Origin of the sequence: Luteitalea sp. (assembly GCF_044337415.1) — a bacterium.
In the GTDB taxonomy this organism is placed as follows: domain Bacteria; phylum Acidobacteriota; class Vicinamibacteria; order Vicinamibacterales; family Vicinamibacteraceae; genus Luteitalea.
Genome location: NZ_JBIINP010000007.1, coordinates 1 through 57019, shown reverse-complemented (window position 1 = coordinate 57019; position 57019 = coordinate 1). Strand labels below are relative to the sequence as shown.

General features: G+C 70.8%; 52 protein-coding genes and 1 tRNA gene (1 of these 53 cut by a window edge). 21 read left to right on the top strand and 32 right to left on the bottom strand.

Annotated elements, in window-relative coordinates:
- The 11 genes from ACIRDX_RS02665 to ACIRDX_RS02615 all read right to left on the bottom strand — a co-directional run.
- Positions 1–1595: the 5' portion of a hypothetical protein gene (locus ACIRDX_RS02665; protein ID WP_396623852.1), read on the bottom strand. The gene continues 628 nt to the left of window position 1, outside the view; only the first 1595 of its 2223 coding nucleotides appear in the window; the start codon lies at positions 1593–1595; its stop codon lies off the left edge, out of view.
- Positions 1596–1597: 2 nt separating this feature from the next.
- A complete protein-coding gene (locus ACIRDX_RS02660) occupies positions 1598–5251 on the bottom strand; it encodes a DUF4175 family protein (RefSeq protein WP_396623851.1) in 3654 nt (1217 codons plus the stop codon).
- Entirely contained in the window at positions 5248–7131 is a 1884-nt protein-coding gene (locus ACIRDX_RS02655) for a BatA domain-containing protein (protein ID WP_396623850.1), read from the bottom strand. Before ACIRDX_RS02655 ends, ACIRDX_RS02660 begins: the two co-directional genes overlap by 4 nt.
- 2 nt (positions 7132–7133) lie before the next feature.
- Positions 7134–8042, bottom strand: a complete 909-nt coding sequence (locus ACIRDX_RS02650; RefSeq protein WP_396623849.1) for a DUF58 domain-containing protein — start codon at positions 8040–8042, stop codon at positions 7134–7136.
- Positions 8043–8047: 5 nt separating this feature from the next.
- Positions 8048–9076 carry an AAA family ATPase gene (locus ACIRDX_RS02645; RefSeq protein WP_396623869.1) on the bottom strand — a complete coding sequence of 343 codons (1029 nt, stop codon included), beginning with the start codon at positions 9074–9076 and terminating at the stop codon, positions 8048–8050.
- 181 nt (positions 9077–9257) lie between these two features.
- Positions 9258–10064, bottom strand: a complete 807-nt coding sequence (locus tag ACIRDX_RS02640; protein ID WP_396623848.1) for a DUF4159 domain-containing protein — start codon at positions 10062–10064, stop codon at positions 9258–9260.
- Positions 10061–12631 (bottom strand): tetratricopeptide repeat protein, encoded by a 2571-nt coding sequence (locus ACIRDX_RS02635; RefSeq protein WP_396623847.1) that lies wholly within the window; start codon positions 12629–12631, stop codon positions 10061–10063. Before ACIRDX_RS02635 ends, ACIRDX_RS02640 begins: the two co-directional genes overlap by 4 nt.
- Positions 12632–12810: 179 nt before the next feature.
- Positions 12811–14250 carry a mannosyltransferase family protein gene (locus ACIRDX_RS02630; RefSeq protein ID WP_396623846.1) on the bottom strand — a complete coding sequence of 480 codons (1440 nt, stop codon included), beginning with the start codon at positions 14248–14250 and terminating at the stop codon, positions 12811–12813.
- A 26-nt stretch (positions 14251–14276) separates the two neighbouring features.
- Positions 14277–14801: an isoprenylcysteine carboxyl methyltransferase family protein gene (locus ACIRDX_RS02625; protein WP_396623845.1), complete on the bottom strand. Its 525-nt coding sequence runs from the start codon at positions 14799–14801 to the stop codon at positions 14277–14279.
- Positions 14798–15943 (bottom strand): NAD(P)/FAD-dependent oxidoreductase, encoded by a 1146-nt coding sequence (locus tag ACIRDX_RS02620; RefSeq protein WP_396623844.1) that lies wholly within the window; start codon positions 15941–15943, stop codon positions 14798–14800. Before ACIRDX_RS02620 ends, ACIRDX_RS02625 begins: the two co-directional genes overlap by 4 nt.
- A 22-nt stretch (positions 15944–15965) precedes the next feature.
- Positions 15966–17258, bottom strand: a complete 1293-nt coding sequence (locus ACIRDX_RS02615; RefSeq protein ID WP_396623843.1) for a beta-ketoacyl-[acyl-carrier-protein] synthase family protein — start codon at positions 17256–17258, stop codon at positions 15966–15968.
- A gap of 100 nt (positions 17259–17358) precedes the next feature.
- On the opposite strand from ACIRDX_RS02615, the gene ACIRDX_RS02610 reads away from it, so the two are divergent.
- A complete protein-coding gene (locus ACIRDX_RS02610; protein WP_396623842.1) occupies positions 17359–18018 on the top strand; it encodes a methyltransferase family protein in 660 nt (219 codons plus the stop codon).
- A 10-nt stretch (positions 18019–18028) separates the two neighbouring features.
- Here ACIRDX_RS02610 and ACIRDX_RS02605 read toward each other — a convergent pair whose 3' ends face one another.
- The gene (locus ACIRDX_RS02605) at positions 18029–18529 is read right to left on the bottom strand and encodes a DinB family protein (RefSeq protein ID WP_396623841.1); all 501 of its coding nucleotides are present in this window, start codon (positions 18527–18529) and stop codon (positions 18029–18031) included.
- Positions 18530–18727: 198 nt separating this feature from the next.
- Between ACIRDX_RS02605 and lon the strand changes: the two genes are divergently transcribed.
- Positions 18728–21412: an endopeptidase La gene (gene lon, locus ACIRDX_RS02600; RefSeq protein WP_396623840.1), complete on the top strand. Its 2685-nt coding sequence runs from the start codon at positions 18728–18730 to the stop codon at positions 21410–21412.
- Positions 21413–21415: 3 nt separating this feature from the next.
- Positions 21416–22513 (top strand): hypothetical protein, encoded by a 1098-nt coding sequence (locus tag ACIRDX_RS02595; RefSeq protein WP_396623839.1) that lies wholly within the window; start codon positions 21416–21418, stop codon positions 22511–22513.
- A gap of 78 nt (positions 22514–22591) precedes the next feature.
- On the opposite strand, the gene ACIRDX_RS02590 is transcribed toward ACIRDX_RS02595, so the two are convergent.
- Genes ACIRDX_RS02590 through ACIRDX_RS02580 form a run of 3 tightly spaced genes read right to left on the bottom strand, consistent with a single transcriptional unit; the run spans position 22592 to position 25681 of the window.
- Positions 22592–23293, bottom strand: coding sequence for a class I SAM-dependent methyltransferase (locus ACIRDX_RS02590; RefSeq protein WP_396623838.1), 702 nt, complete (start codon positions 23291–23293; stop codon positions 22592–22594).
- Between the two features lie 53 nt (positions 23294–23346).
- On the bottom strand, positions 23347–25224 hold the full coding sequence (locus ACIRDX_RS02585; RefSeq protein WP_396623837.1) for a bifunctional homocysteine S-methyltransferase/methylenetetrahydrofolate reductase: 1878 nt from the start codon (positions 25222–25224) through the stop codon (positions 23347–23349).
- A 10-nt stretch (positions 25225–25234) separates the two neighbouring features.
- Complete coding sequence (locus ACIRDX_RS02580; RefSeq protein WP_396623836.1) at positions 25235–25681, bottom strand: NuoI/complex I 23 kDa subunit family protein; 447 nt, start codon at positions 25679–25681, stop codon at positions 25235–25237.
- Between the two features lie 331 nt (positions 25682–26012).
- Here ACIRDX_RS02580 and ACIRDX_RS02575 point away from each other — a divergent pair, with 331 nt between their 5' ends.
- The 4 genes from ACIRDX_RS02575 (at position 26013) to lepB (ending at position 29634) form a co-directional block, all read left to right on the top strand.
- Positions 26013–26624, top strand: a complete 612-nt coding sequence (locus tag ACIRDX_RS02575; protein WP_396623835.1) for a PEP-CTERM sorting domain-containing protein — start codon at positions 26013–26015, stop codon at positions 26622–26624.
- A gap of 145 nt (positions 26625–26769) precedes the next feature.
- The gene (locus ACIRDX_RS02570) at positions 26770–28098 is read left to right on the top strand and encodes a sensor histidine kinase (protein ID WP_396623834.1); all 1329 of its coding nucleotides are present in this window, start codon (positions 26770–26772) and stop codon (positions 28096–28098) included.
- Between the two features lies 1 nt (position 28099).
- Positions 28100–28876, top strand: coding sequence for a LytR/AlgR family response regulator transcription factor (locus ACIRDX_RS02565; protein WP_396623833.1), 777 nt, complete (start codon positions 28100–28102; stop codon positions 28874–28876).
- A 17-nt stretch (positions 28877–28893) separates the two neighbouring features.
- Positions 28894–29634: a signal peptidase I gene (gene lepB / locus ACIRDX_RS02560; RefSeq protein WP_396623832.1), complete on the top strand. Its 741-nt coding sequence runs from the start codon at positions 28894–28896 to the stop codon at positions 29632–29634.
- 60 nt (positions 29635–29694) lie between these two features.
- Here the strand turns inward: lepB and ACIRDX_RS02555 are convergent, their stop codons facing one another.
- From ACIRDX_RS02555 to ACIRDX_RS02540, 4 genes are all read right to left on the bottom strand, one after another.
- Positions 29695–30222: a ferritin gene (locus ACIRDX_RS02555; protein ID WP_396623831.1), complete on the bottom strand. Its 528-nt coding sequence runs from the start codon at positions 30220–30222 to the stop codon at positions 29695–29697.
- A 99-nt stretch (positions 30223–30321) separates the two neighbouring features.
- Positions 30322–32193 carry an AMP-dependent synthetase/ligase gene (locus tag ACIRDX_RS02550; RefSeq protein WP_396623830.1) on the bottom strand — a complete coding sequence of 624 codons (1872 nt, stop codon included), beginning with the start codon at positions 32191–32193 and terminating at the stop codon, positions 30322–30324.
- 57 nt (positions 32194–32250) lie between these two features.
- Entirely contained in the window at positions 32251–32748 is a 498-nt protein-coding gene (gene moaC / locus ACIRDX_RS02545) for a cyclic pyranopterin monophosphate synthase MoaC (protein WP_396623829.1), read from the bottom strand.
- Entirely contained in the window at positions 32729–33394 is a 666-nt protein-coding gene (locus ACIRDX_RS02540) for a redox-sensing transcriptional repressor Rex (protein WP_396623828.1), read from the bottom strand. Before ACIRDX_RS02540 ends, moaC begins: the two co-directional genes overlap by 20 nt.
- A 78-nt stretch (positions 33395–33472) precedes the next feature.
- Here ACIRDX_RS02540 and ACIRDX_RS02535 point away from each other — a divergent pair, with 78 nt between their 5' ends.
- Together ACIRDX_RS02535 and ACIRDX_RS02530 are read left to right on the top strand one after the other, a co-directional pair.
- Positions 33473–35413 carry an OPT family oligopeptide transporter gene (locus ACIRDX_RS02535; protein ID WP_396623827.1) on the top strand — a complete coding sequence of 647 codons (1941 nt, stop codon included), beginning with the start codon at positions 33473–33475 and terminating at the stop codon, positions 35411–35413.
- 28 nt (positions 35414–35441) lie between these two features.
- On the top strand, positions 35442–36590 hold the full coding sequence (locus ACIRDX_RS02530; RefSeq protein ID WP_396623826.1) for an Ig-like domain-containing protein: 1149 nt from the start codon (positions 35442–35444) through the stop codon (positions 36588–36590).
- Here ACIRDX_RS02530 and ACIRDX_RS02525 read toward each other — a convergent pair.
- From ACIRDX_RS02525 to ACIRDX_RS02510, 4 genes are all read right to left on the bottom strand, one after another.
- Positions 36560–37684, bottom strand: coding sequence for a hypothetical protein (locus ACIRDX_RS02525; RefSeq protein ID WP_396623825.1), 1125 nt, complete (start codon positions 37682–37684; stop codon positions 36560–36562). The genes ACIRDX_RS02530 and ACIRDX_RS02525 overlap by 31 nt on opposite strands.
- A gap of 4 nt (positions 37685–37688) precedes the next feature.
- Complete coding sequence (locus ACIRDX_RS02520; RefSeq protein ID WP_396623824.1) at positions 37689–38294, bottom strand: DUF4126 domain-containing protein; 606 nt, start codon at positions 38292–38294, stop codon at positions 37689–37691.
- 136 nt (positions 38295–38430) lie between these two features.
- Positions 38431–39192 (bottom strand): lysophospholipid acyltransferase family protein, encoded by a 762-nt coding sequence (locus ACIRDX_RS02515; protein ID WP_396623823.1) that lies wholly within the window; start codon positions 39190–39192, stop codon positions 38431–38433.
- Positions 39193–39305: 113 nt separating this feature from the next.
- Positions 39306–39914 (bottom strand): CarD family transcriptional regulator, encoded by a 609-nt coding sequence (locus ACIRDX_RS02510; RefSeq protein ID WP_396623822.1) that lies wholly within the window; start codon positions 39912–39914, stop codon positions 39306–39308.
- Between the two features lie 190 nt (positions 39915–40104).
- Here ACIRDX_RS02510 and ACIRDX_RS02505 point away from each other — a divergent pair, with 190 nt between their 5' ends.
- The 3 genes from ACIRDX_RS02505 to ACIRDX_RS02495 all read left to right on the top strand — a co-directional run bounded on the left by ACIRDX_RS02505 (position 40105) and on the right by ACIRDX_RS02495 (position 42288).
- Positions 40105–40707 (top strand): SAM-dependent methyltransferase, encoded by a 603-nt coding sequence (locus ACIRDX_RS02505; RefSeq protein ID WP_396623821.1) that lies wholly within the window; start codon positions 40105–40107, stop codon positions 40705–40707.
- 52 nt (positions 40708–40759) lie between these two features.
- A tRNA-Leu gene (locus ACIRDX_RS02500) sits at positions 40760–40845 on the top strand.
- Positions 40846–41187: 342 nt separating this feature from the next.
- A complete protein-coding gene (locus ACIRDX_RS02495) occupies positions 41188–42288 on the top strand; it encodes a hypothetical protein (protein ID WP_396623820.1) in 1101 nt (366 codons plus the stop codon).
- A gap of 1 nt (position 42289) precedes the next feature.
- Here the strand turns inward: ACIRDX_RS02495 and ACIRDX_RS02490 are convergent, their stop codons facing one another.
- From ACIRDX_RS02490 to ACIRDX_RS02480, 3 genes are read right to left on the bottom strand one after another with little or no spacing between them, the layout of a single operon-like run.
- Positions 42290–43201: a hypothetical protein gene (locus ACIRDX_RS02490; protein WP_396623819.1), complete on the bottom strand. Its 912-nt coding sequence runs from the start codon at positions 43199–43201 to the stop codon at positions 42290–42292.
- 28 nt (positions 43202–43229) lie between these two features.
- On the bottom strand, positions 43230–43982 hold the full coding sequence (locus ACIRDX_RS02485) for a M48 family metallopeptidase (protein WP_396623818.1): 753 nt from the start codon (positions 43980–43982) through the stop codon (positions 43230–43232).
- The gene (locus tag ACIRDX_RS02480) at positions 43979–44197 is read right to left on the bottom strand and encodes a hypothetical protein (protein WP_396623817.1); all 219 of its coding nucleotides are present in this window, start codon (positions 44195–44197) and stop codon (positions 43979–43981) included. Before ACIRDX_RS02480 ends, ACIRDX_RS02485 begins: the two co-directional genes overlap by 4 nt.
- Positions 44198–44316: 119 nt before the next feature.
- Between ACIRDX_RS02480 and gltS the strand changes: the two genes are divergently transcribed.
- Positions 44317–45543: a sodium/glutamate symporter gene (gene gltS, locus ACIRDX_RS02475; RefSeq protein WP_396623816.1), complete on the top strand. Its 1227-nt coding sequence runs from the start codon at positions 44317–44319 to the stop codon at positions 45541–45543.
- A 49-nt stretch (positions 45544–45592) separates the two neighbouring features.
- On the opposite strand, the gene ACIRDX_RS02470 is transcribed toward gltS, so the two are convergent.
- Positions 45593–46426 carry a M48 family metalloprotease gene (locus ACIRDX_RS02470; RefSeq protein WP_396623815.1) on the bottom strand — a complete coding sequence of 278 codons (834 nt, stop codon included), beginning with the start codon at positions 46424–46426 and terminating at the stop codon, positions 45593–45595.
- Between the two features lie 136 nt (positions 46427–46562).
- Between ACIRDX_RS02470 and ACIRDX_RS02465 the strand changes: the two genes are divergently transcribed.
- Complete coding sequence (locus tag ACIRDX_RS02465; protein WP_396623814.1) at positions 46563–47558, top strand: PEGA domain-containing protein; 996 nt, start codon at positions 46563–46565, stop codon at positions 47556–47558.
- A gap of 10 nt (positions 47559–47568) precedes the next feature.
- Positions 47569–48432, top strand: a complete 864-nt coding sequence (locus ACIRDX_RS02460) for an alpha/beta hydrolase (RefSeq protein ID WP_396623813.1) — start codon at positions 47569–47571, stop codon at positions 48430–48432.
- A gap of 9 nt (positions 48433–48441) precedes the next feature.
- Here ACIRDX_RS02460 and ACIRDX_RS02455 read toward each other — a convergent pair whose 3' ends face one another.
- Both ACIRDX_RS02455 and ACIRDX_RS02450 read right to left on the bottom strand, forming a co-directional pair.
- Positions 48442–49395 carry a cation diffusion facilitator family transporter gene (locus ACIRDX_RS02455; RefSeq protein WP_396623812.1) on the bottom strand — a complete coding sequence of 318 codons (954 nt, stop codon included), beginning with the start codon at positions 49393–49395 and terminating at the stop codon, positions 48442–48444.
- 1 nt (position 49396) lies between these two features.
- Positions 49397–49888, bottom strand: a complete 492-nt coding sequence (locus ACIRDX_RS02450) for a hypothetical protein (protein WP_396623811.1) — start codon at positions 49886–49888, stop codon at positions 49397–49399.
- Between the two features lie 75 nt (positions 49889–49963).
- On the opposite strand from ACIRDX_RS02450, the gene ACIRDX_RS02445 reads away from it, so the two are divergent.
- Positions 49964–50779, top strand: a complete 816-nt coding sequence (locus ACIRDX_RS02445) for an RNA recognition motif domain-containing protein (protein ID WP_396623810.1) — start codon at positions 49964–49966, stop codon at positions 50777–50779.
- 95 nt (positions 50780–50874) lie between these two features.
- The gene (locus tag ACIRDX_RS02440) at positions 50875–52395 is read left to right on the top strand and encodes a DEAD/DEAH box helicase (RefSeq protein WP_396623809.1); all 1521 of its coding nucleotides are present in this window, start codon (positions 50875–50877) and stop codon (positions 52393–52395) included.
- Here the strand turns inward: ACIRDX_RS02440 and ACIRDX_RS02435 are convergent.
- Complete coding sequence (locus ACIRDX_RS02435; RefSeq protein WP_396623808.1) at positions 52392–52877, bottom strand: MOSC domain-containing protein; 486 nt, start codon at positions 52875–52877, stop codon at positions 52392–52394. The genes ACIRDX_RS02440 and ACIRDX_RS02435 overlap by 4 nt on opposite strands.
- A 34-nt stretch (positions 52878–52911) precedes the next feature.
- Here ACIRDX_RS02435 and ACIRDX_RS02430 point away from each other — a divergent pair, with 34 nt between their 5' ends.
- Positions 52912–53841: a glycerophosphodiester phosphodiesterase family protein gene (locus ACIRDX_RS02430; protein ID WP_396623807.1), complete on the top strand. Its 930-nt coding sequence runs from the start codon at positions 52912–52914 to the stop codon at positions 53839–53841.
- Between the two features lie 15 nt (positions 53842–53856).
- On the opposite strand, the gene ACIRDX_RS02425 is transcribed toward ACIRDX_RS02430, so the two are convergent.
- On the bottom strand, positions 53857–53991 hold the full coding sequence (locus tag ACIRDX_RS02425; RefSeq protein WP_396623806.1) for a hypothetical protein: 135 nt from the start codon (positions 53989–53991) through the stop codon (positions 53857–53859).
- A gap of 102 nt (positions 53992–54093) precedes the next feature.
- On the opposite strand from ACIRDX_RS02425, the gene ACIRDX_RS02420 reads away from it, so the two are divergent.
- Genes ACIRDX_RS02420 through ispG form a run of 3 tightly spaced genes read left to right on the top strand, consistent with a single transcriptional unit; the run spans position 54094 to position 56336 of the window.
- The gene (locus ACIRDX_RS02420) at positions 54094–54693 is read left to right on the top strand and encodes a hypothetical protein (RefSeq protein ID WP_396623805.1); all 600 of its coding nucleotides are present in this window, start codon (positions 54094–54096) and stop codon (positions 54691–54693) included.
- Between the two features lie 12 nt (positions 54694–54705).
- Positions 54706–55089, top strand: coding sequence for a PilZ domain-containing protein (locus ACIRDX_RS02415; protein ID WP_396623804.1), 384 nt, complete (start codon positions 54706–54708; stop codon positions 55087–55089).
- A complete protein-coding gene (gene ispG, locus ACIRDX_RS02410) occupies positions 55086–56336 on the top strand; it encodes a flavodoxin-dependent (E)-4-hydroxy-3-methylbut-2-enyl-diphosphate synthase (protein ID WP_396623803.1) in 1251 nt (416 codons plus the stop codon). Before ACIRDX_RS02415 ends, ispG begins: the two co-directional genes overlap by 4 nt.
- Here the strand turns inward: ispG and ACIRDX_RS02405 are convergent.
- Positions 56320–56691: a hypothetical protein gene (locus ACIRDX_RS02405; RefSeq protein WP_396623802.1), complete on the bottom strand. Its 372-nt coding sequence runs from the start codon at positions 56689–56691 to the stop codon at positions 56320–56322. The two genes, ispG and ACIRDX_RS02405, sit on opposite strands and share 17 nt — an antisense overlap.
- Positions 56692–57019: the final 328 nt, after the last annotated feature.

Sequence of the window (57019 nt, the reverse complement as noted above, 5' to 3'; positions counted from 1 at the left end):
CACGCGCCCTCGCCCGTGAAGACGAGCGTGCGGCCGCGGCCGGCCCGCTGGACGGCCACGAGCGGCTGCGGCTCCCCGGCCGGTCCTGAGACCAGGGCGAGGATCTCGGCACCAGGGCGGGTGCGCCCGACGGCGGCGGCCGCCGCCAGCGACGGCAGCTGGCTCCAGGGTGAGACGGTCGTATCGGTGCCAGGAGCCGGCGCCAGGGCCATCACCGGGTGCCGCTGCCCCGCCGACGTGAGTTCGATCCGCGTGCCCTGCCGCGAACTGGCGGCCGCGGCCGCGTTCACCGCGCCCGCGCCGCGCGCCTCCACGCCCAGCACCCGGCCGAGGTCGGTGCCGATGACGCCGCGCTCGCCGAACGAGCGGGCGCCGATGATGGCCACCCCGCCGCCGCGCTGCTCCACGAAGGCCAGCAGCATCTCGATCTGCTCACGGCTCAGGAAGTCGGCCTCCACGTTGCCGAGCACAATCGCCGCGTAGCGGAACAGCTGCTCGCGGGTCCTGGGAAAGCCGTCCACGAGGGCGCTCGTCCGCGACGCCGCACCCTGCACGTAGAACGTCGGCTCGCCGGTCTCCTTGCGGCCCTTGCGGACGACGATGTCCACGTCGAGCCCCGTGTCGCGGGCGAGCGCGCGGGTGAGGAAGTTGTGTTCGAACCCGGGCGCGCCCTCGAGGATGAGCACCGCGTGCGGGTCGCCCGGCGGCGGCACGAACACGGTCCCGCGGTTGTTGGCCGTGGTGAGCTCACCCGTGACCTCGGCCATGTCGATCCGGTACTCGGTGGCCGCCGATCGCGAGGGTGCGACGCGGAAGCGCTCGCGCACGGGTTGGCTGTTGCCAGGCAGGCGCACCGGCCGCACCTCGATGGGACGGCCGTTCTCGAGCAGCCGGACGTCGACAGTGTCGGGTGGGCCATGCGAGATGAGGCTCGCCGAGACCTCGGCCACCGAGTCGACCACCGACACGTCACTGACCGCCACGTCGCGCACCTCGCGATCGATCACGCTGCCAGACGCGCCTACACCGATCGTGAACACGGGCAGCGTGCCGGCCGACACGGGCAGCGGCGTCGAGGCGGCGCCATCGCTGATCAGGACCATGCCGACGAACTCGCCGGCGGCGGCGCGCTCGGTCATCGCGGTGACGGCGCCGGCGAGGTCGGAACCGCGCCCGCCGCCGGTGAGCGCCTCCTCGCTGGGGATCTCCCGCAGGGCGTCCGCGGCCGCGAAGGTACGCAGGTCGAAGTCGCCTCCCAGCAGCGGCCGCAAGCGGGCGGCGATGAGCTGTCGCGCCCGCTGCAGGCGCGTCTCCGTCCCCTGGGCATCCGGCAGTTGCATCGACCGCGAGTCGTCGACGACGAGTGCCACCGCTCGGCCCGTGGCGGCGGGAGCCGGCTCGAGGCGCACCGGCCGCATCAGGATGAGCGCCACGGCCGCCAGCGCCAGGGTCCGCAGCGCGACGAGCAGCACCCAGCGCGGCGCGGGCAGCAGCGGCCGCGCGTGGCGGTAGGCCGCCACGGCAAACAGCACGAGTGCGACGACACCGAGAACCCAGGCCCAGGCGGGCGGGGCATGCGCGAAACGGATGCCCAATGTCAGCGGGACTCCGGGCGTCGGCTCAGCGACTGGTAGTACCGCACGACCGACTCGGCGTACCGGTCCGGCACCTTGTCGCGCAGCGGGGCCTGCACGCGCTCGGATGCCTCGCGCTCCGCGAGTCGCTGCGCCAGCGTCGCCTCGTACCGATCCATCGCATTGGCAACGCCCTTGCGCAACGACTCCCAGCGGGCGAAGTCCTGCTTGAAGGCTTCCGTGCCCGGCGCGGAACGGCTGAACTCGTGGCCCTCGGGTGTCGCCATCCGCCCGCCGCGATCCTGTCCGCCGTCGCGGCCCTGCACCATGCGCGCGGCCTCCTGCAACTCGCGCGCATACTCCTGCTGCAGCTGGCGCAACTGCTCGAGCGTGTCGCCGGCCTGGCCGCGTCCCTGCCCCTGCGCCGATCCTCGCGAGCCTGCCTGTGCCGACTGCTGCTCACCGGACTGCCCCGGCTGCGACGAGGGCGATGAGCCACGCGCGCCCTGCTGCCCCGCCGTGCGTCCCTGCGTCCCGCCCGGCGTGGGGGCCCCGTTGGCCTCCCGCTCGGCCTGCTGCGCCAGTTGGGCGATGCGCTCCTCGAGCGAACGCAAGCGGTCGCGGAGATCGCGCGTGTCGGACAGGCGCTCCGACAATGCCTGCGTCTCGCCCGTGCCCCGGCCGCTCGCCTGACCGGCCAGCGCCGACACGCGATCGAGCGCACGGGCGGCCTCCCGCTGCTGTCGCGCCAGATCAGTGCCCTGCGGCGTCGCGCCTTCGCGCAACTGCCGCGCCGCCTCCTGCAACTGCTGCGCGGCCTGGCTGCGCTGCAGCTCGCGCGCGGCCTGGCCAAGGGGATCGCGCACCGGATCGGCGCCGCGCGCCAGTTCGCGCACCTGACGCTCGAGCGAGGCCACACGATCGGCAAGCCGTCCCTGTTCGCCGGCCAACTGCCGCCGACGTTCGTTGGCCGCCGCGCCACTCTGCGGCTGGCCGAGTTCGCCGGCCTGCTGGGCCAACTGGCGCTGCGCCTCCGCGAGCTGGCGCGCCTCGAGCTGCACGTCGCCGGCGGCGCGCTGACGCTCGCCTGGCGTGCCGGCCTGCAGTGCCCGCTCGGCATCCCGCAGGGCCTGCGCCGATCGCGAGCCCCGCGCCGCGGCCTGCTCCGGCGACTGCTGCTGCAGCTGCGACGTCGCCTCACCCATCTGCTGCGCGGCCTCCCGCAGTCGATCCCGCGAGGCGTTGGTGGCGCCCTGCGACTGGCCGCCGCCCGACGAGGCCTGCTGGCCCGACTGGCCCTGCGACTGGCTACCCGACTGCCCCGACGCCTGCCCCTGCTGCTCGCCCTGCTGACTGGCCTGCTGCCCCTGCTGTCCGGACTGCTGCCCTTGCTGGCCCTGCTGCTCCTGCTGGCCCTTCTGGCCCTGCTGCCCCTGCTGCATCTGCTGCGCCAGTTGCTGGGCCTCCTGCTGCAGCCGCTGCTGCTCGCGCGTCAGCCGCTCGAGCCGGCGCTTCGCTTCCTCGGCCGTCAGCTGCGAACGTTCCCGCGCCAACTGCTGCTGCTCACGCGCGAGGTCGTCCTGCCGTCGCGCCAACTCGCGGATGCGATCGAGGGCCGACTCGCCCTTGGGGGCGTCCTGCCGCGACTCGACGCTGCTCTGCTGCTGGTAGTTGGTCTGCTGCCGCATCAGCTCCTGGTCGAACAGGGCCGACAGGTCCTCGTTGCCCGACCGCTGGCGGCCACCACCCTGCCCCCCCTGCTGCCGCGCCAGTTGCCGCCGGCGGATCTCCGCCTCGGCCTTCAGCAGTTCGTTCAGCGCCGTCATCTCATGGGTGATGGCACTGCGCGTGTCGAGCTTGTCGAGTTGGGCGACCGCCCGCTCCATCGCCTCGCCTGCCGCCTGCAGCGGCACGGGTGGCGCCTCGGCTTCGGTCGGATCCACCCCACGGCGACGACGAGGCTGGGGGGCTGGCTGGCTCGCGCCCGCCGCCTGCTGCCGCAGCTTGTCGCGGACCTCGGCCTGGGCGCGGCCGACGGCCCTGATGTCGGACGCCGACCGCCCGCCCGAGGCGCGACGTTCCAGCTTCCAGGTCGCCGACACCACATCCTTCTGGGCGGCCACGAGGTCGTCCATCTCGCCACCGCCACCGCCGCCGCCCGCCATGGCGCTGCTCTGCGCCGCGGTGAACTCCTGCGCCGTCGGCTTGATCTCGAGGAAGAAGATGTCGCTGCGCGCCTCGGTCGAGCGCTTGCCCCGGCCGATGTCGCGGGCACGGGCGTAGTAGCTGACGAAGTCGCCCGGCTTGACGTCGAGATCCTCGAGGTAAATCGTGTGGGCGCCGCTCACGGCCGTCGAGCCACCGTTGCCGCCGAGGGGCACCACCTTCTCGGGGCCGCCGCGCACGGCGTACACCAACTCGAGTGCCTGTACGCCGTAGTCGTCCTCGGCGCGGGCCTGCAACGTCACTTCCTCGAGCCGCGTTGCACCGCGATCGCCGGCCGGCCTGATGATGCGGACGTCCGGCGGACGGTCGTCCATCACGCGCACGAAGTACTCGGTGTCCTCGCCGTTGCCGATCGCATCCGTGTCGGTGAGGGCGATGCGGTAGGCACCATCGCGCGCCACGGTGAACGCCACTTCACCGGCCTTCTCGCCCACCAGGGCCAGCGGCAAGGCGCGGGCGCCCTCGCCGTCGGTGGCGCGCAGTTCGGCGGCGCGCAGCGGCTTGCTCGTGCGCACGCGGACGGTCACCGTGGTGCCAGCCGGCGCGTAGATGTCGCCGGTGTCGGTTTCGGTGCGCGGCTTCAGACCAGAGAACGACGGGTAGACGTACGCCAGGTCGATGCCTTCCACGCGCGGGCGATCGAGGGCCTCCACCCGGAAGTCGTCCGACCGGAGCCCCCCGGCGACCACGCGGTACGCGAAGCTGCGGTCGATCGCCGGCAGGCGCACTTCGTACGTCCCGTCGGGCCGGCGCGTGAACGCACCCGCCGCGCGGGCGCCCTCGCCCTCCACCTGCAGCACGGGCGCCGCGACGTCGAGATCGCGTGGCGCCCCGTCGATCAGGGCGGTGATCGTGAGGGGCGTGCCCTTGACGAGGCGCTGGTGCCCCGGCGTGACGCGCAACGTCAGCACGGGCGGCGCCACGACGAAGCGGGCGGTGCGAGCCGCGCGCACGGCGGTCGGCGCGGCCAGGCCCGCCGCCACCAGGACGGCCGCCACGGCACCGCCGGCCCACAGCAGGGCCCGACGCCTGTCGTCCGGATCGACGACCCGCGCCTCGTCCAGGCGCGTGAGCGCCTCGGCGGCATCGGCCTGCACGATCGGTCCGAGCGGGCTCTGCTCGACGGCCGGATCGAGCGCCGTGCGCAGGGTCGCCTCGAGTTCGGGGCACTGCTCTTCCACCAGCCGGGCCATCCGCTCGGCCGTCGGGTGTGCCGCCGCGCGGGCCCGGAGCCACCAGGCGGCCCACACAACCACGCCGCCAACCAGGGCGCCCGACGCGAGCAGGGGCCAGCGGCCGAGCGGCCGCAGGCGATCCACGAGCGCCCAGGCCAGCAGCACACCGGCGACCACCGCCACCGTCCGGGCCGCCACGCGCAGCCAGCGCACGCGCCACCAGGCGCGCGAGAGTCCCTCGAGCGAGCGACGAACCGGATCCAGTGCAGGACTCACGACACTTCCTCCGCAGCGACACGGGGCCGACGCGCGAGCACGCTCTCCGCGAGGAGGGTCAGCCCGAGCAGCGCGATCCCGTAGCGCCACAATCCCTGGTCGCGCTCGAGGCGAGACGCCTCCACGCGTGCGACACGCACCTCGTCGGCGGGCGGACGCGCGATCGCCTGCGCGAACTCCTCGACGCCCACGAGGGCCTGATCGGCCTCGGAGACGTCGACGTTCACCGCCGCCTCCTGCCCACGCGGCCCGACCGGCCAGATGCCCGGGCGCTGGTAGCGCGGGTCCTCGATGGTGGCCAGCGCGACACGCGTGCCCGCGCCCTCACCGAGCAGGTGACGCGCCACCTCGCCGATCAGCGGCACGAAGGCCGGCTGAACCGGCAGGTTGTTCCACTGGCGCCCGAGATCGGTCGCGAGCACCAACAGGTGTCCTGTGCCGACCCGCGCCTCGGCCATCGCGGGCCGCCCATCCCCGAACCGCACGATGGTGGTCGCCGGCGCGCCGACCCCCATGGTGCACGCCTGTGCGACGTCGGTGCGGGCCAGATCCTGCCGGGCCTCGCCAAGCGCCGCCAGCACCGGGTGCCGGGGGTCCTGCACCACGAAGCTGCCCGGTGTCCCCGTGCGCCCATCGTCACCGGCGAGCGTGATGCCGAACGGGCGCGTGACGACGTCGGCCACGCGCGGGTCGAGCCCGGGACCACAGACGACAATCAGGCGACCGCCCTCGCGCACGAACGGCTCCAGCGTGGCGACCGCGCGGCGGTCGATGCCGGTTGCCGACAACCAAATCACGAGTTCGCCGGTGCGCTGGGCCAGCGCCTCTCGGCCGAGCGCAGCCGCGCCAGTCGCCACGTCGACGGCGACACCGGTCGACGGTGACGACCCGAGCGCGCCGAACGCGCGCTCCACGAACAGGGCCCGCGGCCGGTCGACCTCGTCGCCGACCAGCACCTGCACGCGCGTGGGCGCCACGTCGCGCAGCACCGCGTGCCGCTCGTTGTCGGCCGGGAAGCCCCCGCCGTGGTCCACGCGGGCGACGAAGCCGCCCGGCGCATGCGGCCCAGGAAACAGCATCTCGCGCGAGACGCCGCCATCGAGCGTCAGCCGCTGCGCAGCGGTCGCGCCGCCGGGCCGCCCGAGCGTCACCGTGAGCGCCGCCGGCGTCTGCCCCGCGTTGCTGACCACGACCCGGGCCTGCTCCCGCGTCATCGCGAGGTCGCGAATCAGCACGTTGTCGACGCGCGCACCGACCGCCCGCACATCCAGCTGCACGTTGTCGGGCAAGCTCGTGGTGCCGCGAGACCAGCCGCGGGCCTGCATGTCGGTGACGATGACGATGCGCCCGGGTCGGCCGTCGAGCAACCCGCGCGCGGCTTCGATGGGCCCGGCGTAGCGCGTCGCGCCAGGGCCGGCCGCCAGTGCCGCCAGTTGCCCCCGCACCGCACCGTGGTCCGTGCTGGGTTCGGCGACCACCTGGGCGCGATCGGCGAACGTGACCAGCCCCACCGGCGTCGCGCCAGTCAGGCCGTCGAGCACGGTGGTGGCCGCCGCGCGCGCCGCGTCGAGCCGGCCCGGGGCGCCCATGCTGTAGGACACGTCGACCGCGATGACGACGGGCGGCGCCGCCTCGGTGCTGCCGCGCAGGTACGGGCGCGCGAAGGCGAACGCGAGCAGCGCCAGGGCAATCACGCGCAGCAGCAGGAGCCACGGGTCCTGGATGCGCTGGCGCTCCTGGCGCTCGATGGTGCGCTTCTGCAGGAACCGCACGGCGGTGAACGGCACCGGCGGCGCCACCTCGCGCCGGAACAGGTGCAGCAGCACCGGCACGGCGATCGCCGCCAGGCCCGCGAGGAAGAGTGGTGCGAGCAGGCCCACGGCTACAGGGTCCTCCCGCGGGCGCCGAGCCAGCCGAGCAGCGACAGGTCGAGGGGCTCGCTGGTGCGGGCCAGCTGGTAGTCCACGCCGGCGCCGCGCAGCTCGGTGACGTAGGCCTCGCGCCACGCACCGACCGCGTCGAGGTACGCCTGGCGGGCCGACGCGCCATGCGTGAGGATTTCCTCACCCGTCTCGACGTCGCGGAAGGTGCCCGCCTGTTCGAACGGGAAGGTCAGCTCCGCCTCGTCGAGCACGTGGAAGACGACCACCTCCATGCCCCGCGCGCGCAGCAACCGGAGCCCCTCCACCACCCGCGCCTGGTCGTCGAGCAGATCCGAGCACACCACGATCAGGCCGCGCCGTCGCAGGCGATCGGTGACCTGCTTGAGCGCCGTCGCCGTGTCCGACGCGGCACCAGGCCTGGCGTGGTCGAGGGCCACCAGCAGGCGCGTGAGCTGCCCGGCCTTGACCGCCGACGGCACGTAGTCGCGCAGCCGGTCGTCGTACAGGCCCAGGCCCACCGCGTCGCGCTGGCCCGTGAGCAGGTACGCGAGCGCCGCCGTGAGGCACTGCGCATACTGCAGCTTGGTCATGCCGCTGCCGCTGCGGTAGGCCATCGACGCGCTCGTGTCGACGAGCAGTTGCACCTCGACGTTGGTGTCGTGCTCGAACTTCTTGACGTAGTGGCGATCGCTCCGCGCGTACACCTTCCAGTCGACCGTGGATGGGTCGTCGCCCGGCATGTACTGCCGGTACTCGGCGAACTCCACGCTCGATCCCCGGAAGGGGCTCCGGTGCAGGCCGAGCAGCAGGCCCTCGACGATGGTGCGGGCCTTGAGCTCGAGCGTGCCGAGGCCCGCCACCACCTCCGGCGACAGGAACCGCGACGGGCCCGGCGCGGACAGGGCCATGGCGGTCAGGCCAGCCCGCTGGAGGGCGGCGTGATGCGCTCGAGCAGACGCGCGACGACCGCGTCGGTGGTGAGCCCTTCGGACTCGGCCTGGAAGTTGATGAGCACGCGGTGGCGGAACACCGGTGCGGCCAGGGTGCGGATGTCGTCGGGCGTGACGAATGCGCGGCCCAGGGTCAGCGCCCGCGCCTTGGCGCCGAGCACCAGCGCCTGCGAGGCGCGCAGGCCGGCGCCCCACTTCACGTACTTCTTGACGAAATCCGGCACGTCCGGCTGCGTCGGGCGCGTCGCCGCCGACAGGCGCACCGCGTACCGCGCCACGTCTTCCGCGATCACCACGTGCCGCACGAGCTGCTGAATCTGGAGGATGTCCTCGCGCGACAGCACGCGCTGCGGCGTCTCGCGCCGCACGCCCGTCGTCTGCGTCACGACCGTCACCTCGTCGTCTTCCGGGAGGTAGGTCATCACGATGTTGAACAGGAAGCGATCGAGCTGGGCTTCCGGCAGCGGGTACGTGCCCTCGAGCTCGATGGGATTCTGCGTGGCCAGCACGAAGAACGGCGGCTCGAGTTCGTAGCTGCGCCCCGCGGCCGTGACATGCCCCTCCTGCATCGCCTCGAGGAGCGCCGCCTGCGTCTTGGGCGGCGTGCGGTTGATCTCGTCGGCCAGCAGCAGCTGCGTGAACACGGGCCCGCGCACGAACCGGAGCGCGCGGATCCCGTCGGTCTCGTCGAGGACCTCGGTGCCCGTGATGTCGGACGGCATCAGGTCGGGGGTGAACTGGATACGCCTGAACCCGAGGTCGAGAATCTGCGCCAGCGTGCGCACGAGCAGCGTCTTGGCCAACCCGGGCACGCCGGTCAGCAGGCAGTGCCCGCCGGCAAACAGCGCCGCGAGCACGAGGTCCACCGAGGCCTCCTGCCCGATCACCACCTTGCGCAACTCGGTCAGGACGCGGGTGCGGCTGTCGGCCACCCGGGCGACGAGCGCCCGGGCTTCGTCGGCGGTGAGGGACTGGGGCGTCTGCTGCGCGATGTCGTTCACTCGATCCTCGAAGGAAGGCTCAGGGCTCAGGGCTCAGAAATCTTGGCGACGGCCCGGGCCTCTCGACCCGGGGTCTCGACATCCCGATGACGGGCTCAACTCTCCCGCACGATTCTGCCCCCTGGACTCATCAGTATGCTCTCTGAGTCCTGAGCCCTGAGCCTTGAGCCTGCTAGTGCGTCAGCGTGTAGATGACCTCGTTGATCATCATGCGGTACGCCTGCGCGGTGTGTTGTATGTACCCTGGGTACTGCTCGGCGTTGGACCACTCCCAGCCATCGCCCATGTCGGTGTTCCAGTTCATGAGCACCATGGCCCGCCCGTTGTCGTCCTCGATGGCGCGCAGTTCCGGGTTCACGCCGCCCTTCTCCCACGTGCGCCCGGCGAAGAACGATCCCAGCCCCGGCACCTGCGGAAAGCCGTCGAGCTGGTAGAAGCACGAGAAGATCGGGTGCGAGGGCGGCAGCGTGATCACCTTGCGCTCCGGGAAGACCCGCTTCATCTCCTGCACGACGTTGTCCATCTCGATGTCGCCGTGGAAGTCGTCCATCACGGCCGTGCCGCCGCGCAGGAGGAACTCCCGCAGGATCGGCACCTCCGACTCCTTCAGGCGCAGCGTGCCGGGCTCGACGAAATAGACCCACGGATGGTTGAACAGCTCGGGGTCCTCGATCCGGAGCACGACCGGCTCGCCGACGTCGATGTTGGTCACCGACCGCAGCCGCCGCGACAGGTTCTGCTCCGCCGCCGGGCCGTCGATCGCCCAGGAGTCGCTCCAGTACCGCGCGCGGAACTGCTGCGCGTTGTGGGCGTCGTAGCGGATGCGGGTGAACTGCCACCGCAGGCCGGCGAATCGCGGGTCGCTGTCCTGCCCGAGTTGGGCCCACACGCGCGGCAGCAGCGCCGGCACGAGCAGTGCGAGGGCGAGCACGCCCATCGCCAGCGCAACGCGCACGCCGTTCGGTCCAGGGCGCCTCATGGCCGCGGGGCTCCCGCGCCGCCGTCCACGATCTGCAAGAGCAACTCCTGCGCCCGCTCATGGCGTGGCGTGGTCTCGAGGGCCTTGATGAGGTGACGCTTGGCGTCGTCGCGCTGTCCCGAGCGGAGCGTGGCCTCGGCCAGCGAGGTCAGGGCCTCGGCCGGGTTGGCAGGCCCGGCATCGACGGCCGCCTGCAGCTCACGCAGGGCCGTCGGGAGGTCGCCCCGCGAGAGGGCGAGCTCGCCGAGGGCCGTGTGCGCCCCCGGATCGAAGGGGTCGATCTCGATCACCCGCTCAGCCGCGCGCTGCCGCAACGCGGCGTCGTCGCCGCCGCGTGCCTGCGCGACGAGTTGGCGCAGTGTCGACACGGCCGTATGGTCGCGGTCGAGCACCTCGACCATGTACCGTCGCGCGTCGGCGCCGTTGTCCTGCTTCAGCGCGGTCGACGCCAGCAGACGCCACGGACTCGCCTCGCCCGACGCGAACGGCACGAGGGCGGCCGCGCGCTCCAGGACCACACGCGCGCCGTCGAGGTCGCCGAGGCGCAGCAGCGGCGAGGCGGCCACCATCTGCAGCCGGAAGTTGCCGGCATGCGCGTCCGCAAACGCCTTCCAGTCGGCTGCTGTCGCCGTGCGGCCCGGCGGCGGCGCGTCCACCTCGGTCAGGGCGGGCACGAAGGCGCCGTACTTCTGCTTCACGTAGGCATCGAACTCCGGCTGCAGCGTCTCCCACGTGCGCCCGTAGGCGCGCGTCAGCGCCGCGCCATCGTCGAGCCCCTCACCGAAGCTCCGCACGAAGGCCTGCAGCTTCGCGTCACCCTGCGTCTCGACCAGGTACGCCACCAGCACCGACGCCTGCTGGTACGCGAGATTGATCGTCTCGACCTTCGCGAACCCGCTGTTGAGGTCCTTCAGCGGCAGGAGGCGCCCCGCTGCGTACGCCTGCGCGAACAGCAACTCCGACTCGCGGCCCCAGCCCGCCCGCGCCCGCGTTTCCTCGAACGTGGAGATTCCCTCACTGAGCCAGCGTGGCAGCCGGTTGCCTGACATCTGCAGGGTGATGACGTGCGCCAGTTCGTGCCACAGGACGGCAGCCCAGTTGAACGTGCCCGGCGGACGCGCCTTGGGCGAGTCCATCGTGACCACCTTGCCGAAGCACGCACCGAGCGCGCCGAGCATGCCGGGCAGGCCCATGGTGCGCACCGCGAAGTCGTCGTGGCGCGGGAATACCTCGACCAGAATCGGTCCCTGTGGCGTGAACGCGTAGCGCTTGGAGAGCGTCGCCAGCGCCTCCTCGGCCAGCGGCACCAGGTAGGGCTGCAGCACGGGCGCCTCGGCCTCGTGCAGGCGGACGACCAGGTTGCCGGCCGGGACCGACACGAACTTCTCGAGCCCGTCGAGCATCGTCAGCAGGTTGTAGGTGACGGCGTCGAAGGGATCCTTCGTGAACGACGCATCGAGGGCCGCGCGCGCCGCGACTTCGTCGCCCGTGCGCAGCAGGTGCAGGCCCAGCGAGGCCTGCGCCCGGCTGTTCTCCGGATCGAAGGCCACCGCCTGTCGCAGGAACCGCACCGCCTCGTCGAACCGATACTGGCGGGCCACACGCTCGCCGATGATTCGCGGCACGTCCGGGTTGCGCGGGCGCACGGCCATCGCGCGCGTCGTGAACGCCGCCACATCGTCGGGCCGGTCCTCGATCTGGGCGATCGCGGCCGAGAGGGCCAGCGCCTCGATGTGGCGGGGGTTGAGTCCCAGCACCCGGTCGAGGCCAGGGCGCGCGTCGCCGCGCCGACTGGCGTCGAGCGCCTCGGCGGCCAGCAGCACGAGCGCGTCGGGGTTGGCCGGGTCGATCTCCAGCGCCTGCCGGGCGGCGGCCTCCGCCGCCGTCGGATTGCTGTCGGCCAGGGACCGCGCCAGCCCGATGATCGCCGGCACGTAGCGCGGATCGGCCTTCAGCGCCGTCTCGTACGAGGAGCGCGCCTCGGCCTCGTTGAACTTCTCCAGGAACAGGTCGCCCCATCGCGCGTGCATCTGCGCGTCGTCGGGCGACATGTTGGTCGCGCTCTGGAAGTAGGAATTGGCCAGGCGGACCTGCGTGAGCGCCTGGGCGGCGCGCGCCGCTCGGCCGATGGCCGCGCCGGTCCGCTGGACCTGCCCGGCTCGCAGGATGGCCGACCACAACGGCACGGCCTCCTCGCGACGACCGAGGTAGGTCAGCAGTTCGCCGAGGGCGATGGCCGGTTCGCCAGTGGGCTGATCGACCAGAGACGCACGATAGGCCTGCTCGGCTTCGTCGTGCGCACCGCGACGTTCCGCCGCGCGTCCACGGATGTAGGCCGCCGCCCAGGGCTCACCGGACGACTTGGCGAGGGCCTCGTCGAACCGCCCCTCGACGAGCGGGGTTCGCCAGGCCGGCACCAGCTCGGCGGCCGGCTCACTGGCCGCAGGCTGCTGCGAGACGCCCGGCGTGACGATGCGCGGGACCGTGAAGGCCGGGGCCTGCGCCTGCGCGTCGAGCACGACCGCCGACAGGCACACGCCGCCGGCGATGCATCCGATGCGGGTCATGGACCGCATCGCCTGGCGGGCTGACAAGGCGCCCGTGGCGTACCACCGCGTCATCTGCGCCTGTGCCCGCATTATATGCACACGCTCCCACGCGACAGGACCCGGCGGAGACCCCACGTCCCCGACGCCACGTGTTCAGTTGGACGTACCGCGCGTCCGATCGGATGGCGTCATGACGCTCAATACACCTCTCGCCATGTGAAGTGCACGACGGCGAGGGCGATCTGGAGACCGAATCCTGCCAGCAGGACCTGCTGGAGCACCGGGCCCCGCAGGCGCCACCCCAGATAGACGAACAACGGAAACAGGGTGGACGTGACGCGACCGAGCGACAGGAACCCGCCCATGAAGAGCGGCGGCAGGACCGTGACGAGCAGGAACGCGCTCCAGGCCCACCCGATCCGTCGTCCGAGTGGCCAGCTCACGGCCAGGACCAGGAACGTCGCCGCCATGTTGAGCAACTCCACGGCGTGGACGACGCTGTAGCTGTAGAGCCCGAGCGACTGCAGGTCGCGCCAGCGCTGCAGCGCCAGCACGTGCACGCCGGAGAACCGACGTCCCCACGCGCCGTGCGCCTTCATCCAGAGGAACCACTCGCCCGTGTGCGACCACAGGAACGCCGTGAAGCCGAGCATCCCGAGGCCGGCGCAGGCGGCCGTCGGGAGCGCCGCCGCAAGCGTCTGCCACCGCCATCCATCGCGACGCCACATGTCGAGGGCCAGCAGGCCGAGCGGGACGCTCAACAGGCACCCATTGGGGCGCGACAGCCCCGCGACGAGCCCGAACGCGGCCGCCGGCCACCAGCGGCGCGCCTGGAAATGCCACGCGGCGCCCGTGGCGCAGAGCAGGAACAGCCCTTCCGTGTAGACGGCGCCGTAGAAGAACGCGAATGGATACGTCGCGGTGAGTCCCACCGCCGCGACGGCGGCCGCATCGTCGCCCGTCAGGTCCCGCGCGAGGCGGAAGAGATAGACCAGGCCCCAGGTGAACGACAGGAGGGAGACGAGGTAGCCGGCGTGCAGGAGGCGCACCTGGCGACGCTCGGTGAAGGCGGCGAAGCTGTCGGTCGGGTCTTCGGGCGAACCCCACCGCGCGCCCAGCAAGGCGGCGGTCGCGCGGACCGTCAGCGGATAGGCCGGGAAGAACGCCACGTTGGTCTGCGTCTTCGCGTTGCCCCAGTAGTTGTAGCCATTCTCGGCGATCGTGACGTACCACCCCGCATCCCACCGGCCGAACAGGTTGCGGAACTCGTTGTCCGAGAAGCGGAACGGCGGTGCGCCTTGCGGATAGCCGACGAGAACGACCGCCAGGTAGGTGGCATACAGCGCCACGAGTCGCGTCGTGACCACCCAGGGCAGTGCCGTCTTCAGTCCCGTGTCGGCGCGCAGGCTGCGCCATCGCTCGGCGATGCGCCCCCACCAGGTGTCCTGTCGCCAGACCCAGGCGCGCACGGCGAGGAGCCCGAGGGCGGCCAGGCCCAGCCGCCACGGCGAACCGGCCGTGATGCGCAGGTCGCCGAAACGGACGCGCAGCCCGCCCGTCAGGACCGCAGCCAGCAGCAGGACGATGGCGAGCGCAATGGCGCCATCGAGCCACCGAATCCACAAAGGACGACGCACGGGAGCGCCGGAGTCCACATCACGGGTCATGCGCCGCGCGCCAGGTCGAGTGCGCGTTCCTCGACGCGAATCCGCCACAAGAGAATCAGGCCGAACATCACGCCGAACAGGGTACCGGTGATCGGCGCACGCATCCACCACGCGATCCCCAGGACCTCGAGCACGACGCCGACGTAGTTGGGATGGCGGAGCCACCGGTAGATGCCCGTCGTGACCAGGGGCTCACCGGGCAGCACCAGCACGCGGAAGCTCCAGCGGTCGCCCAGCGTCGCGATGGCCAGGTACTTGAGACACTTGCCGACCACGAAGATCAGGAGCCCGGCCATGGCGGGCGCCGACCACGAGACGCCTCGCCACCAGCCCTCGAGGCACACCGCGAGGAACCCGGCCGGATAGACGACCCGCATCCACGGATAGCTGCCGTCGGGCACCACCCGGCCCCCACGCGCGCGCAGCCGCGCCTCGTTGGCCGACGCCACCAGCGCCTCGATGCCCATGGTGCCGAAGGCCAGGAGCACGGCCACGAGCGGCATGGTGGACGGCGCGCTCACGCGGCCCTCCCGCGGGCGTCCGTGACGTCGCCGGCCGTAGCGATGACCAGGCGCAGCACGGCGGGCGCGATCGACGCGCCGAACGCCCCGAGTCGCACGCCCATCGGCGACCCGACGAGCGTCCGCAAGGCGCGATTGAAGCGCAGCTTGGCACCGAAGGCGTGGCGCCGGTCCTGCGCGAGCCGCGCCAGCACGCACGCATCGTCGCCGGCGTCGGCGACGATGGCTTCGGCGGCCAGGGCCCCACCGCGGATCGCCAGGTGCAGGCCGTCGCCCGTCATCGGGTCGACGAATCCCGACGCATCGCCGGCCAACAGCAGTCCGGGCGTGCCGACGCCCTTGGCGTCGACCGCGAGCGGCCCCAGGGTGACGACAGGGCCGACCTGCCGGGCCCGACGGCATCGGTCACCCAGTACGGGGTCGTCCGCCACGAGACTCCACAGGCGTTGCTGCGGGGCGGCCATGCCCCGGCGGTCGGCGGTCACCAGGCACAGGTTGGCCAGGCCGCCCTCGCCAGGAGCGACGCCGATGTAGTACCCCGGTCGCACGTGCATCTCGCCGTGGAGCCCGATGCCCTCGACGCCTTCTGCGTAGGTCCCGACGGCCCAGCGGCGCGGGTGCCTGGGATGGCCAATCAGGCCCAGCGCGAGCGCCAGAGGCGAGCGGCGGCCGTCGGCCGCGATCGTCCAGCGAGCCGTCTGCACCGACACGCGTCCCGTCGTGTCTCGCAGCACGACGCCACACACGCGGCCCTGCTCCATCACCGGCGCCGACACGCGCACTCCCGTCTGCACGTCGACCCCCGCGGCCGCAGCGGCCTCGATCAGGTGGGCATCGAGCCTGGCGCGGGACCACGCGCGCCCGACCAGGCCCTCGCCATAGCGGCCGGCGATCGACACGCCCGCGCCACCGGTGACGAGCATGCCGTCCAGTGGACGTCCGTGCGCCACGACGGGGCCAGCGAGCCCGAGACGCTCCAGGAAGGCCATCGCGCCGGGGTTGAGCGTGTCGCCGCAGAGCTTGTGCCTGGGAAACGTCTCGCGCTCCAGCAGCACGACGCGCGCGCCGGCGCGGGCGAGGGTGAGCGCGGTCACGGCGCCTGCGGGGCCACCGCCGGAGACCACGACATCGCAGTGGGTCATGCGGGACATGGCATGAGGACGGTCACGACGCGCGGCCCAGCACCACCGCGCTGTTCTTGGAGCCGAACCCGAGGCAGTTGCACAGGGCCGCCTCGACCTCGGCGGCACGCCCCTGGATGGCCAGGACGTCCATGTCGCAGGCCGAGTCCTGCGCGTGGACGTTGATGGTCGGCGGCAGGAAGCCCCGCTGCAGCGCCAGTGCCGTCGTCACGATGCCGCACGCGCCGCTCGCGCCTTGCGGGTGGCCGACCATCGACTTGGTCGACGAGCCAGGCAGGCGTTCCGCGTGCCCGGCGAACACCTCGCGGACGCAGCGAATCTCGATCGCGTCGTTCAACTGCGTCGACGTCCCGTGGAAGTTGACGTACCCGATCGACTCAGGCGCGCGCCCGGCGCGGTCGAGGGCCATCCGCATGGCCCGGACGATCTGCTCGCCCTCCGGATCCATCTGCACACGGTGGTACGCGTCGCAGGTCGAGCCGTAGCCCTCCACGACAGCGTAGATGCGCGCGCCGCGCGCTCGTGCCCGGTCCTCGCGTTCGAGGACGTACATCCACGCGCCCTCGCCGAGCACGAAGCCGTCGCGGTCCTTGTCGAAGGGCCGCGAGGCCTCGGCGGGCGCGTCGTTGAACGCCGTCGAGACGACGCGCATCCGCGAGAAGCCGTAGATCATGCCCGGCGTGAGGCAGGCATCGACGCCACCGCAGAGGAGCACGTCGGCCTCGCCGGCGCGAAGCAGGCCCAGCGCGTAACCGGTGGCATCGGTCGAACTGGTGCACCCGGTCGACAGCACGTGGCTGATGCCGTGGGCCTGGAGCGCCATCGAGATCTCGCTCGACAGCATGCCGCAGATGGACAGGGGAATCGCGTACGGGGTGACACGCTTCAGCCCGTCGGTGAAGAACTCGCGGTACTGCTTCTCGCCGAGTTCGATGCCGCCGCCTCCGGTGCCGATGATGACGCCCGAGCCGGGTTCGCCGACGCGCAAGCCGGCGTCGGCCCACGCCTCGCGGGCGGCGATCACACCGGCGAGCGAGGCGCGCGAGTAGCGCCGGGCCTCGGCGCGCTCGCGGAGCACGTCGTCGGCGCCGCGCCCGGCCGCACCGGGATGGGCCTCGAGAGAAGGCGCATCGTCGATGGACAGGGACGGCAGCGGAGCCGCCACGTGGCAGGCGTAGGGAGTCGGATCGAACTCGTCGATCCGGCGCGTGGCGCTGACGCCGCGCCGTACGTGATCCCAGAAGCATTCGCGTCCGGCGCCGAACGGCGACGCGACGCCGATGCCCGAGATCACGATGCGGGAAGCAGACCGCATGGGTCGCACTATACTATGCGGCCCAGAGCTCGACGTGCCCGCATCCGCTTCTCCTTCCGCGCCTGTCCGGGCTCTGCAATGGACCGGTGCCGTCCTCTTCGTGATCTCGCTCGCGATGGGCGGCCGCGCGTACTTCCAGCACTTCGACGTCGTGGCCCCAGCCGGCACGAGTGCCCTGCCGGCCGCCGCGATCGACGTGCTGTTGTTCTCGGCGTTCGCGCTGCATCACAGCGTGCTCGCGCGCACACCGCTCAAGCACTGGCTGCACGCGCGCGTCGGCCCCGATGTCGAGCGGGCCGGCTACGTGATCCTCGCCAGCGTGCTGTTCCTCGCGTGCACATGGGCCTGGCAGCCCCTGCCCGGCACGTGGTATGCGCTGACCGGCGTGTGGTGGTGGGTGGGTGCGGGCGTGCAGGCTGCAGGCGTCCTCGTGACGCTACTGGCGGCGCGCACGCTGAGCCTGAAGGAGCTGATGGGACTCGACCCGGCACGACAGGCCCGCCCCACGGCCACGCCGGCAACACTCGAGACGCGCGGACTCTATCGCGTCGTGCGCCATCCCATCTACTTCGGCTGGGTCCTGTTCGTCGCAGGCGCGCCGCTCATGACCTCCACGCGCCTGCTCTTCGCCGTGGTCAGCGTGCTCTACCTGGTCGTCGCGATCCCGTTCGAGGAACGGAGCCTGGCCGAGAACTTCGGCGAGCAGTATCGGGCCTACTGCCGCCAGGTGCGATGGCGGATGGTGCCGGGCATCTACTGAACGATTCAGCCTAAAGCGTCTGCAAGTGGTGCTCGACGTGGCCGGCGATGATCCACGCCAGGGCGCGCACCGTGATCGGATGGCCGCTGGCCACGCCGCGTCGGGAGGCCGCCTCCTCGGGCAGGCTCTCCACCAGGGCGAGCGTGGCGCGGCGCACGGCGGCGAACTCGTCGAGGGCCTGTGCCAGCGTGCGGCGCGACGAGGCCGCCTCGCGTGCCCAGACGTCCTGCTCGAATCCGGGCAGCGCCGCCGTATCGCCTCGCGCGAATGACAGCAGTCGATACGAGAAGACCCGCTCGGTGTCGCTCAGGTGCGTGAGCAGATCGAGCAGGGACCACTTGCCCGGCGCGAGTGGCAGGGCCGCTCGCTCTTCAGCGACGCTGTCGAGTCGCGCCGCCAGTTCACCCGGCTGCGCGTAGAGCCGCTCCAGCCACGCCCCATCGGGCACCTTGGCCACATAGGTCGCATAGAACGCACCGTACTCGTCGGCTTCGGGACGCAGGGCCAGCATGGCCGGATGATAACGCCGCCGCAGGGGCAACCCGCTGATAGACTGGCCGAAACGGCAGGCGCGCCACCGTTCCGCCCCCTGGCGTCGGGGCCACCCCGGCCAATCGCCCGGGTGGAGGGACACGAGGCCGCGGCCACGACGTCAAACTAGTGAGCAGCCGTGCACGGTGCGCGGCCTTCGTCCCGGAGATCACGTCTCGTGGCTGACGCTGCCGCCCAGGATCCCCCGCTTCCGTCCCGCCTCCCCGTCCTGCCGCTGCGCAGCACGGTGGTGTTCCCGCTGACGGTGCAGCCGCTTGCGGTCAACCGCGCCGTGTCGGTCGATGCGGTGAACCGGGCCCTGGCCGGGGACCGCATGCTCGTGCTGGTCATGCAGGTCGGCGACGCCGAGGATCCCCAGCCGACGCAGTTGCGCAAGGTCGGCACGGTGGCCGTCATCCGCCAGATGGCCAAGGGCGCGATGGGGCTCCAGATCCTGGTGGAAGGCGTGGCGCGCGTGCGCCTCGACGAGGTGACCCGCGACGGCAACGTGATGGATGCCTCCATCACCGCCGCGCCCGAGCCCGATACGGCGGGCCTCGAGATCGACGCCTACCTGCGGACGCTGCGCGACCTGGTGGAGAAGGCGTTCTCGCTGGCCACCGGCCTCTCCCCCGACCTGCGGTCCATCGTCTCCGGCATCGACGAGCCCCTGCGCCTCGTGTACCTGCTGGCGACGCTCATCGACATGAAGCCCGAGGACAAGCAGCTGCTGCTCGAGCAGGACGACCTGCGGGTCAAGCTCAGCGCCATCACGGCCGCGCTGCGTCGGGAGGTGGAACTGCTCGAGCTCAAGGGCAAGATCGAGTCGCAGGCCCAGCAGGAGATGAGCGATGCGCAGCGGCAGTACTACCTGCGCCAGCAGCTCAAGGCCATCCAGTCCGAACTCGGCGAGGAGGAAGGCCAGGAGATCGCGGAGCTGCGCAAGCGCATCGACGAGGCCAGGCTCCCCGAGGCCGTGCTCAAGCAGGCGACGCGCGAGGTGGATCGTCTCGAGCGGATGTCGCAGGCCTCACCCGAGTACCAGATGCTCCGCACCTACCTCGACTGGGTGCTCGAGGTGCCGTGGAGCGCGACCACCGAGGATCGCCTCGATCCGCGCGCGGCGCGCGTGGTGCTCGACGAGGACCACTACGACCTCGACAAGGTCAAGGACCGCATCGTCGAGTACCTCGCGGTGCGCAAGCTGAAGAACGACATGAAGGGGCCGATCCTGTGCTTCGCGGGCCCGCCGGGCGTCGGCAAGACCTCGCTCGGGCAGTCGATCGCGCGCGCGATGAACCGCAAGTTCGTCCGCATCTCGCTCGGCGGCGTCCGCGACGAGGCGGAGATCCGCGGTCACCGCCGCACCTACATCGGCTCCATGCCCGGGCGGCTCGTGCAGGCGCTCAAGCAGGCTGGCTCGATGAACCCGGTGTTCATGCTCGACGAGATCGACAAGCTCCAGGCCGGGGGCTTCTCCGGCGATCCCGCCGCAGCGATGCTCGAGGTGCTCGACCCGGCGCAGAACCACACCTTCCGCGATCACTACCTCGAGGTGCCCGTCGACCTGTCGAAGGTGCTCTTCATCGCGACCGCCAACAACCTCGGCACGGTCCACCCGGCGCTGCTCGATCGCATGGAGATCATCAGCCTGAGCGGGTACACCGAGGAGGACAAGGCGCACATCGCACGCCGCTATCTCATCCCGCGCCAGATGAAGGAGCACGGCCTGCCGGCCGACGGCCTCGACCTCACCGACGAGGCGTTGAGCCGCGTCGTGCGCGAGTACACGCGCGAGGCCGGCGTCCGCAACCTCGAGCGGCAGGTCGGCACGATCGCGCGCAAGCTCGCGGCGCGCGTCGCGGGCGTCGACACCACGTTCCGCGATCGCGAGGCCGACGGCGCAGTGGCGACGGTGGACATGCCCATCCCGGGTCAGCCCGGCGACGGCCCGCCCATGCCGCCGCCCCCCGACCCCGAGCCCGACGAGATGCCGAGGCAGGATCCGGACCCGCGGCGCACGCCGGGCGTGCCTCACCCTGATGAGGCGCCCGAAGGGGATCCACCGCCGGCCGAGGATCCGGACCGCGACGAGCCGGAAGCGCCCATCGGCGACCCGATGAAGACGCCCGATCTGCCCGTGATGACGACGGTCACGCTGGAGTCGCCCTTCAAGGTCGATGCGCCCGACGTGCCCGACTACCTCGGGCCGCCGAAGATCAAGAACGACGCCCCGTTCCGGTTGTCGCGGCCGGGTGTGGTCACCGGCCTGGCCTGGACCGAGACCGGCGGCGACGTGCTGTACGTCGAGGCGACGCTCCTGCCCGGGGGCAAGGGGCAACTGGTGCTCACCGGACAGCTCGGCAGCGTGATGCAGGAGTCGGCGCGAGCGGCCTTGAGCCACGTGCGTTCGCGCGCGAGTGCCCTCGGCATCCCTGCCGACCTGTTCGGCACCCACGACCTGCACCTGCATGTGCCGGCCGGCGCCATCCCCAAGGACGGGCCGTCGGCGGGCGTGACCATGGCGACGGCCATCCTGTCGGCAGCACGCCAGGTCCCCGTGAAGAACGACGTCGCGATGACGGGCGAGATCACGCTGAGCGGCCTGGTCCTGCCTGTGGGCGGCATCAAGGAGAAGGCCCTGGCCGCGCGGCGGCACGGCGTCAAGCTCATGCTGTTGCCCGCCCAGAACGAGGACGACCTCGACGAGTTGTCGCCCGAGGCGCGCAAGGACATGGACTTCCGCCCCGTGTCGTCGTTCGAGGAGGTCGTGTCGATCGCGCTCGGCGACCTGCCGGCCGTCCCGGCTCCGGCCGATGCCGCCCCGGCCGCCGTCCCCGCTGAACCGGCGGTCGCCGGCTGACGCGTGGCCGTCGCGTTCTGCATCTCCGGCCACGGGTTCGGGCACGCCAGCCGCCAGGTCGAGGTGATCAACGCACTCGGGCAGCTCTGCCCGACCGTCCCGATCGCGCTCTTCACGGAGGCCTCGCCCTGGCTCCTCGACAGGACGGTGCGCGTTCCCGTCGCCAGACGCCCGTGGGCCGTCGACACAGGGGCGGTCCAGCGCGACAGCCTGCACCTGGACATCGGAGCGACGCTCGAGGCCGCCGCCCGCTTCGAGGCCAGCGCCGACGCAGCAGCCGTGTCGCTCGCGCGTGAGTTCCGCGCCGCGGGCACCCGCGTGGTCGTGTGCGATGCGCCAGCCATGCCCTGCACCGCGGCAGCCCTGGCAGGCATCCCCGCCATCGTCCTGGCCAACTTCACCTGGGACTGGATCTACGAGGACTTCATCGACGACCACGCCGGGGTCGACGACCTGCCGCGGCGCCTTGGCGCGCGGTACGCCGAGGCCGACGCCGCTTGGCGTCTGCCGATGTACGGTGGCTTCCAGACCTTTCGCACCGTCCTCGACTTTCCGTGGATCGCCCGGCGGTCGATGCGCGATCCCCACGACACCCGACGCCTCATCGGGGCCGTCGATGGCCGGCCGCTGGTGCTGATTTCGTTCGGAGGCTATGGCGTGTCGGGCATGACGCTGGCCCACCATGCCGGCGCCCCCTACCGCCTCGTGCTGTCGGCAGGCGCGCAGCACGGCACCACGGATGCGCCGGCCGACAGCGTGCACGCCGATCGCGACAGTCTCGACGCACTCGGCCTCCGCTACGAGGACCTCGTGGCGGCGTGCGATGTCGTCGTGTCCAAGCCCGGCTACGGCATCGTCTCGGAGTGCGTCGCGAACGGGACCGCGTTGCTCTATACCGATCGCGGGCGGTTCCGGGAGTACCCGGTGATGGTTGAGCAGATGCCGTCCGTGATGCGCTGCGGGTTCCTGGCCAACGACCTGCTGGCCCACGGGCGCTGGGACGCCGAGGTCGAGGCCTTGCTGGCGCAGCCCGCGCCCGCGGCACGTCCGTTGGTCAATGGCGCCGAGGTCGCGGCTGGCATGCTCAGCGCGATGCTCTGAGCCGCGCGCAGGCGAGGACGGCCCACAACGACGAAGGGCGCCGTGAGGCGCCCATTGTCATGCCCGAAACGCCTGCGGCTAGTCCTTGATGCAGGTGACCAGCGACCAGATCCGCGGGATGTTGACCTTCTCGATGGAGATGGGGTGCAGGTTGGCCTGCGCGAGGAAGGCCGGCAGGTCGAGGTCCGACTTGAAGCCGATGTGGACCATCATCGGCGAGATGAGGCGCTCGGCCTTCGAGAGCAGCTTGTTCGGGCTCAGGAAGTGGTTCAGGAAGATGATGCGTCCACCGGGCTTGCACACCCGGCGCATCTCCTGGGCCACCTTGACCGGATCGGGCACGACGCTGATCAGGTACGGCGCGTAGACGATGTCGAACGAGTTGTCCTCGAACTTGAGGTCCTGCGCATCCATCTGCAGCAGGCGCACGTTCTGGAGGCCCTTGCGGGCGACGCGCTCACGGGCCTTCTCGAGCATGGCGTCCGAGTAGTCGATGCCGACGATCTCGGTGTTGCTGGGGTACATCGAGCAGTTGATGCCCGTGCCGACGCCCACTTCGAGGATGGTGTCGCCGGGGTGGATCTGCATGCGCTGCAGCGCCTGCACACGCCCGGGATGGAGCGTGGGACCGAACGTCAGGTCATAGACGCTGGCGAGACGATCGTAGACCTTCTCCACGAAGTCGTTCTCGACGGCGGTCACCGACAGCGCCCGCGTGGCGGCGTCGCCGTGCAGCACTTCTTCGTCGGTTCGCGCGCGTTCCTGCCCCAACATTGCCATCAATCGGCTCTCCTGCTGCGAGTGATGCGGAAGTCTACCACGGCCACCCGGGCTCACACGGACTGCCCGACCGCTGGGTGCGGGTCGCCTGCCCGCGTCAACGCCCCGAGCACGTCCAGTGCGGTCGCCACCCGCCCGCCGGCCGCGGCGACGATGATGCCAGCCACCAGGGGGCGGATGGCGAGGACGAGTTCACGGGCGATGTCGAGCGCCTCGTCGGCCACGCGGCCCGACCGCTCGGCGGCGACCATGCGAGCCACGAGCGCCTCGGGAACGCTGACCCCCGGCTCCTCGTTGGCCAGTTGCTCGGCCTGGCGCGCACTCTCGAAGGGGCGCACGATCGCCAGCACGGGCAGCCGGCGCCCCGCGGTGTCGTCGAAGAACTGGCGCAGGGCCTCCACGTCGTAGATCGGTCCCATCACCACGAACTCGGCACCGGCCTCCACCTTGTAGCGGTAGCGCGACAGCTCGCGTTCCGGCATCACGGCCGTCGGGTTGGCGGCGACGCCGATGTGGAATGCCGTCGGCATGCCGATGGGCTGTCCGCCGACGTCCTCGCCGCGGTTGAAGCGGGCGGCGACGTTGGTGAGGCCGATCGAATCGACATCGAACACGGCCGTCGCGTCGGGATAGGCCGAGCGACGCAACGGGCGCCCGGTCACCAGCAGCAGGTTGCGCAAGCCCAGCGCGTGAGCCCCGAGCAGGTCGGCCTGCATGGCGTGCAGGCTGTGATCGCGGCAGCTGTACTCGAGGATGGCCTCGACGCCGGCGCTCTGCTCCACCGTGACGGCGCTGGCCAGCGCGCTCATGCGGGCCCGCGTACCGGATCCGTCGCTCACCAGCACGACGTCGAGGCCGTTGATGCGGGCCTCGCGCGCCTGCTGTGCAATCCGGTCGTGACCGAACCCGGCCGGCGGCACCAGTTCCACCCCGGTGACGAAGCGGCCCCGACGCAGCGCGTTGGCCAGGCGCGACTTGGCCTCGACGGGCACGGGCGTGACGGCCTCGCGGACGGGCGCGCTCTCGGTGATCGCGGTGGACGCGGGCGCCGGCGCGCCGAGCGCGTGCACGGCGTGGGCAATCTGGCGGACGTGATCGGGCGTGGTGCCGCAGCACCCGCCGATCAGGCGCACACCGGCGCCGACGAAGCGCCGGGCGTACGACGCCATGTAGTCCGGCGAGCAGAGATAGAGGTTGCGTCCGTCGACGTCGCGCGGCTTGCCGGCGTTGGGCATCGCCGCCAGCAGCGCGCCTGGTACCACCTTGGCGAGACGCTCGACCGTGTCGAGCATCGCCGCCGGTCCCACGCTGCAGTTGACCCCGAGCACGTCGGCGCCGAACTCCACCAGTTGCGGCCCGAACTGCTCGACGGGCGTGCCATCGAGGGTATTGCCGTCCTCGGCGGTCGTGAGCATCGCGACGATCGGGCGATCGCTCACGCTGCGAATGGCGCGAATGGCCGCGCCGATCTCGTTGACGTCGCGGAAGGTCTCGAGGATGAAGAGATCGACGCCCCCGTCGGCCAGCCCGCGCGCCTGCTCGGCGAAGATGGCCTCGGCCTCGTCGAGGCCCGTCTTGCCCCAGGGCTCGACACGCACGCCGAGCGGCCCCATCGACCCGGCCACCCACGCGGCATCGCGCGCCGCGTGCCGGGCGATGCGCGCGCCGGCGAGGTTGATGGCGTGCACCTTCTCGGCGAGCCCGAAGCTGGCCAGCTTGAGGCGGTTGGCGCCGAACGTGTTGGTCTCGACGATCTCGGCGCCCGCGCGGACGTATGCCTGATGCACCCCGACCACGAGATCGGGTTCGGTCAGGTTGAGGTCTTCGAAGGCGCGATTGAGGAACACCCCGCGCGCATAGAGTTGGGTGCCCATCGCGCCATCGCCGATGAGCACCCGAGCGCGCAGGGCGTCGAGGAAGGACTCGGTCACGGGCAGGGGCTTACTTGCGCGCGGCCGGCGCCTGGGCCTGCCCGGGCGCGGGGACGAGGAGGTCTTCCTTGTCCCACACGAAGTCGTCCTTGCTGTACACGGCCAGTTCGTAGTCCTTGCCCATGAAGATGGCGGACACGGGACAGGCCTCTTCGCAGTACCCGCAGAAGATGCAGCGGGTCTTGTGGATCTGGTACGTCCGGGCATACCGCGGCCCGGCCATCACGCTGCCATCGTTCTCGGCAGGTTCGAGGTAGATCGCGTCGGCCGGGCACGCCACCGCGCAGAGCCCGCACGCCACGCACTTCTCAAGCCCGTGTTCGTCGCGCATCAAGACCTGCTTGCCGCGCCACTTCGGGAACATCGGAACCTTCTCGTCCGGGTAGTTCACGCTGATGGGCTTCTTGAACATGTGCCCGAGCGTGGTCTTGAACCCGACGATCCAGGGACGAATCATCTGTGTGAGCCTCCGGTGGGCCCCGTCGCTCGACCGCAGCACGGAGCCATTGGGCAGTGTAGCAACAAGAACGGGATCCGCGTACAGGAGGCCGCGCGCACACCCCGCGCGGGCCGCTCAGCCGGGCGAGTCCGGGTCACAGTCTTGACTGCTGGCCTGCACGTCCGCCACCCGCGGAGCCTCGAACCATCGCCCATCTTGTCTCCCGCCTGAATGAATAAAGTCTACATTTCTCCCTATACAGGAACTATTGGACAGTGCCGATAACGCACAAATCCGTGTGCTGTAGCCGCACACGGCTGGCCCACGTTTTGCTAAACTAAAGGCAGCCATGAAGCTCACCAGCCTCGTTTCCGCGCTCACCCTGACCGCCGCCCTGTCCTTCGCGTCCACTGCGCAGGCAGCGCCGATCGTCGCCGCCGGTGCGGTCTCTGTGGACGTCTCCGGCTGGACGCCCGCGACCTTCATCAACGTGGGGACCACGTTCACCTTTGGGTCCTCGGAGTTGGCCAGCGGTGCGGGCGACCTCAGTCCCGTTGCCGCCTTGCCCAGCAGCAACGCGAACAAGAACATCGTGACGCAGTCGATCAAGGCGACCGTGGGGTCGCCCGTCACCTTCGACGCGGCGTGGGGCGACTTCTCGGGCACGGTCCGGAGTGCCATCCTGAACCCGGGCAGCAACGAAATCACTCGCTCCTTGACGGTCGTCGCGGTGGGCACGTTCACGCCGCAGGGCCTGCTCTCCTCCTTCTCGGCGGGCCCGATGATTCTCACGTTCTCGCCGAACCAGTCGACATCCGGTGGAGACGACGAGATCGGCTCGGTCGGCGCGTCGTACTCGATTGCCTCGACCAACCGCGGCCGCGTCGTGCCTGAGCCTGCCACGCTCCTCCTTCTGGGTCTGGCGCTCGGATCGGCCGGCGTCCTCCGCCGCCGCTCGTAGGTCGGCTACGCTTCTGGGCTCGAAGGCCGGACACGCGTTCGCGCGTGCCCGGCCTTCGTGTTTGTGGGCAGCGCCTCCTGCCTGCGCTCCCAACCGGCGGACCTGCCGGCATGGCGGGTGACCGGCCCGGGTTTACACTGCGAACGTGCTCCAGGAACCGCGTTTCCTGTCCGCCGAGCAATACCTGCTCGTGACACTCATCGTGCAGCTGGCCGCCATGGCGGCGCTGTCGACGATGCTGGTGCGGTTCCGACGTTTCCGAACCCTGCTCCTGACCGAGCGGCGGGATTGGCCGGAGCGCGTCAAGTTCATCGGCGCACTCGGCATCCCCCTGGCCGCCGGCGTTGCCAGCCGTCTGCTCCTCGGCTATGCGGCTGCCGACGTCTCCCTGGGCGGCGCCTACATGGCCGGGCTGGTCGCCGGCCCGTACGCGGGTGCCATCGTCGGAGCGATGGTCGGCGTGACGGCGTTGGCGGGCGGCGAATGGATTGCCGTGCCGCTCTACGTGGGATGCGGGTTCGCCGGCGGCGGCCTGCGCGAGATTTGCCCCAAGGACGCCATCTGGCACTTCTCGCCCTTCGTGCTGACGGGGTCGCCGCGCTACCTCTGGAAGCTGGTCCGCCGCTTCGAGGTCGACTGGCAGGTGCTGCTCATCGCCGCGCCGCTCGCCCTCGAGGTGCTGCACCAGTTCCTCGGACACCGTTACGGCATGGAGCGCCTGTTCTTCTTCCCCGCGCACTCACCGGGGATGCTCGCGCTCACGCTGCTCGCCACCACCCTCACGGTGGCCATTCCGATCAAGGTGTGGAACTCGGCGCGCATCGAGCACAAGCTGCAGGAACAGGAAGCACTCCTGCTCGAGGCGCGTATCGAGGCGCTCACGAGCCAGATCAATCCGCATTTCCTGTTCAACACCCTGACATCGATCTCGTCGCTGATCCGGACGCGCCCCGATACGGCGCGGATGCTCATCAACCGGCTCGCCGGCCTGCTCCGTCGGCGCCTGCGGGCCCACGACCACTTCGTGACGCTGCGCGACGAGCTGAGCGCCGTCGACGAGTACCTCGACATCGAGTGCGTGCGGTTCGGCCCGTCGCTGCGGGTCGCCAAGGACCTCGACGGGACGACGCTCGACCAGATCGTGCCGAGCATGATCCTGCAGCCCCTGGTCGAGAACTCGATCAAGCACGGCCTGGCCGACAAGATCGGCGAGCGCCTGGTGACCCTGCGCTCCCAGCGCGAGGCGGGGCTGCTCGTGCTGGAGGTCATCGACAATGGCCTGGGCATCGACGACACGCGGCCGGCGCGCAGCGCGGGCAGTGGCAGCGGCATCGGTCTGGCAAACGTGGCCGAACGCCTCAGGGTGATCTACGGGCCGCAGGGACGACTGTCCATCGACAGCACTCCCGAGCAGGGCACGCGGGTGCGGCTCGAGATTCCCGACACGCTCCTTCCCGAACGGCGGACGGCGTAAGATGAAGGTCAGCGTCCTGGTGGTCGACGATGAGCAACTCGCGCGGGAGGAGTTGTGTTACCTCCTGTCGCAGGACGCGGCGGTCGAGGTGGTCGGACAGGCCGACAACGGCATCGCGGCCCTCAGCCTGCTCGAGGACCTCGAGCCCGACATCGTCTTTCTGGACGTCCAGATGCCGGGACTCACCGGCTTCGAGGTCGCGCGGCAGTTCGCCGGGCGCTCCCCGGCGCCCCACATCGTCTTCGTGACGGCGTTCGACCAGTACGCGCTCGATGCCTTCAAGGTCAACGCGGTCGACTACCTGCTCAAGCCGGTCGATCCCGTCCGGCTGGAGGAAGCGCTCGCGCGGGCGCGCCGGCGGGTGGATCGCGTGCGGTCAGGAGCCGTGTCGCCCCAGGCCCTGGCCGAGATCGTGGAGGCGGTGGCCGCGCGCCAGGCGCGCCGATCACCGTTGGTCGTCAAGGTCGACGACCGCATCCTGCTGGTGCAGGCCGATGACCTCGTGTACGCCTCGCTGAACGAGGATGAGGTCACGATCGTAGCCAGTCAGGTGACGGGAACGTCCAGTTACCGGACGCTCGACGAGTTGCAGGCCCAGCTCGACCAGGCCACGTTCTGGCGGGTCCATCGCTCGTATCTCGTCAACATCAACAAGATCAAGGAGATAGTCCCCTGGTTCAGCCGGAATTTCATCCTGAGGATGCGCGACGCGAAGTCGACGGAGATCCCCGTGAGCCGGGCGCAGACCAAACGGCTGCGGGAGTACCTGCAGCTCTGACGCTGGAGGCGAGTCCGTTGCCGGCGGCCCCGCTGGAGGCCAGCCCGTCGGAGATGTCCCTGCTCGAGGCGACCCCGTCCGACATGCCCTCGCCGGAGGCGAGTCCGGCCGGGGCGTCGCCGTTGGTCAGTGCCACTCCGCCGTCCGGCTTCACGCCCGTCGTCGCCCCCGTGACCGCGCAGGCGGCCGACGAGGCGTTGCGCGCGGCGACAGCCGAAGTGCGTCGCCCGTCCATCTGGATGCGGGCCGGCGAAGAGCTGTTCACGTGGTTCAAGACGCTGGCCTCGGCTGCCGTGTACGCCACGCTGATCGTGACGTTCGGGTTCCAGGTGGCGCGCGTCGAGGGCCAGAGCATGGCGCCGACCCTGTCGGACCAGGACCGCCTGATCGTGAACAAGGCCGTCTACAAGATCGGCGAGCCGCAGCGTGGCGACATCGTGATGCTGTGGTACCCGGTCGATCCCGACAAGTCCTTCGTCAAGCGCGTGATCGCCGAGCCGCGCGACCGGGTGCGTATCGTCGACGGCCGCGTCTTCGTCAACGACGTACAGCTCGAGGATGCCTACGTGCCCTCCGAGTACCGGGGGCACGACGACTGGGGTCCACAGGAGATCCCGGAGGGCTACTACTTCGTGATGGGAGACCACCGGAACAACAGTTCCGACAGCCGCCACTGGGGCACGGTGCCCAAGAAGTACATCATCGGCAAGGTGCAGCTGCGGTGGTGGCCGTTGCCCCGAGCGACGGTGTTCGAGTAAGGCAGGCTGCCGGCCACGGGCGACAGGCAGCCTGTCGCCTGTCGCCTGTCGCCGCTCGTCCTAGGCCTCGGTCTTCCCCGCTCCGCCCTCAGCGCCGCTGTCGCCCGCACGCGCGCCGAGTTCACGGTCGATCTCCAGCAGCGCCCGCGGGTCGCTGCCCGCCATCTCCAGCCTGGCGATGACGTCGCGGGCCGACTTCTCCTCCTCGACCTGCTCGGTCACGAACCACTGCAGTTCGACGACGGCCGCGAAGTCCTTCTCCTGCATCGCGATTTCGTACAGGGTGCCGATCTGCGCGCTGACCTGCTCCTCCTGGGCCAGCGACGCGCGGAACACCTCGAGGAGCGTGCGCGCCGGCGTCGTCTCGACATGAATCTGCCGCAGCGTGACCCCGTGGTTGCGCGTGTGGATGAAGTCGAACAGGCGCAGCGCGTGCCCGCGTTCCTCCTCGCTCTGCACCCGGAACCAGTGGGCCGCGCCCGGGAAGTTCAGCTCCTCGCACACCCCCGACATCCCGAGGTAGCTGTGCGATGCCGACAGCTCGTTGTTGACCTGGTCGTTGATGGCGTCGTACACCCGCGAACTCATGCGTCTCTCCTCGACGCGCGTGGTCGGGGCTCGCCTGGGCGCAGCCACGCGACCGTCGCGCGAATCAGTGTCTGGTGACCGGACGAGGCCGCGCCTCGCCTATCCGTTCTCGTATAGCCGATCGACCACGGCCTGCCAACGGTCGAGCACGACCCGCCGCCGCAGCTTCAGCGTCGGCGTCAGTTCGCCCCCGGCAATGGTGAACTCGGTGGGCAGCAGGGCCACCTTCTTCAGCCGTTCGAACTGCGCGAGGTCGTGGTTGAGGGGCTCGACCACTTCCTGGTAGAGCGAGACCACGTCCTCGCGGACGACCAGTTCCTCGCGCGTGCCGCCAGGCATGCCCAGCACCTTCAACCGGTGCTCGAGCTGCGCGAAGTTCGGCACGATGAGCACCGCCGGGAACTTGCGGGCCTCGCCCACGATCATCGCCTCGGCGACGAGCGGGTGCTTCTTCAGGAGCGACTCGATCGGCGCCGGTGCGATCTTCTTGCCGCCGGAGGTCACCAGCAGTTCCTTCTTGCGGTCCGTGATCGTCAGGTAGCCGTCGTCGCTCAGGGCGCCGATGTCGCCGGTGTGGAACCAGCCGTCCGGCTCGAGGACGGCGGCGGTGTCGTCGGGGCGCTGCCAGTACCCCTTCATGATGTTCGGCCCGCGCGCCATGATCTCGCCGTCCTCGGCGATGGCCACCTCCACGCCATCGACCGTGCACCCGACGGTCCCGAAGCGCGGACGGGGGCGCGGGTTGACGGTGAGGACCGGCGACGTCTCTGTAAGGCCGTAGCCCTCGATGAGGGGCACACCCACGGCGTTGAAGAACACGGCGATGTGCGCCGGCAGCGGCGCGCTCCCCGATACCGCGAGCTTCAGGCGCCCGCCGACCTTCTCGCGAATCTTCGCGGCGACGAGGCTGTCGGCCACGGCCTCCTGCATCTTGAGCAGCGGCGACAGGGCGCGGCCGGAGACCCGCGCGGCCGACGCCTGGGTGCCGACACGGACCGCCCACTCGAAGAGCCGACGCCGGAAGGCCGGCGCGGCAGCCACGGCCTCGTGGATCTTCGCGTGCAACTTCTCGTACACACGCGGCACGCCCGTCATCACCGTGGGGCGCGCCAGTTGCAGGTCCCGCGCGAGTGTGTCGAGCGACTCGGCATGGCACACCGAGAGGCCCTCGTACATGTAGAGGTAGGTGACCATCCGCTCGAACACGTGACTGAGCGGCAGGTAGCTGAGCGCCACGTCCTGCGGCGTGAGCTCGAGCACCGGCGAGACGGCGCGCAGGTTCGAGAGCACGTTCTCGTGGGTGAGCATCACGCCCTTCGGCTCACCCGTCGTGCCGGAGGTGTAGATGATGGTCAGCAGGTCGTCGGGCTTGACGGCAGCGATGCCCGCCTCGTAGCGCGCGACGGCGCCCGCATCGGACGCCAGCGCGGTCCCGCGGGTCACGAGGGTCTCGAGGCGCAACACCGTGTGACTGCCGCGCACGGCGGCCGGCGGCACCTCGTCGGTGAACACCGCGATGAACTCGAGTTCCGGGATCAGGTGGCGGACCGACAGGATCTTCTCGGCCTGCGTGGCGTCGGACACGAACACGCCACGCGCGCCCGAGTCCTGCAGGATGAACCGCGCCTGCTGGCCCGAGATGGTCGGGTAGATCGGCACGGTAACCAGCCGCGCGGTCACGATGCCCATGTCGGCCATGACCCACTCCTGCCGCGTCTCCGACATGATCGCCACGCGATCACCGGGCGCCATGCCCATGTCCTCGAGCGCGAGCCCGATGGCGCGTACGCGCTCGACGAAGCTTGCCGTCGAGCAGGGCGTCAGTCCCGCTGCGGTGCAGGCCTGCAGCAGATCAGGGCGTGGATGGGTCCTCAGTAAGTCCGCCGGCAACTGCGCCAGGGACGTGACCCGGGCGGTGATGGAGGCCGGGAAGCGAAAGGGTCGGGCTTGCGATGCGACGGCGACGGGCATGCGGGGCACCTCGGGTCCGGAGTCCCGGCCGACACGGCCGGGCGCCGCCCCTCTGGATCAGGATGTGGATACCTTGAAGGTACCACTTTGTCCGCCACGCTTCTCGACCAGGCGGACCTGCTCGATGACCATGGTCTTGTCGACGGCCTTGAGCATGTCGTACACGGTGAGTCCGGCCACGGCCACGGCCGTGAGGGCCTCCATCTCCACGCCCGTCCTGCCCGTCGTGCGGACGGCGGCCTCGATCGCGATGCCACCACGCGCGAGTTCGACCGAGACCTGCACGCCGCTCAACGGCAGCGGGTGGCACAGGGGAATCAGCGTGGCCGTGGCCTTGGCGGCCATGATGCCCGCGAGGCGCGCAGCCTGCAGGGGGTCGCCCTTCTTGACGGCGCCATCGCGCACGAGGCGGCGCGCGGCCAGCGAGACGCGAACGAAGCCGCGGGCGATGGCGAGGCGATCGGTCTCGGGCTTGGCCGAGACGTCGACCATGCGCACGCGCCCCTCGGCGTCGGCATGCGTCAACCTGCGCGGCTTACGGGGCGACGTAGCCATGGGCCAGGAAGAACGACAGGCTCTCGAAGGTCACGGTCAGATCCATGCTCTTCAACTTGACGTGGGCCGGTACGCGCAGGTTGCCCGGCGAGAAGTTCAGGATGGCGCGGATGCCCGTCGCGACCACGGCGTCGACCGTGGGCTGGGCGGCATCGGCGGGCACGGTGATGACGGCGATGTCGATCTTCTCCCGCTCGACCAGGCGCTCCAGGTCGCGCGCGTGGCGAATCGGCACGCCGGTCCTCGAGTACTGCCCCACCTTCTCGCGGGCGGTGTCGAGCAGCGACACCACGTCGAAGCCATCGCCGCGAAAACCCGGGTAGTCCGCCAGCGCGAGGCCCAGGTTGCCCGCGCCGATGATGACCACCTTGATGCTCCGATCGAGCCCCAGGATCTGCTTCAGGTGCCGCTTCAGGTCCTTGACGTAGTACCCGACGCCGCGGATGCCGAACTCGCCGAAATGCGCCAGGTCCTTGCGGATCTGGGCGGCATTGAGTTGGAACTGGGCCTCGAGGCCCTGCGACGAGATCGTCTTGACGCCTGCCCCGTCCAGCGCTTCGAGGCAGCGCAGGTACACCGACAGCCGGGCCGTGGTCAACTCCGAGACCTGATCCCCACCGGACCGGGCGCGCTCGATATCCGACACGGGGAACAGGATAAGGCAAGGCCCCTCCGCACGCTTCCCTTGTCCCTCGTCGCGTGATCTGAGGTATACCTGCCCCCCATGTCCCAGCCCGCGTTCACCCCGTATGTGCCCCCGGACCAGGCGCCGCCGGAGTTCACGGCCAAGGCCGTCCTGCTCGGGGCGTTGTTCGGCCTGCTGTTCGGTGCCTCCACCGTGTATCTCGGGTTGCGTGCGGGGCTGACGGTGAGCGCCTCGATCCCGATCGCGGTGCTCGCCATCTCCGTCCTGAAGAAGTTCGGTGGCTCGACCATCCTCGAGAACAACATCGTCCAGACCATCGGTTCGGCCGGCGAGTCGGTGGCCGCCGGCGTGGTCTTCACGATTCCCGCCCTGATCTTCCTCACGCCATACGGCCCGGCCTACTTCAACTACTTCCAGATCACGATGCTCGCCTTCGCGGGCGGGATCCTCGGCGTCCTGCTGATGGTGCCGCTCCGCCGCGCGCTGATCGTCAAGGAACACGGCGTGCTGCCCTATCCCGAGGGCGCCGCCTGCGCCGACGTGCTGATCGCGGGAGAACGCGGCGGGCAGTTGGCCTCGCTGGTGTTTCAGGGCCTCGGCATCGGCGCGCTCTTCAAGGCCCTGCCCTGGATCTTCCAGGTGGTGCGGACCGAGGTCGGGTACACGACGCCCAGGACCAGCGCCTTCCCGAATGCGACGATGAACGTCGACATCTCGCCCGAGTACATGGGCGTGGGCTACGTGATCGGCCCCCGCATCGCCGGCGAGATGGTGGCCGGGGGCGTGCTGTCGTGGATGGTGCTGCTGCCGCTGCTCACCATCCTCGGCGCCTACATGCCGACGCCCTTCCCGCCGGCACCCGCCGACGGCCTGCGCATCGTGGACATGGCGCCGGGCCAGATCTGGAGCCAGTACATCCGCTACATCGGCGCGGGCGCCGTCCTCGCCGCCGGCCTCATCACGCTGGCGCGCACGATCCCGACCATCATCGGCTCGTTCCGCGACTCGGTGAAGGACTTCCGCGCCGAGAACGCCGGCCGCACCCAGCTGCGCACCGAGCGCGACTTGCCCGTCGCGGTGGTGCTCGGCGGCACACTGCTGCTCGCCGTGGTGCTGGCCGTCGCCCCGGGACTGCCCACCCAGGGCAATCCCCTGGCGGCCGCCCTGGTGATCATCTTCGGCTTCTTCTTCGTGACGGTCGCCTCGCGCATCGTCGGCCTGATCGGGAGTTCGTCGAGCCCCGTCTCGGGCATGACCATCGCGACGCTGATCCTCACGTGCACGATCTTCGTCAGCATCGGCTGGACCGGCGACGCGTACGCCCCGATCGCGCTGACCGTCGGCGCGCTCGTGTGCATCGCCGCCGCCAACGCCGGCGCCACGTCACAGGACCTCAAGACGGGTTTTCTGGTGGGCGCCACGCCGCGCGCGCAGCAGATTGGCCTGGTGATCGGCGTCATCGTGTCGGCGCTCATCATCGGCATGACGACGCTGTACCTCCACAAGGTGATGGTGATCGGGTCCAACGCGCTGCCGGCGCCGCAGGCGACGCTGATGTCCACGATCATCCGCGGACTCCTCAGCCAGAACCTGCCGTGGGGGCTGGTCCTCACCGGCGTGTTCATCGCGGTGACCATGGAGTTGTGCGGCGTCCGGTCGCTGTCGTTCGCCGTGGGCGCCTACCTGCCCATCGCGACGACCGCCCCGATCTTCGTCGGCGGCGTGGTGCGGTGGCTCGTCGAACGCTCGACGGGCCAGCACGAGGAGTCGGAAGTGAGCGCCGGCACCCTGTTCAGTTCCGGCCTCATCGCCGGCGGCTCCATCGCCGGCATCGTGTACGCGGTGCTCTACGGCTCACGCGAGTACATGCCCACCGCCCTGCGGGTCGAGGATGCCCAGGAGAGCCTCGGGCGCATCCCGGCGCTCCACGAGGGGGTCACCGGTCACCTGGTCGGGCTGGCCGTCTTCCTGGCCCTCGGCGTGATTCTGGCCCGCGTCGGTCGGCGCCGCGTCAACTGAGTCGGCTCGGCAGGCGTCGTTACTGGATATGGTCTTTCGTGTCCTCGTTGCCGCACTCGTCACGGCGCTGGCCGGCGCCATGCCGGTCCATGCCCAGTTGCGTGCGGAGATCTCGTCGGGACGCAAGGCTGCCACGCTCGACGCCTTGGCGGCCTACCCGGGCTTCTACCACCTGCAGGCCGTCCGGGTCCGCGGCAAGCTGGTCACCGACCAGGTGGGCACGGCCCTGCTGAGCGGCCAGACACGCCTGCTGACGGTCGGGGACGCGGCGGTCGCCCAGGTCGAAGGCGACGTCGAGGCGACGGGCACGTTCATCGACGTCGGCCGCCTGCAGCAGGACGACCAGCGGGTGGGCACCTACGGCCTCGCAGCCCTGTCGCAGAAGGTGTTGCAGCGCGACTGGCCCGGGCAGAACGAACTGCCCGTGCTCCTCGTGTCGGAGGTCAAGAAAGCCGAACCGCTGACCGCGGCCTCGGTGCGGGCCCTGGCGCTCGAACCCGCGAAGTACGAGGGTCAGCCCGTGACGATCAGTGGCCGGTTCCGCGGCCGCAACCTGTTCGGCGACCAGCCTGCGGCCCCGGCGCGCAGCAAGTTCGACTTCGTCATCCAGTTGGCCGACGCGAGCGTGTGGGTGGTCGGCCGTCGTCCCAAGGGGGTGGGCTTCGACCTGAACGTGGAAGCCCGCGTCGACACAGGCCGCTGGCTCGAGATCCAGGGCGACGTCCGCACGGCCAAGGGCCTCGTCTACATCGAGGCCATCGCCATCAAGGCAACGCAGCCGGTGTCGGACTCGGGGCCGGTCGAGACGGTCACCGAGGTCGCCCCCCCTCCGCCGGCCCCGCAGGTCGTCTTCAGCACGCCGACGGCCAACGAGATCGACGTGTCGGCGGAGGCGCGGGTCCGCATCCAGTTCTCGCGCGACATGACCGCCGAGTCGTTCAAGGGCAACGTGCAGGCCGCCTACGACCCGCGGGAAGCGGCCGAGCGCGGCATCCCCCAGGTGCCGCCGCCGCCCTTCGTGGCGACCTACGACCAGGGACGCCGGATGCTGGAACTGAAGTTCTCAGGGCCGTTCGAGCGGTTCCGCACCGTGATCATCCGGCTCGCGCCCGGCATCATCGCCTTCGACAAGCAGCCGCTGGTGCCCTACGAGTTGCGGTTCACGGTCGGCGGCTGAGCGGGCGCCGCCCCGGCCCTGTCTACCGCCATGTCGATCAGCAGGCGCGCGATGGACGCCCACGCGCGCTCGGCACGTACGGCCGCACGCACGTCGGCCAACCGACGGGCCTGGTCGGCGGCATGCCCGAGCAGCGAGACGATCTCCTCAGCCACGCGCGGCGCCTGACAGGCCTCGTCCAGGAGTTCCGGCACCACCGCGTCTGCCGCCACGCGGTTCGCCCACGCGTCGAACGGCACCAACCGGCCGCCGAGACGCGGGGCCACCATGCGCGCCAGGCGTTCACGCCACGGGCGGCGTCGCGCGAGTAACGCCGGCGTGCCCAGCAGGGCGGCCAGCAACGTCGTCTCGCCGTCGCCACAGATCACGACATCGGCTGCCGTCACGCTGGTCCGTGGCGCCCCGACCTGCATCGCCTCGCCAGGCACCGCTCCGAAGAGACGACGCAGGGCCATCGCTTCGGTCGGGTCGGCGGCCCCTATCGCCACCTGGAGAGGTTCGCCTGCGGCCTGGACCTGGCGCACGGCATCGCGCACGAGCGGAACCAGGGCGCGCAGCGGTGCCGCCCCCGCCGTCGCGCAGACGGCCACCACCGAGTGATCCTCGGTGAGGCCCAGTTCTCGACGCGCGGCCGCCCGGTCGGCCGCCAGGGGAAGCGTCACGTCGTCGGCGAGCGGGTGGCTCACTCGCTGGACGCGCGCGCCCGCAGCCACCAGGTCGTCGACGTCGTCCACCGGGGATGCGATGACCAGATCGCATGTCGCGGCGAGTCGCCCCCCCGCCCACGGCCACTGGATACCATCCGTGCGGGGCATGGCGGCCACGGTGACGCGCTGCCTGCGCAATCGCCGCCCGAGCCGCGCCTGCTGCCACCGCCCGCCGCCGACCAGGAGCGCGGCGTCGACAGGTGTGCGCGTGAGCGCCGCCTCGAGTGGCCCTGCGCGCGTGATGTCGGGGACGTCCTCGCCGGCCAGCGAGGCGCCGCCGAGCCGCGAGACGTCGAGCGATGGCATCACCGCCCGCAGGGCCCGCACCACACCGACCGCCGTCGCATCGGCGGCCGGATCGAGTACCGCCACGAGAAGATGCAGCACGGATTCAGGCCGGCTGGTCGCCGAGCAGCGCGCGGCGACGCTGTGCGAACAGCCGCTTGAGGGTGCCGACCACCATGCCGAGCACCACGAGGCACACGACGAAGGCCACGGCGACAACGCCGAGGGCGAGGATGGGATACTTCAGCGCCAGCCCGGCCAGCACCAGGACGAAGGCGTCTTCGGACAGGCTCAGGATCCAGTTGGAGAACGGCTCTGGACTGGCGTTCACGGTGACGCGCGCCCCCGCCTTGGTCAGGTGACTCGACGCGGCCAGCCCTCCGCCGAGGAGGGCGACGATGCCCTGCATCATCGGGTTGGCCTCGCCGAGCGTGCTCACCGCGATGAGCGCGCCGCCGAGGGGGCGGATGGCGGTGTGCACGCCGTCCCACAGGGTGTCGACCCAGGGAATCTTGTCGGCCACGAACTCGATCACGAAGAGCGCGAGCGACGAGTAGATCACGATGTCGTGGTCGAAGACCTTGAACTGCTCGGGCAGCGACACCCAGCCGTAGCGTGCCGCAAGGCCGAGGATGCCGACCGTGGCGTACAGGTTCACGCCCGCGGCCATCGAGAAGCCGAGCGTGCGACCGAGCGTCACGAGGATGTCCATGTCTGCGCTCCCCCCGAGGCGCGCGTCGGCGCCCCTGCGGCTTCAGGCTACCGCGAAGCGTGGCCTGGTGGTTGGACGAGGCCAGGGACCGGGCTCGGAGCGCCGGTCCTGGCTGCGGCGTGACGGCGCTGCGAGTTCAGTGGCGGGTCGCGGCGGCGTCGGCGGCGGCGGCCTCGGCCAGCAGGCGGGCGACTTCGTTCCTCACGCGTTCGGTGAGCTGGTCGCGCTGCGCGATCTGCAGCCCGGTCGTCTCGATGGGCGGCCCGAAGTGCACGCGGACCGTCGTCGGCCAGATGAGCGGGCTGCCTGGGCGCATGGCGCGCGCCGCCCCGAAGATGGCCGCTGGCACGATGGGCGCCTGCGCCTTCAGGGCAAGGACGAAGGCGCCCTTCTTGAAGGGCAGCAGTTCGCCCGTGCGGCTGCGGGTGCCCTCGGGGAACATCAGCAGCGAGTTCCCGGACTGCACACTGGCCGCCGCGCGGTCGATGGCCTGGGTGGCGCGCTCGCGATGCTCGCGCTCGATGGGCACGAAGCCGACCTGGTCGAAGCCGCGGCCGAGGATCGGCGTCTTGCGGAGCACCGCCTTGTACACCACCTTGAGCTTCGGCGTCAGGCTGCGCAGCACCGCGAACAGGATCGGCGGCTCGACGTTGCTGGCGTGATTGACCGTGTACAGCGCCGACCGGTGATGCTGGATGTACTCCGCCCCGGCCACCTCGGCCTTGATGCCCAGGATGCCCATCGCGATCCGGATGCAGTTGATGCCGAGGGCGATGAGGTGCGCGTGCGTGTTGGTCGCGAGGGCGATCAGGAGGGCGGGCGTGCCGATGATCACGATGTAGCCGATCACGAACACGTAGGCGACGAGGCTGCGGAAGGCGGTGATCAGCGTGAACACGTGGGCAATGATCTCGGCGCGGGCGTCGCGGGCGCTCTACGCGAAAGAGCCCGGCGGTCTTGCGACCACCGGGCTCCCTGCGGTTTCATCGGGAACCGTTGTCTGTGCGGAACCTAGTTGCCGCTGAGGGCGCGGCGAGCCGTTGCACGAGACGCGATCGCCACCTTCGGCGCGGCCACCTTGGCCGCCATCGCGGCCGCGGGCCGGCGGGCCGGCGTGGTCTCGTCCTTGGTCTTGAAGCACCGGCACAACGCCTCGTCGACCATGGTCTCGACGCCGGCCATCGGCTGGTGGGTCACTTCGGAGATTTCAGAGATGACGAGGAAGCGGGCCCGATCGAGCATGCGCTTCTCGCGGAAGGAGAGGTTCTTCGACTTGCTGAGATAACACAGACTCTTCAACACCTCGACCACGTCGTAGATGGAGCCGGTCCGCATCCGATCCGAATTGTCCTTGAAGCGACCCTTCCAGTTCTGGTGACTGTCGATGTTGCCGTCGGAAAGCAACCCGTACAGCTTCTGGATTTCTTCGTCGCATACTGCGCGGCGAAGGCCGACGCTCTCGACGTTGTTGACGGGCACGAGCACCGTCGTCTCGTTTGCCACCATGCGCAATTGATAGAAATCGCACACGGTTCCCAGAATCGTCTTGGTCTCGATTCGTTCTACGACACCGAGTCCATGATTCGGGTAGATGACCTTGTCACCGACCTGAAATGTCACAGGCACCCCTCTCTCCGGAATGATGCACAGGTAGCGGTTCCAGCGATATGGTCCGAGAAACGCTGTCAGTATAGCGCACATTCACCACTCAGCCGCGCCGAACTGTCCCGAACGCCAACCAGGCGGGCCGTCATGGCGTCGTAAGGGCGCCGCGAGGCCTACCATTGCTCCCGTGGAGACCGTTCCCCCAATGCCCATCAGCCTGATCCGTGTCCTCGGGACCTGCAGCGTCGCCGCCGCCCTGCTCCTGGCGCCTTTGGCCACGCCGGCCGCCGCGGTGGCCCCGACCGAGGCCGCCGATGGCCAGCCGACCCTGGCGCCCTACGTCCCCACGCCGCAGGACGTCGTCGAGCGGATGCTGTCGATGGCGTCGGTCGGAGCCAACGATGTGGTGATCGACCTCGGGTCGGGCGACGGGCGACTCGTCATCACCGCCGCGAAGAAGTTCGGCGCGCGGGGCGTCGGCATCGACATCGACCCGGCCCGGATTGCGGAAGGCCAGGCCAACGCCCGGGCGGCCGGCGTGGAGGGCCGCGTGGAATTCCGGCAGCAGGACGCCCTGCAGGCGGACCTGTCGCAGGCCACGGTCGTGACGTTGTACCTGCTCTCGTCCTCCAACGTGAAGCTGCGCCCGAGGCTCGTCGGCCAGTTGAAGCCCGGGTCCCGCATCGTGTCGCACCAGTTCGGGATGGGCGACTGGCCCCCGGACAAGGTCGACACGTTCACGGACGCCAACGGAACGAGTCGGACCCTCTACCTCTGGACGGTCGGCGCCAACACGCCCAGGCCCTGAGGCGCGGCTCGCCCACACGACGCGGCCGTGTTTTGGTAGACTGCCGCACTACGCCCGCTTGGCGAAATGGCAGACGCAGGGGACTCAAAATCCCCCGCCCGCAAGGGCATCTCGGTTCGAGTCCGAGAGCGGGCACCACGGCTTCTCCCCCGCACCCATGACCCCCAGGGCCTGGCCTCCTCGTCGCTGCGGCGAGCCTCTGGGCGACGATGGCGCTCGTGGTCGGGGCTTCCTGGCCGCAGCACGGGCCTCGCGCGGCCTTCCTTCTGGTGTGGGCGCTCGGAGCCACGGCGCTCCTGTGGCTGTCCACCGCCGCTCCACGTCCTGACCTGAATGCCCCCCTCTGCGCCAAGCAACGATGGCGCTCGACCCGCGCCAGGCACGCCCCTCCGAACCCTCGCGGGCCTTGCTGGGTACGCGTGTGGGCGGCGCGGTAGCTGTTGCCGGGCCGGGTGGCCCATTCCGGTCGAGCCGGCGCCCTTGCGGCTACTCCGTGACGCGCTCGCGGCCGGCAGGGTCGCTTCGACCGCGACAGAGGCTTTTCAAGACGGCGAGCTTCTTGGTCGTTTACCACAAGGCGAGTGCGGCTTCCATGGCCTCGTGGACGGTGGCAGCGGCTGTCGCGTCGAGGCAGCGATCGGGTGGGAAGGCCTCGCGCACAGCTGCCGGCAGTTTCCGCGTCTGCTGCTCGCGGATGCTCAGGGCTGGCACCAAAGCCTGTCCGTCTGGTGTGGAACGGCAGCCGCGCTGGTCGTGAATGACGACCGACCGCTCCCGAATTTTCTATCGTTCGACCACATCCTGACAGATCCGCGAGTTCACGTCGAAGGACTGGACGCCCGCGCGGCGTGGCCGCCCCTGCTTCGTCCGGGGGTACTGGCGGGCCTGGACGGCTACGACGCCTGGGAGCGCGCGGTATTGACGCAGTATCTGGCACGCGTCGGCCAGGGCGTGTCCCTGTCGAGCGCCCTCCTTGCTATTGTCGACTTCACCGAAGCCGTTCGCGCCTGGAGCGCGCCGGACGAGGCTCTCCCCGCACTGATTCTGGCGCGTTCGCAGCCATCCGGGGCGATGGCGTGGGCCCCTGAGGGGCCGTTCGACGACGATGCCTCATTTATCTCATTCGACCTAATTGAGCGTATCCCCACAGCATGGCGCCCCGCACACTGGCCGGACGGCCTCACCGACCCCACGCACGATGACAGGCCGCTGACGCGGGCGCGCGCCGAGTTCGCGCTGTGCCGCTACCTGGGCACCCGCCTGGTGGCGTCGTGGGTCGCGTACCAGGGCGGCGGCCTTCGATCCGTCGCTGCGTCCGTGATGGCGTGCTACGCGTTGGCGGTGGAGGCGCTCGCCTCACGCGCGGAACACGCTCCAACAATCGGTCACATGACCGATTCAATTAGGGCCACGGACTGGCTGGTTCTCCATCTCCTCGACCGTCAGGACTGGGCCTCCTGGTGCAGTCAGGTCGAAGACCACGGAAACGCCACGCGATTGCGGTCATGGGTCGCGGCGGCTGACCGGCGGCTGAATGACCTGCCATGGCCCTCCCCCACCGCCTCATCGCCCGCGTCCTGAGTCAGCGGCGGGGGTGACGAGCGGGTGCCGGTGGCGGTTCAGGCCCGGACGTCCCGGAGAGCGCCGCCAGTGCCGCCTCGGCGGCGGCCACGACCTCACGCTGGTGTGCGGCATCGCGGGCCGCGGCCTCGAGGGCATTGCGGCCCGCCTCCAGTGCCTGCGTGGCGGCCCCCACCCGCAGGCGAGCGGCGTCGAGGTCGCGTTCGGCGTCGGCCAGGACCTCCGAGGCGGCGCTGAGGGCCCGCTCGAGTTCGGCGAAGCGCTCCCGAGACAGGTCCTCGTGCGCCCGGGCCTCCGCAAGGAGGACCTCAGCCTCCACCCGACGCGGGTCGGGCGTCGTGGGACTCGGCCCCTCTGCTGGCGCCTGACGGGCGACGATCTCGAACCGGCGGACCGGGGTGGGCTCGGCCGGCAGTACCAGCCCCGCGAGCGCCTGCAGTCCCGGCAGGGGCACATCGTCCGTGAGATGGCCGTGCGGCAGTCGCCCCTCGCGGCCGTGGGCAGCCAGTGCCTCGAATGACGCGCGAAGCGGCCCGGACAGGCCGTCGGCCGTGCCCAGCGACTCCGCCGACGCGATCGCCAGCGCCTGCTCGACGGCCGCACGCACCGCCTCGTCGCGGAGGGCCATCGTGCTCGGCAGGTCGGCGTCGGGATCGCCGAGGAGCCGCGCCTGCTGCGCCGCGCGGGCCGCGGTCCCGGCGTCGAGCAGTTGGTCGTAAACGGGGCGCGCGCGCCAGAAGACCTGATTGACGAGATGGGCCGTTCGCGAGGGCTTCTGAGCCCCACCGATACCCGCGGCGACGTCCTTGTGGCCGCTCCCCTTCAGCTGCGAGACGGCGAGTCGGCGGCGGGCGATGAACTCCGCCAGCGGGCCCTGATAGAGCGAGGCCAGGGCCGCGCTGCTGTCGATCATCGCGACCTCGTCTCCGGATGTGCAGGCATCAGCAGAGCGACAGGCCTTCGGCCCGCAACCAGGCACGCGATGCCGCATAGTCGGGGCACACGGCCGCCACTTCGGCCCAGAACCGGGGTGAGTGGTTGGGTTGGCGCAGGTGCATCAGCTCATGGAGCAGGACGTAGTCGCACACGGCCGTCGGCATCTGCAGCAGGCGCCAGTTCAGCGCGATGTTGCCATCGCGCGAACAGGATCCCCAGCGGGAACGCTGGCTCCGCACGGTGACCCGAGCGACCTCGAGGCCGTGACGCGCCGCGAAGGCCAGCAAGCGAGGCGGCAGTTCGGCGGCGGCGCGGGCGCGCATGAGCGGTTCGATCACGGGGCGATAGTCATCGCGCACCGGCGCAGTCGCCACGAGGTCCCCGCACCGGACCGACACGTGCGACGCGTCGACCGACGACACGTCCACGGCGACGTGGACGCCCCGCCACCAGACCCGCTGCCCGGCGCGCCATCGCAGGTCGTGGCGGCGGCCGGCGATTTCCTCCCGGCGCTCGTCGATCCAGCGCGTGCGCGTCCGCACGAAGGCCTCGGCCTCCCGCCGCGACCCGTAGCGCGGAATGGTCACGCGGACGGTGGCATCGGGCAGGACGCGCAGGATGTAGCGGCGTGCGCGGCCGTTGCGCACGAAGGTCAGCGCGGGCGGCGGCATCGGGACCACCGGCATGCCGGTGGCCGCGTCGTCGCGCTCGCCACACTCGCGCCAGGCGAACGACAACTGCTGCGCCGGACGGCTCACACCTGCTCCTTGCGCCGCGACGCGACCAATGCCTGGGCGCGCATGCAGCCACCGCACCGCTGCCAGACCTGGCGCGTGACCGGCTGGCGGGCCGCCTGGTCGTCCTCGAAGACGTCGGTCATCGCTGCCACGAAGCCCGTGTCGCACAGGCACACGCTCGTCTCCTCGTTGTGGGCGAAGAACGGTTGTCGAAGTTGCTGGTGCCCACGGTACACCAGCCGCCCTCGATCGGCATGACGTCCTGATGCCGCCTCGCGTGGTGAGGCCCGGACGGTCGCACGGCCGGGCGCGCCGCGTGGCCGGCGAGTGTGACGGCGTTGTGTATCATCGCGGCGTGTTCGCAATCAACGCCATCCATACGCTGGCTTTCGCCGGCGTCGTGTTGTTTGCCGGCTATGCGATCCGGCGCCGCCTGCGGTGGCTGGCGCGACTCAACATCCCCGCGCCGGTCATCGGCGGCCTCCTCGTGTCGGTGGCCATGACCATCGGGCATGCGCGCGGGCAGGTGCCCTTCACCTTCGACACGACGCTTCGCGACCCGCTGATGATCGCGTTCTTCACGAGCGTCGGCTTCGGCGCGAGTGTCGGACTGCTGAAGCGGGGCGGCCCGCTCGTCGTCGTGTTCCTCGCCGCATCCGCCGCCTTCACCATCCTCCAGAACGTGCTGGGCGTGGGCGTCGCGCGCCTGCTCGGCCAGCCGCCGCTGTTCGGCGTGCTCGCCGGTTCGGTCACCCTGGCCGGCGGCCCAGCGACCGGCCTCGCGTTCGCGCCGTTGTTCGAACAGGCCGGCGTTGCCGGCGCCGAGACCATCGCCGTCGCGGCCGCCATGGCCGGCATCGTCTCGGGCGGCCTGCTGGGCGGCCCGGTCGGCACGTGGCTCATCGAGCGGCGCCTGCAGCGGGAGCAGCGGTCCGGCGGCGGGCACGAAGACCTCGTGGCCCAGCACGTCGTCGAGTCCGCCCTGCCCGGATCCGCCCAGGCTCCCGGGAATGAGGATCGGGAAGCCTACGCCTTACTGAAGGCGACCGCCCTCCTGCTCTTCGCGATGTGGGTCGGCGCGGGCATCAGCGACTGGCTGACGGCGATGGGCGTGATCCTGCCGCGCTACATCGGCGCCATGCTCGCGGCGATCGTGCTGCGGAACCTCGACGAGTTCACCGGATGGTTCGGCATCTCGCAGGCGATCATCGACGACCTCGGCACGGTCGCCCTCGCCTTCTTCATCGCCATCGCGCTCATGACGCTCAAGCTGTGGCAACTGGCCGGCCTTGCCCTGCCGCTCGCCGTGATGCTCGTCGTGCAGGTCGTGTTCGTGGCGCTGCTCGCGCCCCCGATCATCTTCCGGCTCATGGGGCGCGACTACGACGCGGCCGTCATGTCGAGCGGGTTCATCGGCTTCATGCTCGGCACCACCGCCAACGCCATGGCCAACATGGAGGCGCTCTCGGAGCGGTACGGCCCCGCGCCCCGCGCCTTCCTCGTGGTGCCCATGGTCGGCGCGTTCTTCATCGACGTCGTGAACAACGTCGTCATCACCACGTTCCTCAACATCTACCGGTAACGCCTCACTCCCCGCCGTCCCCCGCGTTCGCGCCGGCCGGCACTGCCGCTCAGGGCATCGCCTGCGCGGGCGCGAGGCGCCCGAGGCGCTGCTTCACCGCGACGAACTCGGCGCTGTCGGGCCGGCCCGGCCCCGGCGTCCCGATCATGCGGTCGAGGTCGCGGACGCGGCTCTTCGGGTCGGGGTGCGTGGACAGGAAACGCACCACGGCATTGGGTGAGCGCGCCTGCTGGGCGTCCAGCATCTGCATGAACTCGAGCAGGCCCCGCGGGTCGTACCCGGCCTGCTCCAGGAGCCGCACGCCCTCGCGATCGGCCTGCTTCTCGTCGTTGCGGGAGAACTTGAGCATCACGCTGCCGGCAGTGACCATCGCCGCAAGGTTCACCACCTGCGCGCGCCAGTCGTCTTCACGGGCGTCCATGGCCGCGCCGAGCGCCAGCAGGATGCCGGTGGTCACGAGGCTCTTGGTCAGGTGCCTGGCGGAGTGCCGGCCGGCGACATGGGCAATCTCGTGGGCGAGGACGCCGGCCACCTGCGCCTCGGTCCCGGCCGCGTCGAGCACGCCGCGATTGATCCAGATGGGCCCGCCGGGCAGTGCGAAGGCATTGAGGTCGCGGTAATCGGCCGTCGTGAAGCTGTACGGGTAATCCGCACCTGACGCATGGCTGGCCAGCTCGCGGCCGAGCGATTCGACGTACTGCCGCACGGCGTGGTCACGCACCACGGGGACCTCGCGCAGCAGTTCGGCCTGCGCGTCGCGTCCCATCTGGATCTCGTCCTGCACCGAGAGCAGCGAAATCGCGGCGACGCTCCCTGATCCCAGGGCCACCGCCAGGGTGATCGCCGTCGTCGACCGCGCGACACGGGAGATGAGGGTAGGCATGGCCGGCACCTCTGCAAGCGGGTTGCCATCGCCGAGTCCGCTCCCCGTCTGGAGAAACGGACACTGCAGCCTGGTCCACGCGCACCCAACGGCGCCTTCGGTTGACGCTGCGTAGTCCGTAGGATACAAACCGCTGGTGACTGAACCAGAACGCCCAGCCGGCGCGCCCTCCGGGAGTCCGACCCCGGAAGAAATCAGCGCGCGCCTCGAGGCGCTCCTGAAGCGAACCCATGCCCTTCGCGCCGAGCGCGCGGCGGCCCCGCAAGGGCCGCCGCTCAGCGTGACCTGGCCACCGCCCGACCGCGAACTCGACGGGTACGACGTCGTCGACGTGCCGGAAGAGACACGAGCGCGCACCCAGGTCGCTCCGGCCGCCGCCGCGGAGGCCCCGGCGCCCGAGACGCCCGCTGAGTCGGCGCCGGCGCCGGCATTCACACGCCCCGACTGGAGTGCCTTGCGCCTGAGGACACCTCCGGCGGAGCCGCCGGCCCGCTCGACGTGGTCAGGCCCGCTCGTCGCGCTGCTCGCCCTGCTCGCCGTCGCCGAGGGTGCCTACATCTGGTACCTCCGCGCCGCCCGTCCGGTCGTCGAAGACGGGCATCTGCGGGTCGACGGCCCCGAGGGCGCCGACGTGAGACTCGACGGGGAGCGCGTCGGGACGGCGCCGCTCGACCAGGCGCTCGCCCCGGGCGTGTACGACATCGAGGTGGGCGCGGGCGCGACGATTCGGCGGACGCCGCGGGTGGCCATCGAGCGCGGTCGCACCGTGGTCCTGCTGCCGTGGGCTGAGTCGCCTGGTGCGTCCGACGCCGCACTGCCTCCGCCCGCTCCGGTGCCCCAGCCGCCTGCGGAGCCCCTGGGGCCAGGCACGACGGCCAGCACCGGGTCGGCGCCGGCCGTCGTGCGCGACGACGCCGTGTCGGGCCTGCAGGTGTCCGACACGACCGGCGCCGTCGACATCGACAGCACGCCTCCAGGCCTGACGGTGACGATGGGTGGACGTCCCCGCGGGGTCACGCCGCTCACCCTCGGCCAGATCAGGCCGGGCCGTCACGACGTACTCGTCGGCGGCATCGTGCGGCAGGTCGAGGTCCGCGCCGGACAGGTGACGACGCTGCGTGTCACGCGCTGACGACACCCCGATGCGGCGCTTCGTGCGCTGGAGTCTCCGCGGCGCGCTCGTCGCGGCCGTCCTCGCCTATCTCACCGTCGTGGCCTACCTCATGGCCAACGAGGTCTCGTTGGTGTTCGTGCCGCCGCGGACGGCGAGTCCGATCCCGTCGAGCCTGGCGCCACACCTGACGCAGGTGACCCGCACCTTCCCCGGCGGGGCCACCGGGCGCCTCTGGGTCCTCGATCAGGCCTCGCCAGCCAACGCGCCGTGGGCCATCTTCCTGCACGGCAACGGCGCCACGGTCGGGAGCGCGGTCAATGTGGAGCGCTACGAGCACCTGCGGGCCCTGGGCTTGCGGGTGGTGGCGCCGGAGTACCCGGGGTATGGCGATCTTCCGGGCACCCCCTCCGAGGACGGCCTGGTGAGCGCGGCGCGCGACGCCTACGCCTGGTTGCGGGCGCAGGGTGTCCCGCCCGCTCGCATCGTCATCTACGGCTGGTCGCTCGGATCGGGCGTGGCCACCGCACTGGCCAGCGAGGTCGAGGAGGGCGGCGTGATCCTGGAAGGGGCCTTCACTGGCGTCGACGACCGCGCCGCAGAGTTGTATCCGTGGCTGCCGATCCGGCTGATGATCGCCACACGGTTCGCCTCGCGGGATCGCATCGCCCGCATCGGCAGTCCGCTGCTGCTCCTGCACGCGCAGGACGACACCGTCATTCCGTACGCCCACGGGGAGCGCCTGCTGTCCCTGGCACGCGCGCCGAAGACGCTCGTCACGCTGACCGGCGGCCACATCCACCCCAATCGGGCCGACAAGGCCCGCTACGAGGCCGCCCTCCGCGCCTTTGTCGGGACCACGTTGGGCCTGGCGACGACCGCGCCCGATCGCTGATCGCCCGGGTCAGCGCGCGCTGTCTGCCATCGTTCCCGCGGCGGGGCCCTCTGCGCCAAGACCGGTCGGCTCCACGTGGACCAGCACGTCGCTGACAGCCTCGACATCCAGCCGAATCCGCTCCCGTACGCGCGTGGCGATCGCGTGGCCCGCATCGACCGAGATCCAGCCGTCGACCTCGAGGTGCAGGTCGACGTGATACTGGAGGCCGGTCTTGCGCCCGAACAGCTTTTCCACGCCGCGCACGCCCTCGACGCGGCAGGCCACTGCCCGCACTTCCTCGAGCAACGTGTCGGGCGGCATCGTGTCGAGCAGGTCGGACGACGTCGAGCGCACGACGCCAAGCCCGGCCACGATCACGAACACGCCCACCAGCATGCCGCCCACGTGGTCGGCGGCGCGGAAGGTCTGCGGGTCGTACAGCGTGAGCCCGAGCGCGACGATGGCGGCCACCGACGACAGCACGTCGACGCTGTCGTTCCACGCATCGGCCAGCAGGGCCTGGCTGCCCGTGCGGCGACTGACACGCATCTTGGAGACCATCAGGGCGGTCTTGACGGCGAGGGCGATGCCGAGCGGCCAGAGTGTGTACGGGGCGGGCGGCGGGTGAACGGCCTGGACGTCGCGCAACGCGTGCACCGCGATCGAGCCGCCGATGACGAACAGGGCCAGGCCGATGAGCAGGCCCGTCAGCGTCTCGGCACGACCATGCCCGTAGGGATGGTCTTCGTCGGCAGGACGCGACGCGTACCAGAACCCGAAGAGGACCGCCAGCGACGCCACCACGTCGGCGGCGAACTCGATGCCCGACGCCACGACGGTGAGCGAGCCGCCGCGCGAGCCGACGATGAGGTTCATCGCGGCGAGCAGCGCGTTGACGACGACGCTGGCCGCCGCCACACGACGTCCGGAGTGCAGGCCCTGCTGGGCGGCCGTCCGGGGTCCGGCGGCGGGGGCCGTCACGTCAGAAGAACGCCCTGCCGTGCCACGTGGTGGCGGCCGGGGCCTCCCAGCGCCCGGCGCGGAGGTCGCCGACGGTAGGAACGGTGTTGTCGAACACGGTGGTGGCCGGGGTGACCTCGCCTCGGACGACCGCGTCGCCGAACTCATCGCGCGACACCCGGCGCACGGCATCGCCAGCGCGGTAGAAGACCGACGCGTGGTCCACCAGGTCGACGCCGAGTTCGTGACCGAGGCCCTTCATCGTCCGGACCAGGCTGTCGATGGAGCACCCGGAGACCCCGGACGCCTCTTCGTCGACGCCGACGGCCAGGAACTGGTCGTACTGCAGGTCGCGTCCGCAGGCGAGCGGCACCTTGTGGGCGTTCCACTGGTCGAGGAACGTGTCGACGGCCGACAGGAGTGCGTCGCGGTCGTCGGCGGTCAGGGGACGGGAGGCGGCAAAGACCCAGAGGCGGGCCGAGTCGGGCAGCGTGGCAAAGGGCTGGCGTGGCATGTGTCAGGGCGGCCGAACCGGGCCGCGTCTCCAGTCTACCGGTTGCGCCCGGCATCGGAAGTATGCGATTCTCACATGCCGCCTTCCAGCCGAGTACCGCATCGATCCCATCCGTCTTTCCCCCGTTTCCCCAGTAACCAAGTTCCCCGTGGTGTTCTGCGACGCAGCATGCTTCGCACACCTGTCTGCCGCCAGACGGAGGCCTGGCAAGCCCGTGAGGACGTCGTGAGCGTTCGCTTATTCATTGGAAACCTACCGTACAGCGCAACTGAAGCCGATCTGCGTGCCCTCTTCTCAGAGGTCGCGGAACCGCAACAGGTCGTGCTGCCCACCGACCGCGAGACCGGACGTCCACGCGGCTTCGCGTTCGTCGACTTCGCCGAGCGCGAGCACGCCGAACAGGTGATTCAGCGCTACAACGGGCAGCCGTTCAGCGGCCGTCCCCTCGCCGTGAGCGAGGCACGCGCTCGGGAAGATCGGCCTGCAGGGCCCCGGCCCGGCGGGTACGGCGCGCCGCGACCGGGTGGCTTCAGCGGCGGCTATGGCGGCGGCGCCCCGCGCCCGGGCGGTGGCTTCGGTGGCCCCCGTCCCGAGGGCGGCGGCTTCGGTGGCCCGCGTCCGGGAGGCCCTCCCCGGCCGTTCGTCCCCCGGGACCCGGGCATGCCCCCCCCGGCGGGCGACAGTCGGCGCGCGCGTGGCCCGGCCAAGGGCCCGGCCCGCAAGCAGACCTACGAGAAGGGCCCGCGCGGCCCGATCAAGGAGCGTCCGGTCAGCCGGTTGTACGACGAGGACGAGGACCTCGAGGCTCCGGTCGAGTTCGATGATCCGGCGGCCAGCCGCTCGGATGCGGACGTCGATGCGGCCGACGACCACACGGAAGACGACGAGTGAGCCCACGTCCTGAACGAGGCGCGCGGACCGGCCGTAGCCGGTCCGGCCCGCGCCGTCCCCCCGCCCGACCACAGGCGTCCGCCCGCAGTGCGGAGTTGCTCGACAAGTTCGAGACCCTGACGCCCGACGTCGCCCCACGACGCTTCACGGACCTCATCTCGGTGCCCGCGCTGCTCATGGGCGTCGAGGACCGCAGGTTCGAGCACACCACGCCCATCCAGAGCGCGGTCTTCGACACCGTCGCGGCCGGGCACGACCTGGTGGCCTGTGCCGAGACCGGCACCGGCAAGACGGCGGCATTCCTGCTGCCGCTCATGCAGCGGTTGCTCCAGGAGAACCGCGAACGCGAGGGATCGGCGCGCATCCTCGTGCTCGCCCCGACCCGCGAACTCGCCGTCCAGATCGAGGACGACGTGCAGGGGTTCGGGTATCACACCTCGATGCGCTGTGCCGCGGTGTTCGGCGGCGTCGGCATGGACATGCAGGAGCAGGCCCTCAAGGCCGGCGTCGACATCGTCGTCGCCACGCCTGGTCGGCTGATGGACCACCTGCGCGCCGGCATCGCCAAGTTCGACGGCCTCGAGATTCTCGTGCTCGACGAGGCCGACCGCATGCTGGACATGGGGTTCTGGCCCGACGTGAAGTTCATCGTCTCGCAGTTGCCCACCGACCGGGCGCGCCAGACCCTGCTCTTCTCGGCCACGATGCCCGAGGAAGTCATGGGCTTCGCGCTCGAGATCATGCGCGAGCCCAAGCTCGTGCAGATCGGCTCGCGCAACGCGCCGGCCGCCACCATCACGCACAAGGCCGAGCTGGTCGGTCGCCACGAGAAGACCGCGTGGCTGGCGCGCTTCCTGCGCCGGGCCAGCGGCCCGACGCTGGTCTTCTCGGCCACCAAGCGCGGCGCCGACCGCCTCGCGCGCGACCTGCAGTCGCAGGGCATCCGTGCGGCCGCGTTGCACGCCGACCGGACGCAGCAGGATCGGCTGCGCGCCGTCGAGGGCTTCAAGTCGGGGACGCACCGCGTCCTGGTGGCGACCGACATCGCCGCACGCGGCCTCGACATCGATGCCATCGAGACGGTGGTCAACTTCGAGGTCCCGTTCAACCGCGAGGCCTACGTGCACCGGGTCGGCCGCGCCGGCCGCGCCGGCTCGACGGGGACCGCCATCACCCTCGTGTCGCCCGATGAACGGCGCGACATGGAAGAGATTGCCGACGCGTTCGGCCTGGTGCTCTTCGAGGACGCCCACCAGGAGCTCGTGGACGCCGGCGAGAACATCGACGGCCCGGACGGGGTCACGCCCGTCGTGCCGATCGACGCCACGGCCACCACGTCGGCCCGGCCGCGTCGCCCGCGGCGGCCGAGGGCGGCCGCGGCGCCGGCCGCCGAGACCACCACCGAGGCGCCGGTCGATGGCGCCGCCAGCCCCGCCGCAGGGGACGACGCGCCGCCAGCCGGGGCCGAGGCGGCGACCGATGACGCCGATGCACCGAAGAAGCGTCGGCGCCGCAGACGCCGCCGCAGCGGGCCGCGCCCCGAGGGCGACGGCGCAGAGTCGGCCGGCGACGCCGCCGAGGCGCCGGGCCCAGGCAACGACGAGGCCGAGCCCTAGTCCTTCAGGGGAACCGTGGGCGGCTCTGGCGCTTCCCAGCGCACCGGGTCGCCCACCCGCACCACACCGCCGGTCAGCACCTCCCCGTACAGCCCGCCACCCAGATCCGCGCCGAGCGCCAGGCGCAGGCCGGCGGCGGCTTCGTCCATCCGCTCGCAGGGGCGGGTCTCGCCCTTGATGCGGACCCGCGCCTCCCCCAGGCACAACACGTCGCCGCGTCTCAGGGCGAGCGTCACGCCCCGCACCAGGACGTTGGCGCGCCGGACCGACGGGTCGGGCAGCCATCCCAGCGTGGCCTCCACCCGCGCCCAGCGCTCGTCGCTGATGATCGTCACCTGACGGGTACGCGACCGATCGGCGCTGCCGAGCACGCCCTTCCCTTCCACCAGCGTCAGTTCCCGTGCGTCGTCCATCGGGCCGCGATGCGCGCGCTTGGTCCACAGGGCCTCGACGCGCCCACTCGACGCCAGGCCGTCGGTCATCCTCCGGTCATCGACTTGATCCACCATGGTGTCCGTGCGTGCCCTCGTCTCCCTCGTTGCCCTGTCCCTCGCGTGGTCGCTCGTGCAGAGCACCCCGCCGCGTGCCTACAGCATCGCCCATCGGGGCGCGTCCGCCTACGCCCCCGAGCACACGCTCGAGGCCTACCGGCTCGCGCTCGAGCAGGGGGCCGACTACGTGGAGCAGGACCTGGGCCTCACGAAGGACGGCGTGCTCGTGTGCCTGCATGATCTCTCGCTCGAACGCACGACCGATGTCGAGACCCGCTTTCCCGACCGCGTGACCGTGGAGCAGGTCGACGGCAAGGCGCGGCGCCGCTGGTACGTCGACGACTTCACGCTGGCGGAGGTGAAGACCCTCGACGCGGGCAGTTGGTTCGACCCGACGTTCGCGGGGGCCCGCATCCCCACCTTCGACGAGGCGGTCGGGCTCGTGAAGGGCAAGGCCGGCCTGTTCCCGGAGTTGAAGGGCCCGGGTCGGCTACGGGCGAAGGGGCTGAGCCTCGAGGACGCCGTGGTCGCCGCGCTCACGCGCCACGGCCTGACCGACGCCACCGTCGCGGGGCGGCCTGCGGTCTGGCTGCAGTCGTTCGAGGAACAGAGCCTGCGCACGCTGGCCACCCGGCTGCCAGCCGTGCCTCGCACCTTCCTGCTGGGCAACGACGAGGCGGCGCGGCGCTGGATCTCGTCGGCGGGGCTGGCGGAGATGCGCCGGTTCGCCACGGGCGTGGGTCCGGCGCTGGGACTGCTGCAGTCCCAGCCGTCGCTGGTCGCCGACGCGCACGCGGCCAGCCTCACGGTGGTGCCCTACACCTTCCGGGCGCGCCGGGGTGACCGTGAGGCCGCGGCGGCGTTGGCCGCGGCGATGCGCAAGGCGGTCGAGGTCGACCGCGTGGATGCCCTGTTCACCGACAACCCGGACCTCTTTCCGCGTCCACGGCAGTAGCGCCCGCCGCCTGGGTCAGCGGCGCCGACGGCGTGGAGGACGATTGGGCGGAAAGGTGCTCCGCAGCCAGAAGATCACGCGGCCGAGCGCCCAGGACAGCAGCATCAGGGCGGTGATGCCCAGCACGAGCACGACGAGCGGCCGGCTCATGAGGGGATCCGTTCATCCATCCCTCGATATTAGAATGACGGGATTGCCCAGCCGCGCAGGCGCGCCGGGCGTCCCCATCCGGCAGCGAGGCGCGAACCGCACGTGGAGTATCTGATCCGCCATTACGGGCTCGAACAGGGCGCCCTCGAAATCGAGTACATCGAGGAGTTCTTCGGCGAGTTCGCGCGACGCAAGACGGCGGCGGAGATCACGTCGCGCATCGGCGACCGCGAGCACCTGATCGTGATGGCGGTGGCGGCGCTGCCCGAGGATCCCGGATCGCTGGTGCCGGTGGCCTACAAGGTGTGCCACGAGTTGTTCGCCAACGAGTCCGACCCGCGCCTGGCGGACCTGGCGGCCCAGATCGAGGATGTGGTGCAGTTCCCCGATCGGCGCGTGCTGTACAGCTGGATCGGCGGGACGCGCATCGACTGGCGCGGGCAGGGCCAGTTCCGGGCGCTCACCGAGGAGCAGGAAGCGTGGGCGGTCGGTGCCGGCTTCGACGAGGTGGTCGTCAAGACCAAGAACCGTCACTACGAGATGCGTGGCACGCTGGCGAACCTGCATTTCAACGTCGTCAAGTACGCGCCCAACCCGATCGAGAACCTCGAGTCGAAGGTGTTCCTGAGCAAGCAACTCGGACCGCACGTGCTGGACCTGCATCGCAGTGCGCGGACGCGCCTCGAGGACGGCCGCCGCTAGGCCGGCCCGACCATGGCGGATTCGTGGACACCCGATCGGCGACGGGCCGATCGCCGGCCGGTGACCTTCCCGTTCCACGCCCGCGTGCAGGGGGAGGACGAGCCGTGGCGGGTCCACGAGCTCAGCCCCGGGGGCATGGTCGTCGAGTCGACGCGTCCCCTGGCGGCAGGTGACTGGCTCACGTTCACGCTGGGGACCGGGCCGCAGGCCATCGGTCCTCTCGAGGGCCACGTGGCCCACAGCAGACTGATCCTCGCCGTCCGGTACGGCGAGCCACCCGCGTGCCTGGCGGGCGTGGCGTTCGAACACGTGTCGGCGGCGCAGGCCGGGCAGTTGGCCGACGTGCTGCGAGCCATCGACGCCCACCGCGGCACCACCACGCAGGACCTTCCATGACCATTGCTCGTCTCCATCGCACCATCGGCGTCAAGGTCGGCCACGTCCAGGTCGGCGGCGGAGCGCCGGTCGTCGTGCAGTCGATGACCAACACGGACACGGCCGACGTCGCCTCGACCGTGGCGCAGGTGGCGGCGCTGGCGACGGCCGGCTCCGAGATCGTCCGTGTGACGGTCAACGTCCCGGAGGCCGCCGCCGCAGTGCCCGAGATCAAGCGGCGCCTGCTGGACCAGGGCTGCACCGCGCCGCTGGTCGGCGACTTCCACTACAACGGGCACCTGCTGCTCACCCGCTATCCCGACTGCGCGAAGGCGCTCGACAAGTACCGGATCAACCCCGGCAACGTCGGCACCGGCGCGCGGCGCGACGAGCAGTTCGCGATGATCTGCGCCGTGGCGCGTGAGCACGGCAAGCCGGTGCGCATCGGCGTCAACGGCGGGTCGCTGAACCAGGAACTGGTGATGCGACGCATGCAGGAGAACACCGACCGCAACCTCGGCAGGAGCTCGGACGAGATCCTGAACGACTGCATGGTCGAGTCGGCCGTGACCTCCACCGAGCTCGCCTTCGAGGCCGGCCTGCGCGAGGACCAGGTCATCATCTCGTGCAAGGTGTCGCGGCCGCTGCACCTGGTGGACGTGTATCGCCGACTCGCGAAGGCGACGCGCCAGCCGCTCCACCTCGGGCTCACCGAGGCGGGCATGGGGATGAAGGGCCTCGTGTGGTCGTCGACCGCGATGGGCATCCTGCTGCACGAGGGCATCGGCGACACGATTCGCGTGTCGCTCACGCCCCGCCCCGACGGCGATCGCTGCGAAGAGGTCTACGCGGCGTGCGAGATCCTGCAAGCGCTCGGCCTGCGCGCGTTCAGCCCCAGTGTCACGGCCTGCCCCGGCTGCGGTCGCACGACGAGCACCACGTTCCAGGAGCTTGCCGAGCGCATCCAGGGCTACATCCGCGAGCGCATGCCCGCCTGGAAGCAGGAATACGAAGGCGTCGAGGAGATGACGCTGGCGGTGATGGGCTGCGTGGTCAACGGCCCAGGCGAGTCCAAGGCGGCCAACATCGGCATCTCGCTGCCGGGCACCGGCGAGGCGCCCAACTGCCCCGTCTTCATCGATGGGCAGCACGCGATGACGCTGCGCGGCACGTACGAGGAGTTGTCGGCGCAGTTCCAGCAACTGGTCGAGGACTACGTGTCGTCGCACTACCAGCGCCGAGGTGTGGCCGCTACGCCTTCCGCCTGAGGCGAGCGTCCACGAACGACTTGACGCTGAACCCGAGGTACACGAGCAGGAGCAGCGCCATGCCGGACCGCGCCACCACGGCAGGTCGACGCGCGACGCTCCCGTCGGCCAGTCCCGGCAGTTGGCCCAGCGCCGACGCGGTGCCGATCAGGCCCAGGAACGCCACGACGGCAGCGGCATGCAGCGCGTGCCGACGGGCCCGCTCCTGACGCACCGCCACCAGCCCGAGGGCCGCGAGCAGCGCGCCGAACACCGACGGGATCAACGCCGTGACACTCACGCCGCCCGTCGTGACGTAGCTGGCAATCCCGAAGACGATGAGCAGGAGTCCGACGCGCACGGTGAAGCTGGCCATCGGCAGATGCTACCAGCGCGCGGACTCGGGAGCCCGGGCTTTCCCCCTTGCATGGCTCAGCCTTCGCCCTTCGCCCTTCGCCCTTCGCCCTTCGCCCTTCGCCCTTCGCCCTTCGCCCTTCGCCCTTTGCCCTTTGCCCTTTGCCCTTCGGCATGAGGCATGAGGCATGAGGCATGAGGCATGAGGCATGAGGCATGACCAATGACCTACGGCAGCGGCATCGCGACGGCGTTGGTGCCAGCGGCCCACGTGGTGGTCGCGGTGCTCGAGTACGAGGCCCGCTCCACCACCAGCGGCGCCGTGCCGGTGGCGCTTTCCACCAGGACGC

What these genes read in the sequence shown, in the direction of transcription:
- ACIRDX_RS02650 (WP_396623849.1), bottom strand. Translation starts at nt 8,042, where the DNA reads ATGGCCCTGTCCGCGCCGGGCCCGTCGCGGTTCCTGTCGCCGGAGGTG.
- ACIRDX_RS02640 (WP_396623848.1), bottom strand. Translation starts at nt 10,064, where the DNA reads ATGAGGCGCCCTGGACCGAACGGCGTGCGCGTTGCGCTGGCGATGGGC.
- ACIRDX_RS02635 (WP_396623847.1), bottom strand. Translation starts at nt 12,631, where the DNA reads ATGACCCGCATCGGATGCATCGCCGGCGGCGTGTGCCTGTCGGCGGTC.
- ACIRDX_RS02620 (WP_396623844.1), bottom strand. Translation starts at nt 15,943, where the DNA reads ATGACCCACTGCGATGTCGTGGTCTCCGGCGGTGGCCCCGCAGGCGCC.
- ACIRDX_RS02615 (WP_396623843.1), bottom strand. Translation starts at nt 17,258, where the DNA reads ATGCGGTCTGCTTCCCGCATCGTGATCTCGGGCATCGGCGTCGCGTCG.
- ACIRDX_RS02605 (WP_396623841.1), bottom strand. Translation starts at nt 18,529, where the DNA reads ATGCTGGCCCTGCGTCCCGAAGCCGACGAGTACGGTGCGTTCTATGCG.
- ACIRDX_RS02590 (WP_396623838.1), bottom strand. Translation starts at nt 23,293, where the DNA reads ATGGCAATGTTGGGGCAGGAACGCGCGCGAACCGACGAAGAAGTGCTG.
- ACIRDX_RS02580 (WP_396623836.1), bottom strand. Translation starts at nt 25,681, where the DNA reads ATGATTCGTCCCTGGATCGTCGGGTTCAAGACCACGCTCGGGCACATG.
- ACIRDX_RS02575 (WP_396623835.1), top strand. Translation starts at nt 26,013, where the DNA reads ATGAAGCTCACCAGCCTCGTTTCCGCGCTCACCCTGACCGCCGCCCTG.
- ACIRDX_RS02565 (WP_396623833.1), top strand. Translation starts at nt 28,100, where the DNA reads ATGAAGGTCAGCGTCCTGGTGGTCGACGATGAGCAACTCGCGCGGGAG.
- ACIRDX_RS02555 (WP_396623831.1), bottom strand. Translation starts at nt 30,222, where the DNA reads ATGAGTTCGCGGGTGTACGACGCCATCAACGACCAGGTCAACAACGAG.
- ACIRDX_RS02550 (WP_396623830.1), bottom strand. Translation starts at nt 32,193, where the DNA reads ATGCCCGTCGCCGTCGCATCGCAAGCCCGACCCTTTCGCTTCCCGGCC.
- moaC (WP_396623829.1), bottom strand. Translation starts at nt 32,748, where the DNA reads ATGGCTACGTCGCCCCGTAAGCCGCGCAGGTTGACGCATGCCGACGCC.
- ACIRDX_RS02535 (WP_396623827.1), top strand. Translation starts at nt 33,473, where the DNA reads ATGTCCCAGCCCGCGTTCACCCCGTATGTGCCCCCGGACCAGGCGCCG.
- ACIRDX_RS02530 (WP_396623826.1), top strand. Translation starts at nt 35,442, where the DNA reads ATGGTCTTTCGTGTCCTCGTTGCCGCACTCGTCACGGCGCTGGCCGGC.
- ACIRDX_RS02520 (WP_396623824.1), bottom strand. Translation starts at nt 38,294, where the DNA reads ATGGACATCCTCGTGACGCTCGGTCGCACGCTCGGCTTCTCGATGGCC.
- ACIRDX_RS02505 (WP_396623821.1), top strand. Translation starts at nt 40,105, where the DNA reads ATGCCCATCAGCCTGATCCGTGTCCTCGGGACCTGCAGCGTCGCCGCC.
- ACIRDX_RS02490 (WP_396623819.1), bottom strand. Translation starts at nt 43,201, where the DNA reads ATGATCGACAGCAGCGCGGCCCTGGCCTCGCTCTATCAGGGCCCGCTG.
- ACIRDX_RS02470 (WP_396623815.1), bottom strand. Translation starts at nt 46,426, where the DNA reads ATGCCTACCCTCATCTCCCGTGTCGCGCGGTCGACGACGGCGATCACC.
- ACIRDX_RS02460 (WP_396623813.1), top strand. Translation starts at nt 47,569, where the DNA reads ATGCGGCGCTTCGTGCGCTGGAGTCTCCGCGGCGCGCTCGTCGCGGCC.
- ACIRDX_RS02450 (WP_396623811.1), bottom strand. Translation starts at nt 49,888, where the DNA reads ATGCCACGCCAGCCCTTTGCCACGCTGCCCGACTCGGCCCGCCTCTGG.
- ACIRDX_RS02445 (WP_396623810.1), top strand. Translation starts at nt 49,964, where the DNA reads ATGCCGCCTTCCAGCCGAGTACCGCATCGATCCCATCCGTCTTTCCCC.
- ACIRDX_RS02435 (WP_396623808.1), bottom strand. Translation starts at nt 52,877, where the DNA reads ATGACCGACGGCCTGGCGTCGAGTGGGCGCGTCGAGGCCCTGTGGACC.
- ACIRDX_RS02425 (WP_396623806.1), bottom strand. Translation starts at nt 53,991, where the DNA reads ATGAGCCGGCCGCTCGTCGTGCTCGTGCTGGGCATCACCGCCCTGATG.
- ACIRDX_RS02415 (WP_396623804.1), top strand. Translation starts at nt 54,706, where the DNA reads ATGGCGGATTCGTGGACACCCGATCGGCGACGGGCCGATCGCCGGCCG.
- ispG (WP_396623803.1), top strand. Translation starts at nt 55,086, where the DNA reads ATGACCATTGCTCGTCTCCATCGCACCATCGGCGTCAAGGTCGGCCAC.
- ACIRDX_RS02405 (WP_396623802.1), bottom strand. Translation starts at nt 56,691, where the DNA reads ATGGCCAGCTTCACCGTGCGCGTCGGACTCCTGCTCATCGTCTTCGGG.